The organism is Paenibacillus sp. S-12 (genome assembly GCF_030363895.1).
In the GTDB taxonomy this organism is placed as follows: Bacteria; Bacillota; Bacilli; order Paenibacillales; family Paenibacillaceae; genus Paenibacillus_B; species Paenibacillus_B alvei.
In genome coordinates this window covers 57,672-115,342 of the sequence record NZ_JASIUF010000014.1, presented here as the reverse complement: position 1 = coordinate 115,342, position 57,671 = coordinate 57,672, and the positions used below count along the sequence as shown (strand labels likewise).

At 44.3% G+C, this 57,671-nt stretch carries 43 protein-coding genes and 2 CRISPR repeat arrays (2 of these 45 cut by a window edge); of the genes, 25 read left to right on the top strand and 18 right to left on the bottom strand.

The window, feature by feature from the left end:
• A CRISPR array of direct repeats spans positions 1 to 2,994; the repeat unit is 30 nt; unit sequence GTTGAACAGTAACATTAGATGTATTGAAAT (it extends 277 nt beyond the left edge of the window).
• Between the two features lie 308 nt (positions 2,995 to 3,302).
• The 8 genes from NO352_RS14025 to cas2 all read left to right on the top strand — a co-directional run bounded on the left by NO352_RS14025 (position 3,303) and on the right by cas2 (position 12,334).
• Positions 3,303 to 4,007: a CRISPR-associated protein Cas6 gene (locus tag NO352_RS14025; RefSeq protein WP_289355927.1), complete on the top strand. Its 705-nt coding sequence runs from the start codon at positions 3,303 to 3,305 to the stop codon at positions 4,005 to 4,007.
• Positions 4,008 to 4,029: 22 nt separating this feature from the next.
• Complete coding sequence (locus NO352_RS14020) at positions 4,030 to 5,937, top strand: hypothetical protein (protein WP_289355926.1); 1,908 nt, start codon at positions 4,030 to 4,032, stop codon at positions 5,935 to 5,937.
• Positions 5,938 to 5,961: 24 nt separating this feature from the next.
• Positions 5,962 to 6,951 (top strand): type I CRISPR-associated protein Cas7, encoded by a 990-nt coding sequence (locus NO352_RS14015; protein ID WP_268600408.1) that lies wholly within the window; start codon positions 5,962 to 5,964, stop codon positions 6,949 to 6,951.
• A gap of 11 nt (positions 6,952 to 6,962) precedes the next feature.
• Entirely contained in the window at positions 6,963 to 7,763 is an 801-nt protein-coding gene (gene cas5b, locus NO352_RS14010; RefSeq protein ID WP_005546401.1) for a type I-B CRISPR-associated protein Cas5b, read from the top strand.
• A 79-nt stretch (positions 7,764 to 7,842) separates the two neighbouring features.
• Complete coding sequence (gene cas3 / locus NO352_RS14005; RefSeq protein WP_289355924.1) at positions 7,843 to 10,521, top strand: CRISPR-associated helicase Cas3'; 2,679 nt, start codon at positions 7,843 to 7,845, stop codon at positions 10,519 to 10,521.
• The gene (locus tag NO352_RS14000) at positions 10,518 to 11,012 is read left to right on the top strand and encodes a CRISPR-associated protein Cas4 (protein ID WP_005546403.1); all 495 of its coding nucleotides are present in this window, start codon (positions 10,518 to 10,520) and stop codon (positions 11,010 to 11,012) included. Before cas3 ends, NO352_RS14000 begins: the two co-directional genes overlap by 4 nt.
• A gap of 17 nt (positions 11,013 to 11,029) precedes the next feature.
• A complete protein-coding gene (gene cas1b / locus NO352_RS13995) occupies positions 11,030 to 12,046 on the top strand; it encodes a type I-B CRISPR-associated endonuclease Cas1b (protein ID WP_005546406.1) in 1,017 nt (338 codons plus the stop codon).
• Between the two features lie 6 nt (positions 12,047 to 12,052).
• The gene (gene cas2, locus NO352_RS13990; RefSeq protein ID WP_005546407.1) at positions 12,053 to 12,334 is read left to right on the top strand and encodes a CRISPR-associated endonuclease Cas2; all 282 of its coding nucleotides are present in this window, start codon (positions 12,053 to 12,055) and stop codon (positions 12,332 to 12,334) included.
• A 178-nt stretch (positions 12,335 to 12,512) separates the two neighbouring features.
• Positions 12,513 to 13,602: a CRISPR direct-repeat array (repeat unit 30 nt; unit sequence GTTTGACAGTAACATGAGATGTATTGAAAT).
• A gap of 446 nt (positions 13,603 to 14,048) precedes the next feature.
• Here the strand turns inward: cas2 and NO352_RS13985 are convergent.
• The 3 genes from NO352_RS13985 to NO352_RS13975 all read right to left on the bottom strand — a co-directional run bounded on the left by NO352_RS13985 (position 14,049) and on the right by NO352_RS13975 (position 17,496).
• On the bottom strand, positions 14,049 to 15,347 hold the full coding sequence (locus tag NO352_RS13985; protein WP_289355923.1) for an ABC transporter substrate-binding protein: 1,299 nt from the start codon (positions 15,345 to 15,347) through the stop codon (positions 14,049 to 14,051).
• 255 nt (positions 15,348 to 15,602) lie between these two features.
• Complete coding sequence (locus tag NO352_RS13980) at positions 15,603 to 16,802, bottom strand: ABC transporter substrate-binding protein (protein WP_289355981.1); 1,200 nt, start codon at positions 16,800 to 16,802, stop codon at positions 15,603 to 15,605.
• A 262-nt stretch (positions 16,803 to 17,064) separates the two neighbouring features.
• On the bottom strand, positions 17,065 to 17,496 hold the full coding sequence (locus tag NO352_RS13975; protein WP_005546411.1) for a hypothetical protein: 432 nt from the start codon (positions 17,494 to 17,496) through the stop codon (positions 17,065 to 17,067).
• A gap of 911 nt (positions 17,497 to 18,407) precedes the next feature.
• Here NO352_RS13975 and NO352_RS13970 point away from each other — a divergent pair.
• Positions 18,408 to 18,869 carry a macro domain-containing protein gene (locus NO352_RS13970; protein ID WP_268619915.1) on the top strand — a complete coding sequence of 154 codons (462 nt, stop codon included), beginning with the start codon at positions 18,408 to 18,410 and terminating at the stop codon, positions 18,867 to 18,869.
• A 64-nt stretch (positions 18,870 to 18,933) separates the two neighbouring features.
• Here the strand turns inward: NO352_RS13970 and NO352_RS13965 are convergent, their stop codons facing one another.
• Both NO352_RS13965 and NO352_RS13960 read right to left on the bottom strand, forming a co-directional pair.
• Positions 18,934 to 19,311 carry a BsuPI-related putative proteinase inhibitor gene (locus NO352_RS13965; protein WP_289355922.1) on the bottom strand — a complete coding sequence of 126 codons (378 nt, stop codon included), beginning with the start codon at positions 19,309 to 19,311 and terminating at the stop codon, positions 18,934 to 18,936.
• Between the two features lie 886 nt (positions 19,312 to 20,197).
• Positions 20,198 to 20,776 (bottom strand): bacterial surface protein, encoded by a 579-nt coding sequence (locus NO352_RS13960; RefSeq protein ID WP_268633287.1) that lies wholly within the window; start codon positions 20,774 to 20,776, stop codon positions 20,198 to 20,200.
• Positions 20,777 to 21,252: 476 nt separating this feature from the next.
• Here NO352_RS13960 and NO352_RS13955 point away from each other — a divergent pair, with 476 nt between their 5' ends.
• The 6 genes from NO352_RS13955 (at position 21,253) to NO352_RS13930 (ending at position 27,776) form a co-directional block, all read left to right on the top strand.
• Positions 21,253 to 22,479 (top strand): acyl-CoA dehydrogenase family protein, encoded by a 1,227-nt coding sequence (locus tag NO352_RS13955; protein ID WP_289355921.1) that lies wholly within the window; start codon positions 21,253 to 21,255, stop codon positions 22,477 to 22,479.
• Between the two features lie 66 nt (positions 22,480 to 22,545).
• Complete coding sequence (locus NO352_RS13950) at positions 22,546 to 23,322, top strand: SDR family oxidoreductase (protein WP_289355920.1); 777 nt, start codon at positions 22,546 to 22,548, stop codon at positions 23,320 to 23,322.
• An 85-nt stretch (positions 23,323 to 23,407) separates the two neighbouring features.
• Complete coding sequence (locus NO352_RS13945; RefSeq protein WP_289355919.1) at positions 23,408 to 24,493, top strand: phosphotransferase family protein; 1,086 nt, start codon at positions 23,408 to 23,410, stop codon at positions 24,491 to 24,493.
• Between the two features lie 65 nt (positions 24,494 to 24,558).
• Complete coding sequence (locus NO352_RS13940; RefSeq protein WP_005546426.1) at positions 24,559 to 25,338, top strand: enoyl-CoA hydratase/isomerase family protein; 780 nt, start codon at positions 24,559 to 24,561, stop codon at positions 25,336 to 25,338.
• 61 nt (positions 25,339 to 25,399) lie between these two features.
• Entirely contained in the window at positions 25,400 to 27,085 is a 1,686-nt protein-coding gene (locus NO352_RS13935) for a long-chain fatty acid--CoA ligase (RefSeq protein WP_289355918.1), read from the top strand.
• Positions 27,086 to 27,209: 124 nt separating this feature from the next.
• Positions 27,210 to 27,776 (top strand): TetR/AcrR family transcriptional regulator, encoded by a 567-nt coding sequence (locus tag NO352_RS13930; protein ID WP_005546430.1) that lies wholly within the window; start codon positions 27,210 to 27,212, stop codon positions 27,774 to 27,776.
• 23 nt (positions 27,777 to 27,799) lie between these two features.
• Here the strand turns inward: NO352_RS13930 and NO352_RS13925 are convergent, their stop codons facing one another.
• From NO352_RS13925 to NO352_RS13895, 7 genes are all read right to left on the bottom strand, one after another.
• A complete protein-coding gene (locus NO352_RS13925; RefSeq protein WP_005546432.1) occupies positions 27,800 to 28,228 on the bottom strand; it encodes a GNAT family N-acetyltransferase in 429 nt (142 codons plus the stop codon).
• A gap of 144 nt (positions 28,229 to 28,372) precedes the next feature.
• The gene (locus NO352_RS13920; RefSeq protein ID WP_197266983.1) at positions 28,373 to 28,561 is read right to left on the bottom strand and encodes an aspartyl-phosphate phosphatase Spo0E family protein; all 189 of its coding nucleotides are present in this window, start codon (positions 28,559 to 28,561) and stop codon (positions 28,373 to 28,375) included.
• 425 nt (positions 28,562 to 28,986) lie between these two features.
• Positions 28,987 to 31,035, bottom strand: a complete 2,049-nt coding sequence (locus NO352_RS13915; RefSeq protein WP_268619917.1) for a methyl-accepting chemotaxis protein — start codon at positions 31,033 to 31,035, stop codon at positions 28,987 to 28,989.
• 320 nt (positions 31,036 to 31,355) lie between these two features.
• Positions 31,356 to 33,416, bottom strand: a complete 2,061-nt coding sequence (locus NO352_RS13910) for a methyl-accepting chemotaxis protein (RefSeq protein WP_289355917.1) — start codon at positions 33,414 to 33,416, stop codon at positions 31,356 to 31,358.
• Between the two features lie 251 nt (positions 33,417 to 33,667).
• On the bottom strand, positions 33,668 to 34,870 hold the full coding sequence (locus NO352_RS13905; RefSeq protein ID WP_268619919.1) for a hypothetical protein: 1,203 nt from the start codon (positions 34,868 to 34,870) through the stop codon (positions 33,668 to 33,670).
• Between the two features lie 15 nt (positions 34,871 to 34,885).
• The gene (locus NO352_RS13900; protein WP_289355916.1) at positions 34,886 to 35,605 is read right to left on the bottom strand and encodes a YiiX/YebB-like N1pC/P60 family cysteine hydrolase; all 720 of its coding nucleotides are present in this window, start codon (positions 35,603 to 35,605) and stop codon (positions 34,886 to 34,888) included.
• 135 nt (positions 35,606 to 35,740) lie between these two features.
• A complete protein-coding gene (locus NO352_RS13895) occupies positions 35,741 to 37,012 on the bottom strand; it encodes an esterase/lipase family protein (RefSeq protein ID WP_268599742.1) in 1,272 nt (423 codons plus the stop codon).
• A 232-nt stretch (positions 37,013 to 37,244) separates the two neighbouring features.
• Here NO352_RS13895 and NO352_RS13890 point away from each other — a divergent pair, with 232 nt between their 5' ends.
• The 3 genes from NO352_RS13890 to NO352_RS13880 all read left to right on the top strand — a co-directional run bounded on the left by NO352_RS13890 (position 37,245) and on the right by NO352_RS13880 (position 43,530).
• Positions 37,245 to 39,725 (top strand): GH39 family glycosyl hydrolase, encoded by a 2,481-nt coding sequence (locus NO352_RS13890; RefSeq protein WP_483311837.1) that lies wholly within the window; start codon positions 37,245 to 37,247, stop codon positions 39,723 to 39,725.
• A gap of 254 nt (positions 39,726 to 39,979) precedes the next feature.
• Complete coding sequence (locus tag NO352_RS13885; protein ID WP_171414553.1) at positions 39,980 to 41,221, top strand: PTS sugar transporter subunit IIC; 1,242 nt, start codon at positions 39,980 to 39,982, stop codon at positions 41,219 to 41,221.
• Between the two features lie 23 nt (positions 41,222 to 41,244).
• Positions 41,245 to 43,530, top strand: coding sequence for a beta-glucosidase family protein (locus NO352_RS13880; protein WP_268599741.1), 2,286 nt, complete (start codon positions 41,245 to 41,247; stop codon positions 43,528 to 43,530).
• Between the two features lie 184 nt (positions 43,531 to 43,714).
• Here the strand turns inward: NO352_RS13880 and NO352_RS13875 are convergent, their stop codons facing one another.
• Positions 43,715 to 44,434, bottom strand: a complete 720-nt coding sequence (locus tag NO352_RS13875; RefSeq protein ID WP_289355979.1) for a cupin domain-containing protein — start codon at positions 44,432 to 44,434, stop codon at positions 43,715 to 43,717.
• A 154-nt stretch (positions 44,435 to 44,588) separates the two neighbouring features.
• Here NO352_RS13875 and NO352_RS13870 point away from each other — a divergent pair, with 154 nt between their 5' ends.
• Positions 44,589 to 45,152 carry a putative glycolipid-binding domain-containing protein gene (locus tag NO352_RS13870; RefSeq protein ID WP_268599740.1) on the top strand — a complete coding sequence of 188 codons (564 nt, stop codon included), beginning with the start codon at positions 44,589 to 44,591 and terminating at the stop codon, positions 45,150 to 45,152.
• 134 nt (positions 45,153 to 45,286) lie between these two features.
• Here the strand turns inward: NO352_RS13870 and NO352_RS13865 are convergent, their stop codons facing one another.
• The 3 genes from NO352_RS13865 to NO352_RS13855 all read right to left on the bottom strand — a co-directional run bounded on the left by NO352_RS13865 (position 45,287) and on the right by NO352_RS13855 (position 48,924).
• Positions 45,287 to 46,426, bottom strand: a complete 1,140-nt coding sequence (locus NO352_RS13865; protein ID WP_268619922.1) for a glycoside hydrolase family 18 protein — start codon at positions 46,424 to 46,426, stop codon at positions 45,287 to 45,289.
• Positions 46,427 to 46,432: 6 nt separating this feature from the next.
• Complete coding sequence (locus NO352_RS13860; RefSeq protein WP_268619923.1) at positions 46,433 to 47,533, bottom strand: acyltransferase; 1,101 nt, start codon at positions 47,531 to 47,533, stop codon at positions 46,433 to 46,435.
• 65 nt (positions 47,534 to 47,598) lie between these two features.
• A complete protein-coding gene (locus NO352_RS13855; RefSeq protein WP_268619924.1) occupies positions 47,599 to 48,924 on the bottom strand; it encodes a glycosyltransferase family 2 protein in 1,326 nt (441 codons plus the stop codon).
• A gap of 429 nt (positions 48,925 to 49,353) precedes the next feature.
• Between NO352_RS13855 and NO352_RS13850 the strand changes: the two genes are divergently transcribed.
• The 3 genes from NO352_RS13850 to NO352_RS13840 all read left to right on the top strand — a co-directional run bounded on the left by NO352_RS13850 (position 49,354) and on the right by NO352_RS13840 (position 52,312).
• On the top strand, positions 49,354 to 49,917 hold the full coding sequence (locus tag NO352_RS13850) for an RNA polymerase sigma factor (RefSeq protein WP_005546450.1): 564 nt from the start codon (positions 49,354 to 49,356) through the stop codon (positions 49,915 to 49,917).
• Positions 49,911 to 51,395: a DUF4179 domain-containing protein gene (locus NO352_RS13845; protein WP_289355915.1), complete on the top strand. Its 1,485-nt coding sequence runs from the start codon at positions 49,911 to 49,913 to the stop codon at positions 51,393 to 51,395. The genes NO352_RS13850 and NO352_RS13845 overlap by 7 nt, the downstream gene beginning before the upstream one ends.
• An 83-nt stretch (positions 51,396 to 51,478) precedes the next feature.
• The gene (locus NO352_RS13840; RefSeq protein WP_268619926.1) at positions 51,479 to 52,312 is read left to right on the top strand and encodes a hypothetical protein; all 834 of its coding nucleotides are present in this window, start codon (positions 51,479 to 51,481) and stop codon (positions 52,310 to 52,312) included.
• A gap of 81 nt (positions 52,313 to 52,393) precedes the next feature.
• Here the strand turns inward: NO352_RS13840 and NO352_RS13835 are convergent, their stop codons facing one another.
• Entirely contained in the window at positions 52,394 to 53,443 is a 1,050-nt protein-coding gene (locus tag NO352_RS13835; protein ID WP_005546456.1) for an AI-2E family transporter, read from the bottom strand.
• A 292-nt stretch (positions 53,444 to 53,735) separates the two neighbouring features.
• Between NO352_RS13835 and NO352_RS13830 the strand changes: the two genes are divergently transcribed.
• From NO352_RS13830 to NO352_RS13820, 3 genes are all read left to right on the top strand, one after another.
• On the top strand, positions 53,736 to 55,424 hold the full coding sequence (locus tag NO352_RS13830) for a methyl-accepting chemotaxis protein (protein WP_289355914.1): 1,689 nt from the start codon (positions 53,736 to 53,738) through the stop codon (positions 55,422 to 55,424).
• Positions 55,425 to 55,492: 68 nt separating this feature from the next.
• Positions 55,493 to 55,774, top strand: a complete 282-nt coding sequence (locus tag NO352_RS13825; protein WP_005546460.1) for a hypothetical protein — start codon at positions 55,493 to 55,495, stop codon at positions 55,772 to 55,774.
• A gap of 193 nt (positions 55,775 to 55,967) precedes the next feature.
• Positions 55,968 to 56,660 (top strand): hypothetical protein, encoded by a 693-nt coding sequence (locus NO352_RS13820; RefSeq protein ID WP_289355913.1) that lies wholly within the window; start codon positions 55,968 to 55,970, stop codon positions 56,658 to 56,660.
• 290 nt (positions 56,661 to 56,950) lie between these two features.
• Here NO352_RS13820 and pruA read toward each other — a convergent pair whose 3' ends face one another.
• Positions 56,951 to 57,671, bottom strand: the end of a protein-coding gene (gene pruA / locus NO352_RS13815) for an L-glutamate gamma-semialdehyde dehydrogenase (protein ID WP_289355912.1). Its footprint extends 827 nt past the window's final position; 721 of the gene's 1,548 nt are visible here — the last part of the coding sequence; its start codon lies off the right edge, out of view — the gene reads right to left on this strand; it ends in the stop codon at positions 56,951 to 56,953.

Here is a 57,671-nt window from a genome sequence, read left to right as displayed (position 1 = left end):
CATTAGATGTATTGAAATAATCCATATTTCCGACCGATCTCATCCATTTGGTAACGTTGAACAGTAACATTAGATGTATTGAAATTTGATTATTGCTGAAAAGTAGATTGTTCAATAATCCGTTGAACAGTAACATTAGATGTATTGAAATAAAAATATGACGACGAACAATCGGTATTGAGTTTGGGTTGAACAGTAACATTAGATGTATTGAAATAGTGCTCCCAGTGGCTAAGCTCTGCCCGTTCCGGCAGTTGAACAGTAACATTAGATGTATTGAAATCGTTGGAGCAGATGGAGTGGCACTGTATAGATGATCGTTGAACAGTAACATTAGATGTATTGAAATTCTGTGTTTGCCTTTGCATTCCATGTTGCTTTTTCGTTGAACAGTAACATTAGATGTATTGAAATAAATATCTTTTCCAATCTTCTTTGCTAGACACGCCCGTTGAACAGTAACATTAGATGTATTGAAATTTTGGAACTAGGATGTCAGCTTCAGTTATTATTTGCGTTGAACAGTAACATTAGATGTATTGAAATAGTATATTACAAGGGATGCCGCTGCCAGCAGCCCAGGTTGAACAGTAACATTAGATGTATTGAAATTTCGGTACACCGAGGATGCTAGCAATATTCTTATGAGTTGAACAGTAACATTAGATGTATTGAAATTGGCGGAGCTCTTACAGAGTATACGGATCCGGAATGTTGAACAGTAACATTAGATGTATTGAAATAAGAATCAGGTAATCCGAACGCGCACGCGTGATCTAGTTGAACAGTAACATTAGATGTATTGAAATGAAAGATGGGCATGTGAAATTGGAATGGGCAACGTCGTTGAACAGTAACATTAGATGTATTGAAATAGTCTCCAGAAGGCAGTGTCTCGAACTCCGGAACCGGTTGAACAGTAACATTAGATGTATTGAAATAGAACTACATTGAACAAATTAACATGGCATACGCCCGTTGAACAGTAACATTAGATGTATTGAAATACCAACCCACCATTGTTATCCCTCTGCAGCTATTAAAGTTGAACAGTAACATTAGATGTATTGAAATGACGCTTGATCGTCCGGGGATGCTGAAGAGAATAGAGTTGAACAGTAACATTAGATGTATTGAAATTATTCAGGAATTTGGTTTTAAGCGAGTGGTAATCGCGTTGAACAGTAACATTAGATGTATTGAAATCCAATATAGACGTAATCCCCCGGAGCCTCCATCGTCGTTGAACAGTAACATTAGATGTATTGAAATATTGCAATGTTATTTACAGCGTACGATGATTCGGTGTTGAACAGTAACATTAGATGTATTGAAATAGGAAATCCCGAGTCGTCATGACCGGATTAGGTGAAGTTGAACAGTAACATTAGATGTATTGAAATTTCCTCTCTAATATTTGATTCGTCAAATTGCGACTTGTTGAACAGTAACATTAGATGTATTGAAATAAAGTGATCTCTATGACATCAATACTCCGGCCAGTAGTTGAACAGTAACATTAGATGTATTGAAATCCGCTCGAACTACCGGACGATTATTCCAACGATAGTCGTTGAACAGTAACATTAGATGTATTGAAATAGGACACGCCAGCGGCTCCGCAGCTTAAAACGTTGTAGTTGAACAGTAACATTAGATGTATTGAAATTTCGTAATTCCTCCCGTATAAGGCTCGTCAGCACAAAGTTGAACAGTAACATTAGATGTATTGAAATTGGGGCGGAAATAAACTACGTTAGCGGCGCTTTTGCGTTGAACAGTAACATTAGATGTATTGAAATCGTGGACGGTTTATCCTCCGTTTTCGTCTCGTCTGCGTTGAACAGTAACATTAGATGTATTGAAATATGAGTACGAATCTTATATGCGACCGAGAGCGCGGCGTTGAACAGTAACATTAGATGTATTGAAATCAAAATAAATTCCACGAACGCTGGACTTCGGAGCATGTTGAACAGTAACATTAGATGTATTGAAATGTTGTTCGTAGCATTGTTCCAGTTGGTTGGTGCTTTGTTGAACAGTAACATTAGATGTATTGAAATCATCACCATCGATCCTATTACGGGGGAATTATCTTGTTGAACAGTAACATTAGATGTATTGAAATAAACAGCAGTTGATCTTGGATATAAAGGATTGGCAAGTTGAACAGTAACATTAGATGTGTTGAAATAAAGCATTGAAAATATCACCTGTAGCGCCAGATAGGAGTTGAACAGTAACATTAGATGTATTGAAATCAGGTGGGCGCAGACGTAGACCAGAGCGGCAAATGCGTTGAACAGTAACATTAGATGTATTGAAATAGGCGGCGGTTTCGCTTGCTGTCGATCCTGTTGATGGTTGAACAGTAACATTAGATGTATTGAAATGGTGAGAAAGGAATGGATAAAATGACATCTATCGAAGTTGAACAGTAACATTAGATGTATTGAAATTTTTGAAGCAAAGCCGTAAAAAGAAAAAAGGCACTAGTTGAACAGTAACATTAGATGTATTGAAATTGGGATACATGATTGATTTCACGATTGTCCGTAAAATGTTGAACAGTAACATTAGATGTATTGAAATATGACTTACACGAGCAACATTTGGATGAAGTTGAAACTGTTGAACAGTAACATTAGATGTATTGAAGTAAATGAACTATTATAATAGTTGAAGTTAAGTGTTACTGTTGAACAGTAACATTAGATGTATTGAAATTAAAGTTTGATAATATCCCCGTATCCTCTAGAGCTGTTGAACAGTAACATTAGATGTATTGAAATTACTCCTGGATTGCTTCGGTTACCCGGATCACGAGTGTTGAACAGTAACATTAAATGTATTGAAATACAATTGCGGGGCCGAGTTCGATCTTTTTACATCACTGTTGAACAATAACATTTGATGTATTGAAATATCGTGGAATGGATATGGGGATGTAAGGGAAAGTTGGTTGAACAGTAACATTAGAAGTACAAAATTAATAAAAGCGCCACCTATACTGTAGCGCATTCTCCTTTTGAAGGATATTAGTTTTAAAGTTTTATATAAAGACAAAATGATTCTTCCTAACAGTTGTAAATAGTGGTACTATAGTTATAGGGAAATCACACCATGTGTTACTGTTGATTTTAGAACATAATTTAAAGTCAAAAATTTCAATGCATCGCACGCTACAGTTAAATAATGAATATTTAATTTGCTTTCATTCTATTGCTCTACTATATCGTTTCATTACTAGAGTCTGCAATAGGTAATAATATTCAATCTACTTAGGAGAGGGGAACGATATGTACTTTGAATTAAAGGCGACGGTCATGCTGAAGCAGTCGGGACATTATTTGGAATGGCCTGAGCGTATAAGTGCTTGGATAGGAAGGGCCAGCTTGCATGATCCCATGTTGAAACATTCACATTACGAAACCGCATACAAGCATTATGTGTATGGAGCACCTTATCCGAGAGAGAATGATGGAATCTACAAGCAGGGCAAGGTATATGTTATCGAAATACGAAGTTCGATCGAGCAGACATTGCGTCGTATCTCTGCTGCATTGCAAGTAGAGAGAGGTAACGATTATATCGAACTTCTCGCCGTATCAAATGTACATAGCAAACAATTAACGCATATAACAGAACTTATAACGGTGACTCCTGCAATTGTTACCGTTGATAATAAGCCTTGGGTACCAGGTGGGGATATCGAACTATTGTTGAAGCAGGTGCACTCTAACGCAGAAAAGAAGGCTAACAGCTTGTTCCCGGATGAGCCGATACGGCTTGATTATTATTTTGCCGAAGGAATTCAATTATTGAATAGCAAGCCAATTGCTTATTGCTACAAAGGCCGCAAGCTGCTCGGCAACAAGTTCCGGTTGTTTATTCGTGAGGATGCTTGGTCGCAGCGACTGGCGCATGTCGTTCTTGGATCGGGCGCAGCAGAGAAGGGGTCAATTTTAGGGGCTGGTTTCTGTCTTGCCCAGGGTCTGAATTAATTGCTGAAAGGAGGGGCTGGACTTGCTGCATGACATATCAGATAGTTATTTGCTGGCCAAAGGTAAGTTTCCTAATATCGTCTTCGATTCTCACCAACCGAAAGAGGGTTTATATATCCGATTACGGCTTGATCAGAGCTGGGAACAGCAAGCTGAGCAATTCACTCAGAATCATATCATTATCCAAGCGAAGGACGATGCAGCACCGAATCAGCAACAATTGTATGATTGGTTTATCACACGGGATTACTATAGTTCACTTATTACAATGAACAAAGCAGTAGATCCGGGCAAACAAATCCATAGCAATAATCCATTTGCACTGTATGCCAAACGCGAGGTGTTCTTGGGGGAGAAGCAGGGCAGCAACAAGTCTACCATGCAGGAGCATGTGAATCGATTTTTGGATATGACGAAGCCGAATGAGATTCAGCAGAAGTGGAACAGTCTGCTCCCGAAAAAGTTACAAAAAGGTGCTGACGCGCTAACTCCTGATATCTTGTTCAGCAATACAGAATACGCAGCAGCATTGGAATATCTCATCAGTGACGAGCGAAGTGAACGTGTTGCTAGAGTTGCTGCATGGTACACGGACAATTTACAACACTTGACGGAGTTTATTAAATCCATTGAATTTAGAAATTACATAAAACTGTTCTTCATTTCTACGCAAGATGACCACACCTTAGAATCACAACGATGTGAGCAAATGTATAGGCTAGAGCACCTCCTTTATACCATTCCGAAAATATATAACAGCAATGATTATAACCAAATAGTTGATGGGCAATTAGTTGGATTGCCGAGCTTCAACGTCAGCATGAATAGTAAAAAGCCATATCTTGAACATAAAAGTATGCGCGTGCAGGTTCCTATCCGTGTATCCCTTCAGGACGCTATTTTAATCAAGCGCGCATCGGAATGGCTTCTGTCAAAACCGAAAAATGTGATGAACAAGCTTTCTTACGTGAAGGACTTCACTTTATCATTCACCGCTAAACCTGAAGGCGCTTATCATGTCTATATAGACGGGAAAGAAAATGAAGTGCTGGATTATGAAAACGTTCCATTCCCTACGGAAGTGTCAGTAAAAATCAGTATTAACAATGTATTGGGGATTACGATGGGGAAAGAGAAAATGAGAAAAGAATATCCCCGTATCGAGAATGTCGAGCAGCTGCAGCGAGAAATTAGCCGCCATTTCTTCAGGGGGCGCATGAATGAACAGTTTGTGCGTGCTGAACCAAAGCCGAAGAGCAATGAGTTTACTTCCATTATGGCTGCGTTGTTCATACAGAGCAGACAAGCTTTTCATGACTGGTTGTATAAAGGGACGGAGATCACAATTCGTCCGCTTTTCGCACGTACTACCTTGCGGCTCATTCAGGAGCAACTGATGTATGTGGAACCTGTCGGACAGAACAATGGGTATTCGCTTGACTTGCGCTGGCTTGCAGATGCCATGAACTTTAGGCTGTCGTTAATATCTTATTTAGAACGAAATGAAGGAGGAATGACTGTGTCAGACCGGATTGCTGAAGTGATGAAATCGTTAAAGACGAAGCTGGAAGCGGGGAACAGTGGTTGTATCTGTAGCAATGATAACGAATATTATTTCCTAGTGGGGCAACTTGCCTATTACTTGAAAAGTCAATCGGAGACTCAGCAAAAAACAGGGGAGTTATTAGGGCCATTCCTGATGGCCAAACGAAGTGAGCAGATGAAGGTTCGCTTGCAAGAAGCCTATATTCTGCATAAGCACAAGATTGGACTTCAACATGTGAAGTTCAATCGGGCATTTTCAAGTGTGTTTGGTTATGTACCAGATGCTGATATGGATGAAGATGGGATGGAGATGTTTATGGCTGGCTTGTTCGCAGATAACTGGTTCTTTGAGAAAAACGATAAATCTAGCAATTCCGAAGATTAATTAGTTGCTGAGGAGGAGATTGCAATGGCAAAGAAAAATAACCGGGTTGTAGGGTTAGTTGGAATTGTAAGCAGAATGGCAAATTGGAATGCGGATTTTTCAGGTCATCCGAAAACGATTAGCAATGGACAAATTTTCGGAAGTGACAAAGCGTTTAAATATAGCATCAAGCGATATTGGGAGGAAGAAGGCCATAAAGTGCTGTATATCCGCTCCTATAAGATGGCGGCTGGAAAGGGGAAAGAGGCGGATAAATTACAGCCTCGCTCACTTGATGAGCGCTATGAAGAATTATTTGGAGAGAAAGTATCTTCAAGCTCATCAGAAGTATTAACTCGGTTATTTCAGTGTATAGATGTTATGAATTTTGGCGCTACATTTGCGGTAAAAGAACAAAATATTGGCCTTGCAGGTGCTGTTCAGATTGGACAAGGATTCAATAAATGGGGGAGAACTTCTGTTGAAGTACAGGACATTCTATCGCCGTTCCGTAATTCGAATGAAAAAAGCGCTGACAAGGATGCTACTTCAATCGGTAAAAAGACGACAGTAGATGAGGCACACTACATCTATCCATTTTCCGTGAATCCGAAGCATTATGATCATTATTTGGAGCTTCCAGGCATGGAAGAATTCGAAGGATACACAGAAGAAGCGTACGAAGCCTTCAAGCAAGGAGCATTGATCGGAGCAACGATGCAGAATACGAATAGCAAGTCGGGAGCGGAGAATGCTTTTGCCTTATTTATCGAGTTCAAAGCAGATGTCCCGGCTTACATGCCGAATCTTGATCCATATGTTTCTGTTAGAAAAAATAAAGACCAAACCATTTACGATTTAACAGCTATTGAATCTCTATTATCCGATGCAGATGATTGGATAGAACGCGTAGAAGTATATGTAAATCCTTATGCGGCGGATGTTGAACTAGCATATCCTCGGGCGAATTTCTTTAATATTTTTACACGGAAAGCGATTGTTCGGGAGAAACAGGAGATGGCTAGTCAGCGATAGGAGGGACAACGATGAGAGCACTCCGATTCGAGCTTAGTGGCGAAACTGCTTTTTTCAAGAAGCCAGATGTAAATGTCCATGCCTATTTTACTTATAGTCACATTCATAAGGTTGCATTATATGGATTGCTTGGCGCAATTATCGGTCTTAGCGGATACGCTCGGCAGCATGAGCGCAATAGGATGAGGTCTACAGGTTCAAAGGCAGATGAAAGTGAAATTGCAATCTTCCCGGAATTTTATGAAGTGCTTCGGGATACTAGAGTCAGTATTGTTCCACATGGAGATCGCGGATATTTTTCTAAAAAAATTCAAATCTTTAACAATACAGTAGGTTATGCAAGCCAAGAAGCAGGCGGAGTATTGAATGTACGAGAGCAATGGATTGAGCGTCCGCATTGGACTGTCTATATAGCGGACTGTAAGGGGTTATCAGATCAGGTATTTGAAAAACTAGCTGATTATATATTGAACTCCAAAGCGGAGTTCATGCCGTACTTAGGAAAAAATGATCACCCCGCCACTATCTCGAAGCCATGCTTAATCGAATTGGAACAGTTGGATGAGGCCCCGTATTATATAGATTCTTTACGGGCAGCCCACATTGGATGTGATGCTCGTGGCACTATTAAAAATAGAGGGCTGCAGAGTTACTTTCAGGAACATATGCCTGTAGGCTTGAATGCAGCCAATAATGGATATGTCACGCAACCGTTGGTGTATACCAATCAAGAGATTGATCCGGATACCTTGAAGGAATCCGATTGGAGCAGACTATATGCAGATGGTGATCAAACATTGTATTTTCTATAATTGAGCATCATATGCACGCACAGCTGGAAAGGGTGTTCGAATCCTTTTCAGCTGTTCTTTGTACGAAGGAGGTATTGAAATGCCGACGGATATGCACATCGCGAAGTGGCTAACAGATGAAGCGAGAGGAAAACTGCATGCACATCGTCCAAATGATGAGAGTCCACGCGCAGCAGAGACACTTGAGGAGCATAGTGATCTCGTTATGCATTATGCAGAGATGCTATTGGCCAATAATGGAGCAGGCGAAGCTGTGGAACGGGCAATTAAGCTTCTGAAAATTGACGGAGAAGAATTGAGTGAATCTGTAAGGGACACCGTTCGGAGATATTTTGAACAGGCGATCTATCTTCACGACCTTGGAAAGTTAAATCCAGCGTTTCAGTGGAAGAAGATGAAGAACGGAGTGGTAGGACAGCGTGGCAAGCTGGGAAACAGTCACCATTCCTTGTTATCTTCGGTATTGTATCTACATATATATTTGTCTGAATTACGAATGAAGGAACAATCAGGCGAATTATCTTCAGGCAAGCGCCGCAACAAGAAGATATTCGCTTTTTTGCGTCATATTCTGTATGTATTTGCTTATGCAATTTCCCGTCATCATACCTATTTAGGTGATTTGGAGGAACCTGCTGGCGATCAATTAACTGTATTTGAAAAAGATATTCAGCGCATGCATGAACTTGTTCGAGAGAACCCTGATTATGTGTTCTACTATCGGCAGAAAGATTCCTTACTGCAGAACGAAGCTTTATTTCAAGATATTGTGGCAGCCAGAAATGAACGATTTACTGATATGCACCCGCCATTTCCGATGTACATCCTTGTCAAGCTCCTGTATTCCATTTTGGTATCGTCAGATTTTCGTGCTGCTTATCATTATGCAGAGCAAAAAACTGTTGAGTTGCAGTATTTCGGGAAAGGGTTTCCCCTTCAGCCAGTCATTGATGCCTATCGGCGGGGCGAAATATACAAAGGAATCATGCACTATCAGCAAAATCCGGAAACTTCGGAAATAAGCGAGATGAACCGTTTGCGCGCTATGCTGTTTTTAGAAACGGATAAACGATTGCTGGACAATATCAACGAACACATCTTTTATCTTGAAGCCCCTACCGGATCGGGAAAGACCAATATGTCGATTAATCTTGCCTTACAATTGCTTAATAGCAATGTAAGTCTTAATAAACTAATTTATGTGTTTCCTTTCAATTCGCTCATCGAACAAACCAAGAAAACCTTGGATGATGTGTTTGCTCCAATAGCGTCTAATCAGTACAAAATCGAAGTTATTAACTCGATTACACCTATGGTTACCGTCTCCGAACAGGAAGCGGTAGAGGGAAAAGATGAGAATAAACGCGAACCAGACTTTGATTATAAATCGATTCTTCTACAGCGTCAGTTGCTTCAATACCCAGTGACTTTAACCTCACACGTTAATCTGTTCAGTTATTTATTTGGAACGGGAAGAGAGTCGAATTTGGCATTTGCCCATCTGTGCAACAGTGTCATTGTTCTAGATGAAATACAGAGCTATCGAAACGTATTGTGGAAGGAGATCATTCACTTTCTGAGGTCTTTTGCAGAGATTTTGAACATGAAGATCATTATTATGTCTGCCACATTGCCGCAATTGGATCACTTGTTGGAACGAACAGATGAGAACAAGTGTACAGAGACGTATTCCTTGGTACATAGCAGGGAGAATTACTTTACTCATCCGCTCTTTCGTGATCGGGTACAGCTTCATTTCGAATATTTAGCAGATGGAAGAATCGATATGGAGCGATTGTTGGATCAAGTCGTTGAGATATTTCAGGAACGTAAGCAGCGGGGAAAAAGCAACCGCATCTTGATCGAGTTTATTAGTAAGAACTCAGCACGCATTTTCTATGATATGATTCGTCAACAGGTAGGCATGTCTGTCTATGAATTAACAGGTGACGATAGCCACTTTTATCGCAATGAGCTGTTGAAGTTGTTAGGCAAAGACGCGGACGGAAACTTTCACTTGCAAGAGGTAATTGTAGTAGCTACCCAAGTGATTGAAGCGGGTGTGGACATTGATATGGATGTCGGCTTCAAAGATATTTCATTGCTAGACAGTGAAGAACAATTTCTTGGGCGTATTAATCGCTCCTGTAATCGAGCGGATTGCCATGCCTTTTTCTTTGATATGGACAAGGCGAATATGATCTATCGCAGTGATTGGCGTACAGAGTATGATCTCCATCATGCAAACTATCAACAAATGCTGCGTCATAAGGACTTTCAAGAGTTCTATCAGTTGAATATGAGGCGAATTCTGGAGTCTCGTCAGCGAGCGGATCAGAACAATTGGAATTATTTCATCAATGACGTGCAGTGTCTGAACTTCCCGGCAATACAACGACATATGGAGCTTATACCCGATAAGAACGTTTCTTTATTTCTTAACTATAATTTGGATACAGAAGAGGGTAAATTATGCGGTGAAAGCGTATGGAGAGACTATGTTCGTCTAGTTAGCGATCAACAGATGGATTACTCTGAGCGAATGGTCAGATTATCTATTGTAAGGCAGCAGATGAACTATTTTACTTACACGTATCGTGTTGTGAATGGAGAAACTCCGCGCATATATACGGAGCGAATCGGATCGCTGTATTATGTTCCGAATGGAGAGGAATATATGGATTGGAATGAGCAGACGCGTTCGATGAAGTTCAATCGATTCGCATATGAGCAGGCTGAGAGGGGGCCTCTTCTATGAAGATAACGGGAACGATGGTGAACTATTATGTACACTGCCGCAGACAATGTTGGCTGTTCGCAAATGGTGTAAAGTTGGAGGATGATAGCGAAGATGTGCGAATCGGCAAGATTATGCATGAGTTGCAAAGCGAAGGCAAACAAAATCGGGAAGTAGCAATTGAAGGCATTAAGGTAGACAAGCTTACGGATTGTTATGTGACAGAAATAAAGAAATCTGATGCAGATGTTGAGGCTACGAAATGGCAGACACTTTATTATATGTATGTTCTAAAGCAAAAAGGAATGGAGCGCAAAGGAATGCTTCAGTTTATCGAACGGAATAAAGGAACGAGCAGGACGATTGAACTGGAGCTCGATGCGAAGACGGAGGAAGAGCTAGTAATAATGCTGAAAGAGTTAGAGGCATATATTCATCAAGAACGGCCAGATAAGGCTGTTGAAGATAAGAAATGCAAACGTTGTGCTTATTACGCTTACTGTTTTCTTTAAACATGGGAGGGGAATACATGTCTAGAAACAAGTCTGCTTCTTCAACAAGATATATTCGAACTCCAGGGACACTGGGAAGAGAGGATAACTCTTTAACCTTTCGCAATGAGAAAGGAATTATTCATTTGCCGATTCATGGAATTAAGGAACTCTACTTGTTAAATGAAATATCGCTGAACAGTAAGCTGTTTTCATTTTTATCAGCTGCAGGAATAACCGTTCACTTTTTTGATTATTATGGTCACTTTAGAGGCACCTTTTATCCGAAAGAAGCGAGGGTTAGCGGGAAAGTGAAGCTTTTACAGGCTAAGGCTTGTTTGGAACGAAGGATGCCAATTGCAAAAGCATTTGTTTTAGCGATTGCGCTTAACATTCACGAAGTGCTCTATCATTATTATAAACATGGGAATAAGGAGATCAAGCCTTATTTGGATTGGTTAAAGCAAGATGTTCCTCGCCTGTTGGACAAAATTAATGATATTTCCCGTCTTCTTAGTGTGGAAGGTGAGATATGGCGCCGATTTTATGATACTTTCAAGACATTTCTACCTGAGGAATTTAAAATGAACAAGCGGGTTAAGCGACCGCCAGATAATCCTTTAAACGCCATGATTAGCTTTGGGAATATGATATTGTATACGAAAACGATAACTCAAATATATCATACTCATCTCGATCAGAGCATTAGCTTTTTACATGAACCAAGTGACCGAAGGTTCTCTTTAAGTCTTGATTTATCAGAACCTTTTAAGCCGTTACTAGTATACCGAACGATTTTTGAACTCGTAAACAATCGTAGAATTCAAGTAGGAAAGCATTTTGAGAAAAAGTATAATTATTGCCTTCTTAATGATGCGGGGCGAGATGTTTTTATAACAGCGTTAGAGGAGCGGATGGAGCAAGTATTCGATCATGGAACATTAAAAAGAAAGATAAGCTATTTAACCGCAATAAAGTATGATGCGTATAAATTAAAAAAACATATTGTTGAAGAAACACCGTTTATGCCTTTTCTTCTTAAAGAACGGAGATGAGCGAGGATGGGGAAGAACTATAACTATGTCATTTTAGTTTATGATATCGGAGAAAAGCGCGTAGGACGCGTATTTAAAATATGCAAAAAATATCTGGTACATTTTCAGAAATCAGTGTTTCGTGGAGCGATTACACCTGCAAATTTATTGAAATTGCGAGGTGAATTGAAGAAGGAAATTGATAAAGAATCTGATTTTGTAGCGATATTCAAAATGACTGGTGACTACGTGTTTGATGAAGAGATTATTGGGGTTAGATTGAACAATTCTGAGTCTTTACTACTCTAATGTTTTCCCAACCTCTTTCGTACATATAATCGATAGAACCTTAGTGCTACAAGGGATTAGGGAGATTATTGACACGTTATATCATGATTCACTCATAGTTGGGAAATAAATAGCGAAAGCCGCTTGGCTGTAGTAAAATCGACTTATTCAAAGACTAGAAAAACCTGATTTTACTAGGGTTTGACAGTAACATGAGATGTATTGAAATTACACATTGGGACTTCCGGGTTCGCTTGATAAGGCGTTTGACAGTAACATGAGATGTATTGAAATGTACAGATATTGTAACCGTCGATGATCTGTTGCAGTGTTTGACAGTAACATGAGATGTATTGAAATGTGGAGAACTTGGTGCAGGCCATTGCCCGGGACTGCTGTTTGACAGTAACATGAGATGTATTGAAATCACCTCGTGAAGTGTGTAAGAAAGCGAGCAAGGCGGGTTTGACAGTAACATGAGATGTATTGAAATTCGCAGACACTGGCGCATCAAGCATCGCGAACAATCGTTTGACAGTAACATGAGATGTATTGAAATCCAAATAAACTTGAACAATCGCTCAACAAGGCAATGTTTGACAGTAACATGAGATGTATTGAAATTAGGATCGGGAATTGTAAAGCCTTGTGAGCCGCTATGTTTGACAGTAACATGAGATGTATTGAAATACGGCCTTCAGACTCAGTATGATCTTGCTTCGCCAGCGTTTGACAGTAACATGAGATGTATTGAAATTTTGTAATCGATCCTGTAAACGTATCCTCGCGCTCTCGTTTGACAGTAACATGAGATGTATTGAAATATCGCTCCTTACGCCATCTATGGTCATATCCCCGCTGTTTGACAGTAACATGAGATGTATTGAAATTGGAGTTGCTTGCCATATAAACTGTGTCACCAGCCAGTTTGACAGTAACATGAGATGTATTGAAATGGTAGAACAGAAGGTGGACGAGCAGATCACACTTAAGTTTGACAGTAACATGAGATGTATTGAAATATAAATGCCGTCCCACTTGAAATTATCCACGCGTTAAGTTTGACAGTAACATGAGATGTATTGAAATATACCAGCCTTGGCCTCGTCAAAAAACTGTGCCCACGTTTGACAGTAACATGAGATGTATTGAAATAGGTATTAACGGTAAATTTCAGGGATATCTAAACATGTTTGACAGTAACATGAGATGTATTGAAATGCGGCTTACCATCTAAAAGACCATCCGGATAGGCAAAAGTTTGACAGTAACATGAGATGTATTGAAATTCCCATGCAGGGGTAAAAAAATCGACTATACGCTCAGTTTGACAGTAACACATGAGATGTATTGAAATAAGTATGGTATCCATTTGGTATTGCAACATACTGAGGTTTGACAGTAACATGAGATGTATTGAAATTTTTTTCTTCGAAATACAACACCGCTTCTGCAACTGTTTGACAGTAACATGAGATGTATTGAAATTAATTAGTATCAGGGTTTAAACTGTACTCCTGAAAGTTTGACAGTAACATGAGATGTATTGAAATACTTTTAAACCGCAGGTGAAGGCCTAATGTACGAAGTTTTGACTAAACGAAGGAAGAAAAGTAGAAGTACGAGGTAATAAAATACGGCAACCCAAAAGGTCGAGTAGAGCTTTAGGGCCTCCATACTCGACCTTTTAGATTTAACTTACATATGGATCACCCATAATTGCAGCGGACAGTCCTTACTCTGAATCGTTATTCTTCTCGGATTTAGATACTTCAATAGCAGCGGCATCGACCGCTTGTTGGCCTTTTTCATCGATTTGAATTAACGCTTCATCAATGGTTAGTTTGTTGGCAATGACGTCCTCCACGATTTGGTTCCCGACACTTTTGAATGCGTTGATGATATCATAATGAACAGATTCATAAGGATTGTGATTGGATGGGGAAGCTTTAAGCATCGTCAATGGGGATAAGTCATGTCCCTTCACGGAAGCGATAAGTTCGGTTCGCGTCGGAAGTCCGTGATTGATTTCCGTGGAAGTCATAGCTCCTCCTTGCACCATCCACTTCAGCAATTCCCAAGCTGCTTCCTGGCGCTCTGAAGCCGTTGAGATTCCGTAAATTTCCTTAATGAGATAGTAATCGCAGTATTCCGGCTTGCGCGGGTCTACTGGAACAGTTACCATGTCCCAATTAATAGGCTGTCCAGCACCATAAAGCTGATTGATGTCAAAATTATAAGCGGCAACGTGGGATTGCAGGGCCATAGCGGCATTGCCTGTGTAGATCGGGTCGAGTGACATCGCACCTTCGGTTTGCTGCGTTTGCTTATAGATGCGTCCAGAGCGCAGTGCGTCAATCGTTCTCCTCCATATTTCCTTCCATGCGGGGGTGTTCATCTGGATTTTCAAGGTTTCGGGGTCGATGAACCGCAATCCTTCCGTTTGTCCCCAACGCATAATGAGAGAGATTCCCACATTTTCATAGTAATTGGGCTTAAATCCGTATAAAGGCTCTCCATCATCGGTTTGCGAAGGAAATCGTGTGGCCAAGTCAAAGATATCTTTCCAAGTGGATTGATTCCTCGGAGGCGGGATTTTGTATTTGGCAAACAGATCTTTGTTATAGTAAATGGCGTAGCTAGAGAAGGTAGGCGCCAAACCGTAAAGTTGGTCTCCAGATCTGATTTTTAAGGTATCGAACATGATCGGAGTTATGTTCTTCCACGTGCCAGGCTCCTCCTTTATATACGATTCAAGATTAAGCAGCTCACCCGAGTCGATAAGTTTCTTATAAGTGGATAAATTGTCCATATAGCGTAGATCAGCCGGTGATGACTGATCTGCCTCTGGGATAACTTGAATGCTGATAAGGGGTGATTTTTGCTCGAAGGCATGGCCATATCTCTTGTGAAATTCGTTCGGTGAAGGATATTCCACCGTGATCGTTATCGGCTTCTCAACGTTGTTTTGGCAAGCTGATAATAATAGCATTGAAAGTATAATGCCAAGTATCGCAATTTTGTTCTTCCTCATGATGATACCTCCAACGAATATAAACTGGGAGAAAGGGTGGAGATTTTATAGGTTAATTCCAAGAAGCGCTTGCCGATGATTGCTCGCTTTCACAATACAGTGAATTTCTTTTTCATTCTTTACACCCCCTCCATATATTGTGCAATTCAAATTCTGAGGTGAAAGGAGATACCTCCTGCAAGACAATGTAACGACTCGCTTGTACATTCTGGATGATGTGATTTATGTAGATAGAATGATCCGCATATATCGGAATTATTTTGGAAGCTGCTGTACCTCGTTCTGTAATTGTTTCAATGCATCTTCCAGTGACTTCCCGCCATCCAGTATGCTCTGAATCGCAGCGTTCGCCTTATCTACAAGTTGAGACGGCACTTCTTCCATGGGATGATAGGATTGCCGCAGCGCATACATGACAGATAGTCGTTCACGTTCCTCCTGATTCGTGCTCAATTCATTTAGTAGGGTGGAAAAGCCATATAAAGAACGGTAATTCCATTTCGCAACGGTACGAAAATTGAGAAACTTTACCAACTCCCAAGCTGCTTCTTTCTCTGTAGATTGAGCAGATACTGCATATAATCCGTCAATTAGAAGCGTATCGTTGTGATTGGGGCTAACAGGAAACGGAGCTAGCGCCCATTGAAACGAGGATTTTTTACGAGCGGCAAGCTGTTTATACTCTTCATATGTAACCATGGCCATTGCTTGTTTGCCAGCTAGGAAGGCGTTCATATATGCATTAAGGTCTGAACTATTGATTAATTGCCCGCTGTTCAATAGAGGGAGTGTAAGCTCCCAAATTTGCTTCCAAGGATCACTTGCAACAGTCGCTTTGGAGGGATTTCCCTGTGTTATGGCTAGGTTTTGTCCGAAGCCGACCTTCAACATGAATTCAAAGGGAGAAGGATCACTGGTAGCAAGCGCGATAAGAGAATTCCCATTTCCATCTTCCTTTGGAAATTTATTGGCCAAGAGGAGCAAGTCCTCCCAAGTCATTCCTTCGTGCGGATACTCGATATGGTACGCATCGAAAAGGTCTTTATTGTATGCGATGGCTTGTCCATGGAAGGTAGGGGGGAATCCATATAGCTTCCCGTTTCCAATCGATCGAGCATATTCGATGACTTGTGGAATGTACGCGTCCAGCGGGAAGGAATCTCGCTTTATCCATAAATCCAATTCTTGCAAATCGTTGCGTTTTGCCATTTCCTTTACTAGTTCGGGTGGCAAGTAGATAATATCGAATTTGTTCTGCTGAACCCAATTTTCTACAGGTAACTTCTTCGTCACGAGAGGTTTCGTGGATATGATCGAAAGCCTTATATTTGGGTATTCTTGATTAAATAGGTTTCCATATCGCTTTAGAAAAGCATTTTCATTCGTATATGCAATCGTAAGCTCTGCTTTTTTGTCTTTTGAGAACGGAGGAGCATCGCTTTGTTGACACCCCATCAGGAGAATTGCCAAACATGCAATGGAAACGAGAAGTGTTGGAAAGAGTTTTCTTTTCAATAGAAACACCTCGGTGAAAAAGTTTGCTTTCTAAATAAATAGAATATGTTTTTTCTGTAAATCTTTTATACCATATATTGGAATTAATGTAAATAGGGGAGTGGTGATGGGGAGTGAGGCTGAATTGAACTGTAGGATCGTCTATTAAAAAATGAAAAGGCCGAGTCGGAGAGCCAGCTCGGACTTGACCTTTTCATTGAAACTAAAAAGCTCTTGCTGAAAGCTGATATCTATAACCGCTTCCGCCGTCATTAGGTACGATAATCACTCTATATTTGCCGATATATTTTGACGGTGGCCTAAATGACTGATTCACATAATAATTATTGGTTTTGGACGTTTTTGCCGTAGCGACTTGACGATTCTCATCATTGTAGATTTTAAGAGTCATTCCGGCTTTGTCGTCGTCTCTCAAATAATACCGAATTTCATTGCCAAGGCTAGGATTGTAATCGAACGTGAACTCAACCTCTCCTTTCGATGGAATCACTCCTATTTCATCGAGCAGAAGAGCCTTTACACTGTAATCATCCTGGTTGTCGATTGAAGAAACGGTCGTCTCGTGAGCTTGTGCAGCAGGAACAGCCGCAAATACGGTTGCCGCTGCAGCCAAAGTCAGAAATGCTTTTTTCAAGTGAACAACCTCCCAAATAAGAATGATGACTGTAAAATATAGGTTTCTGAGGATAGATTAACATGAAAAGAAACATAAAGTAAATACCTAGAAGGATAGTTATTTTATCGTGGATAGGATGAATCAAAAGCCGTAATCGATAGGTTGCATAGCTTTCTCGGAACAATGCAATAGGTTGCTAGGATAGCGGAGTTGCAGAAAGGACGTCTACTAACATTTTAACATTCACCGTGTACTGGACTTTAGGCACTTTCTTGTCCTTTAAAATCGAAGGAGAGCTTTTATCATACGGAAAAAAATCGAAGGGTTATAGCTTCTACATTAGTGACGGTGAACTGAGAAGTGGACACCCCATTTTTTTATATTCTATAATGCATTCAAATTCTAGGAATCAATTGGGCGCATATCGGAATATTCCCACACTATTCTTGTTTTAGCCCATCTATCAGGCGTTTGAATACCAAAATATTGAAGATACTTATTGGTTTCATTTAAGAGTTTCGATATAATGATGACACAGATATTTACAGCAACTGGAGGTGGAAGTAATAATGGGATGGGTATATTGGCCGGAGCTATTATTGTTAGTTGCAGGCGTAATATTAGTTCTTTTTGGTATTTATTATTGTATTCGCAAATTAATAAGTATTCCTCGCAGAGTGAAACGATTAGAGGATGTTGTTTATAAGAGTGAGAAGCAACAGTAACCTGTCATTATGGCAGGTTATTTTTTTACATCAAAATTAAATAATTATGAATTTAGTAGGAATAGTTATTTTAGCAGGGATCTCCTGATAAAGATCGAACTATGTTCAAGGAGACAACATGCATCTTAGCTTATGGGGCTTATGGTGCGTTTTATAATTCAATGAACAAAAGATATATGTCAGATTGACAAGGAGAGGTGCCGAATGGCCGTACACGTAATCATAGGTGACTTATTGAATGCGAAGGAATCTATTATTGGACATCAGGTAAACTGCCAAGGGGTAATGGGTTCAGGCATAGCGAAGGTGCTGCGGGAAAGATACAATACATTGTATCCAAGCTACAAGCAGTATTGTGATCAACATCAAAGTCCGGATAAGCTGCTTGGCAAGTGTCATATCGTCAAGGAAGGTTCCACACATATAGCGAATCTGTTCGGTCAACTGGACTATGGCAGACAAAAGGGTAGAGTGTACACGAACTATGAGGCGCTCCGAACCTCCCTAACTACGTTAAGAGAATATGCCGTACAGAACCATCTATCTGTTGCTTTGCCATATGGTATCGGCTGTGGGTTAGCGAATGGAGATTGGAATGTTGCAAGTGAAATCCTTGAAGAGGTATTTGCCGATTATGATGTTATACTGTACAAGCTAGAAGGATAAGCTCGATCATAATCATTCTATAAAAATAAAGATAGCGGACCGCATAGGGGGCGGCATTTATAGATTACAAATCAATGTCGGTGCTGATCGACAGGTGCTGAAAGGATTGCGGCTCACTCAGCTCAGGCAGGTGAATAAGGAAGATCACTTCAACTTTGTATCTGCCTTTCGATAACGGCTTGCCTTCATTATCTTGGAAATTCCATCGCTCCTGAAAGATAATCTTTTCATCTCGTTTCAATGTCCGTTCAACTACTTCTGCGGTAAATAACTTATTTAGCGACCAACGATAAACTTCCTTGCCATCTTCATTCGTGACGATGAAGTCATACGGTTGCGAGCCGTAAGAAATGACCAGATCTGCTCCAGAAACATTTTGTATTCCGAATTGCAATGTTACGTAGTCGTTATGCTGCTCTGTTGAAAGAAATGTTGTGATCATATGACACGTCTCCTTCTCCGTTTGAACTAATGGATATCTCTGTATCTTTGTTAGATACAAAAAAATCAACCTCATCCCTCATACGCGATACTACTGCAAAATGTTCCAATTCTACATAAGCGCGTTACAACTTAAGAAAGTGGTTCTTCTCGGTTCCGCAACGATAGCGTTACCCTATGCGATATGCGGCAAAGCCGCTGCACCTGGCTTCGGTACAACGGCAGGAAATCAGTTATCAAGTTATTGTCCGGTCGTTTATTCCTTTTGCATAATCTTTACTATATACAATTCTACCAATGTTATATCCAATATGTATCATAGAATAACTTTACGATCAAGCTTGTAGCATGCAAACCACAATCCAGCCCCATATTTATGCTTCGTGAAGCCCTGTCCCCATTAATGCCCAGAATAGCAAGGCATGACGCAGGAAGCCTTTTTTCATTTTAAGATCAAATATTGAAATCTGGATGATTCCGTCCCAGCACCCGCTGCCGTCTGTTCTTGCTCCTGCATCCAACCCTCTTAATGGTAAGATGAGAATTTCCTACGAGCCTTGTTGAAAAAAGTGCCTAGGCACTTCCCATTTTGTTGAAAAGATGCAATGGGTGAACATGAAAATGCGGCATGTGTTGAGATTTTTTCAACAGTTGCTGATCGTACAAGCACATTTTCCTTAATATGGTTGGTATAATATATAAAATATGGAGAGGGGCTGGAGGGATTGAGTACGGGGGGATTTGTCCTTATGGTCATTTCGACAATCGTATCGTATACACTGGGAATATGCGTGTTGAATAAATTTCATGGACGAAAAAAATAAAGGGGAAATTTTGATACGCATACTAAAAAGAGCCATAGGATGTTTTTCCTACGACTCTCACAATTATTTTATCGAATACTCATTTACTTCAAACGTTAGTATTTTATCGAAAATCACATAGTCTTTGCGGCTGCTGAACGGCCCCTTGTTATTGTTATGCTTATTTATGGCGTAGGACGCTGTACCTGAACCGGCTTGTTTATTTTCATACCAGTTGATAAAGTCGTTTACTTCTCCCATGCTTAAGTCAAACTCTTTTTCCAACCCCGTTGTCATGGTAACGACTAGAATGGCTCTCTCGCCTTGTACGGGTTCCGGTTCTGGTTTAGGTTCGGGCTTAGGTTCTGGTTTGGGTTCCGGCTCCGGTGTTTTCGGATCAAACGGTTGTAATGTGCTGCCGTCAGGCAAATCCAGAGCAACGACATATAAGTAGTCTGTCGTGTTGTTCACGATTTCAACGGAATGTTCTTTTGACGCCAAAATCGGACTTTCGTACATGATTCTCCAAGTGCTGTCATCATTCCCGATTAGCGAGAAATTTCCTGTTTTTACTCCGTCAATATAAACATCAATATCCTTCGAGCCATTGCTCCAATAATAGGAAATGAATCGGAATTGTTCTCCGACAAAATTAAATTTCATCTTCGAGCCGCTTGTGTACCTTACGTTTTTAGTACAGCTCGACACCTCGCAGACTTTCCATTGTCCCTCGTACGATATGTTGAACTCATTATAAGGGTATCTTTTCCAACCGCTCTCAGCATCTTTGGACTCTTGCCCAGTACTTGAAGCAAATGCATGAAATGAAAATGATAATACAAGAAAGATTGATAATACAACAGGCAGTAAGTATTTTTTCATGAAATTAAGTCCCCTTAAGTGCGTAATATATGAAAATATTATCGGGTCAAAAAGGGATTGTCTAAACATAAACTCCCATAAAATGATAGAAATAGAATATAACTGAAAAAAATTATGCATTTGGTGCTTGAAGAATCGTACTCTTTAGAAGAGTTTCAACATCAAGATCGTCTTGAATAATTTGGTAATTAGATTTATAGTAAGTATGATGTCAACATACTAACCGGTCAGTATGTTGAGCGAAGGGAGGATATGCAATGAATTTCGATTATTCCGAGAAGGTTGAATCTATGCGGAAAACGTTGCTGGAATTCATGAATGATGTGGTATATCCGCAAGAACGAAAGTACGAGGAGTATCTTAGTCAGGCCGGCAGCAGATGGGAGATCCCTCCGATCATGGAACAGATGAAGGAGCAGGCTAAGCGGGCTGGTCTGTGGAACCTGTTCCTGCCGGACAGCGAATACGGTGCAGGCCTCAGCAACCTAGAATATGCGCCCCTGTGCGAGATTATGGGACGTTCCCTGATTGGCCCAGAGGTGTTCAATTGCTCGGCGCCGGATACGGGCAATATGGAGGTGCTTGTGCGGTATGGGACGCGGGAGCAGAAGGAGAAATGGCTTGTTCCTCTGCTTGAAGGAAATATCCGTTCATGTTTTTCGATGACGGAACCGGATGTCGCGTCCTCGGATGCAACGAACATCGAAGCGACCATTGAACGGCAAGGCGACGAATATGTCGTAACCGGACGCAAATGGTGGTCTTCCGGTGCCGGAGATCCGCGCTGCAAGGTGGCGATCGTGATGGGGAAGACGAATCCGCACGCGCCGGCCTATGAGCAGCAGTCTATGATTCTCGTGCCGATGGATGCTCCCGGTGTAAAGGTCAAGCGCATGCTGCCGGTGTTCGGCTACGATCACGCGCCGCATGGACATGCGGAAATTGAGTATGATCGCGTACGAATACCGCTGGATTCCATACTGTGGGAACCGGGCAAGGGATTTGCCATTGCACAGGGAAGGCTCGGTCCGGGACGCATCCATCATTGCATGCGCTTAATAGGGGCGGCAGAGCGGGCACTCGAAGTGTTGTGCAAGCGCGTACGGCAGCGTACTGCATTCGGCAAGACGCTAGACCGTCAGGGCGTCGTGCAGGATTGGATTGCCACCTCGCGTATTGAGATCGAGCAGGCGCGCCTGTTGACGCTAAAGGCGGCTTACATGATGGACACGGTCGGAAATAAAGCGGCAAAAGCGGAAATTGCCATGATTAAAGCGGTCGCTCCCAATATGGCGCTGCGGGTCATTGACCGGGCCATTCAAGCGCTTGGGGCCGCAGGTGTCTGCGAAGACTTCCCGCTTGCCTCGCATTGGGCCAATGCAAGAACACTGCGCTTGGCGGACGGACCGGATGAAGTGCACAAGGCGGCCATCGCCAAAATGGAACTTCGCAAATACGAAGAGATGAAAGCGATTACGATGTAAAAAGGGTAGAGAAGATTAGATAGTACGGAACGAGACTTTAGCCTTTTCATGAATGGGGGATGGAAGGTGAACGTCAAGCAATTATTTGACTTAACGGGTAAAACGGCTGTTGTAACTGGCGGCGGGCGAGGGCTCGGAGAGCAGATTGCTCAAGGCTTGGCAGAAGCGGGGGCGAATCTCGTTCTCTGCTCGCGCAGGGTCGACGCATGTCTGGAGACGGCGGCCCGAATCCATCGGGATACGGGCTCATTATGCCATGCGATGGCTTGTGACGTCAGAAATCCGGACGACGTGCGGCGTGTGGTGGAACAGACAGCGGAAAAGTTCGGACGCCTCGATATTTTGGTGAACAATAGCGGGGCCTCCTGGGGCGCGCCAGCTGTCGATATGCCGCTCGAAGCTTGGAATAAGGTAATGGACATCAATGCGACGGGTACGTTTTTGATGTCACAGGCGGCAGGGAAGATCATGATTGAGCAGCACGGCGGAAAAATCATTAACATCGCTTCTGTGGCAGGTCTGGGCGGTTCGGATCCGGCATGGCTGGATGCTATCGGCTACAGCGCGAGCAAGGGCGCGGTCATTGCATTCACGAAGGATCTCGCGGTCAAATGGGGCCAGCACAACATTAATGTCAATGCGATCGCGCCGGGATTTTTTCCGACCAAGATGACCCGCGACGTTCTTCTACATGGAGGCGAACAGATATTAAGCCTTACCCCGTTGGGACGGTACGGATCTGATCGCGATCTGAAGGGGAGCGTCGTATTTTTGGCATCCGAAGCTTCCGATTACATTACCGGTGCGGTGCTGACTGTGGATGGGGGCATGACAGCCATGTAACTGTCCCTGAATCACGATCCATGGCATTGTCTCGTCCTCTTATCCAGTAAAGCTATCTTGAAAGAATGAAGGAGGTCTGCATACCATGACGTCCAGGCAAGAGGCGTTACCGCAGGATACGATTCCCGTTCGCAAGGGCGAGGAGTTGAACGTTGCTGCGCTAGAAGAGCATTTACGAAATCATCTCGATATTCCGGAAGCCCCATTGGAAGTAGAGCAGTTCGGGGCGGGGCATTCCAATTTAACATATGCAATACGCAGCGGGGATTGGCAGGCAGTAGTGCGCCGTCCTCCACTGGGGCCGGTCGCTCCTAAAGCACACGATATGCAGCGCGAATATACGATTCTCTCAAGGCTGCATCCGTTTTTTTCGCTTGCGCCTCGTCCTTATTTATATTGCGGGGATCTCTCAATCATCGGCAGTCCTTTCTTCGTAATGGAGCGTCGGAACGGACTCGTGTTGGATCGAAGCTTTCCTTCGGATGTGGAATATACGCCGCAGCTGGGCAGGGATATTTCCGAAACGATGGTCGCGACTTTGGCTCGGCTGCATGAAGTTCCTTACCGTGAAACGAATCTAAGGGCGATTAGCCAGCCTGACGGCTTTATGCGTCGGCAAGTGCATGGCTGGATAGAACGTTATGAACACGCCAAAACGGATGAGATTCAGGGGGAAGAGAAACTCAAAAAATGGCTGGCCGATTTCCTGCCGAATTCGCAGACACCGACCGTCATCCATTATGATTATAAGATGAACAATATCATGTTCGCAGGCGACAATCTTACAGAGATAGTCGGCGTGTTCGACTGGGAGATGGCTACGGTGGGCGATCCAATGGCGGATGTTGGAGCAGCGCTCAGTTACTGGTTCGAACCGAATGATCCGCCAGAGCTGCTGCACGGCTTGGGGCATGTCCCGCTTACGGTTCGCCCGGGCTTCATGTCGCGTGCCGATTTCCTAGAGGCATATGCGTCAAAAAGCGGTCGAGATGTATCGGAGGCCCATTACTACTTGACCTTTGCTTACTTTAAGCTGGCGGTTATCTGTCAGCAAATTTACTACCGTTGGAAAAAGGGTCAGACGAGCGATGAGCGCTTCGGCCGTTTTAATGATACCGTGCAGACGCTGATTGCACACGCCTGGCAGCAAGCCGAACGGGGCGAGCTGTAAATTAGATCACGATTATTGCGCAAGATAGAGTTGCGATTCATCACATTAGGGAGGTTCTTTGAGATATGGGCAATGAGCATTTACTTGTACAAAAAGTAGGGCATGTTCTGTCGTTGAAGCTGAATCGTCCAGAAAAGCTGAATGCGTTCAGTCCTTCCATGATTCGGGGGATAATCGAGTCGCTGGAGGAGGCGAAGAGAAACGCAGACATTCGAGTTATCTGCTTGTCGGGAGCGGGACGCGCCTTCAGTGCAGGCGGGGACGTGACGACAATGAGCGGCGCAAAGCCGAATAATGTTTACGATCACATTGGGATGTTTAATGAACTGGTACATTCCATTAAAGAAATAGAGAAGCCCGTCATCGCGGTCGTGCATGGATTCGCGGCAGGGGCAGGCTTCAATCTCGCGTTAGCTTGCGATTTGATTGTTGCAGCCAATGATGCCAATTTTGCGATGAGCTTTGCCCAAGTTGGTCTCATCTCCGATGGAGGAGGATTGTTCTTCTTGCCGCGCCTCATTGGCATACATCGAGCCAAGGAATTGCTATTCAACGCCGAGCCGATCGATGCGGAATATGCCCACCGCTTGGGTATCGTGAATAAGCTGTATCCTTTGGAACAATTGGAATCCGGTGCGCTGGAATACGCTTCGCGCTTGGCGAAGGGCCCCATAAAGGCGTATGGGATGCTTAAGAAAATCGCCGACCGGTCGCTGACTTCCTCGTTGGATGATATTTTGGAACGGGAAAGGGTTACACAAGCCATGATGGTCACGACCGAGGATCACCAGGAAGGTGTTCGGGCGTTCATCGAGAAGAGACAGCCTTCATTCAACGGTTTGTAGCACTTGTCGTTTTTATTCGTTCTGAATGACAAAATGGTTAGCAATGAGGAGGCGATTTTTGATGACGCAATCCCATTATGCGCACTGGCCCGCGCGAATGCCTGTTTCCATTTCAGTTCCGGACACAACGCTTACTGACAACCTGGAGGTTTCTGCCCGCCGTTATCCGGAAAAGACGGCAATCATTTATTATAACAACTCTATTTCCTATCGAACCTTATGGAAAGAGGTCAATTTGATGGCCTCCTATTTGCTCCATCTCGGCGTAGAGCAAGGCGATCGCGTGCTGTTATATATGCAGAACAGTCCCCAATATATTATCTCCTATTACGCAATCATGCGATCCGGCGCTATCGTTGTACCCATCAATCCTATGAATCTCACCGAAGAGCTTGCTTATCTTATTGAAGACAGCGTCGCAAGAGTCGGCTTTGTCAGCCAAGAGCTGTATTCGCGTATCGAACCGTTGTTATCAGATCGTTGCCTCGAGCGCATCATTGTTGCTACCTATTCGGATTATTGCAGCAATGTAGGCGAAGAAGTGCCTGACATCGTCAGGGCACCTCGTCTTGAATCGATATCCCCTCAAGCTGTGTCCTGGACGGAAGCCATGAAAGTAGCGGCTGTACATCGGGTCTCCTTTCCGAAGACAGAGGGGAGTGATCTGGCGGTTCTTCCCTATACTTCAGGCACGACCGGCAAGCCAAAGGGCTGCATGCACACTCATAAATCCGTACAAGCAAACGTGATTTCATCAGCTTACTGGGGAGGATTGACGCCGGAGTCGAAAGGGTTGGCGACACTACCCTTCTTCCATGTAATCGGAATGATCCACGGCATGCACGTTCCCATTTTTGTCGGTGCAGCCATGGTCATCATGACGCGTTGGGATCGCAACACGGCCGCCCTATTGATGGAACGCCACAAATGTACGTATTGGACAGGAATCAGCACGATGATTATTGACTTTTTAGCCAACCCCGAGCTTTCTCAGTACGATTTGCGTTCGCTTATGCTGATTAACGGTGGTGGAACCGGGCTGCCGGAGGTCGTGGGCGAGAAGCTCTATCAAGCTACGGGCCTGCGATTTGTAGAAGGGTATGGATTATCCGAAACGATGGCGCAGACGCACTGCAATCCGCTTGATCGTCCGAAGCTGCAATGTCTTGGCATTCCAGCCTTCGGCGTAGATTCCCGAGTCATTGACCCTATGACACTCGAAGTAAAAGGACCAGGGGAAGAAGGAGAAATTATTATAGACGGACCGCAGTTATTTAAAGGCTACTGGAACGATTCAGAAGCTACGCGGGACGCTTTTGTAAAAGTGGAAGGCAAATCGTTCTTCCGCACGGGGGACATTGGGCGTTACGACGAGGATGGGTACTTCTTCATCGTAGATCGAATGAAACGCATGATTAACGCCTCGGGATTCAAGGTATGGCCGACGGAAGTGGAATCAATTCTATATCGGCATCCGGCGATTCAAGAGGTATGCGTCATCGGTATTCCGGACGAGCGCAAGGGAGAGGAAATCAAGGCTTACATCGTCCTGCGTGAAGGGGATCGCGGCAAGGTGTCGGAAGGCGATATTATACGCTGGGCGCAGGAGCATATGGCAGCTTATAAATATCCGCGCGTTGTCGAATTTGTTGCTTCGCTTCCGGTTACCGGCAGCGGCAAAATTTTGTGGCGCAAATTACAGGAGGAGGCATGGAAGAAAGCTGGGGAAAAATCGAGCTCCAGATAGAAAGTACAGTATCGACGATTTGAAATTTGAATATCCATTTGTTCCCTTTACATGTCTCTATTGTTCAAGCTAACATAGAAACATATTATTCGACATGAGGGGAGAATCACGCTTGGAGCAGTCCATGAAGGATAAAATCATCAGGCACAGTATTGCGCTGTTCGAATCGAAAGGGTTCAGCGAAACCTCGATTCAAGATATTGTCGATACGCTCGGCGCGACAAAGGGCACCTTCTATTATTATTTTACGAGCAAAGAGCAGCTTTTGACGCATATTCATCTGCAATATATTGACTATCTTCTAGCGGAACAGCGAACCATTTTTGATCAACCGGATAAATCCTGTCAGGAAAAGCTGGCTGGCATCATCAACATGATGATTCGGGAAATCGCGGAAAAGGGCGCCAGCGCACGGATATTTTTTCGCGAACTTATTCATATATCGGGCGATGATCTGGATGTAATCAAGGGGAAGCGGGATCAGTTCCGGTTCAATTTTCAGTCCGTTATCGAGCAGGGAATGGAGAACGGAGAATTTCGCAATGATATCCCGGCCGATATGATGACATTCGGCATCCTTGGTGCCTGCAATTGGTGCTATACCTGGTTCAATCCGGATGGCGCTATATCCGATGTCGAGGTTGCTTCGATCTATACGAAGATGTTTTTGAACGGCATGAATAAGCAATAGCGGCCATTTGGAGCAGCATGCACTTATTCTAATGGTATGCGTCTGTACATGCCAAGAGAGTGCGGCGCCGTATAGTCGAATCCATACTGCTTGTACAACTGATCTGCGGGTACGTCTGCCAGCAGACTGACATAGGCGCCTTTGGCGGCATGCTGATCCAAGTAGGATGTAATTTCATTCATGATAACCTTGCCTAAGCCCCGTCCTTGGTACGCAGGCTCGACAGCAATGTCGACGACTTGGTAGAAGCAGCCGCCGTCACCGATAATTCTTCCCATGCCGATCAATTCGCCTTCTTGTCGCAGCGATACCGCAAAGATGGAATTGTGCAATCCTGTACGAGCACCGTCAAGCGACTTGGGACTTAAACCGGCACGCATTCTTAATTGACAATACTCTTCAGGCTGTGGAGCTTCGTGAATCACGGCAACTTCATTGCTTTCTTTGTCCATCATAGAGACCTCCGATTCGAATTATCTCTGACAAGGAGCAGACCAAGCAATCCGTGGTCTGCTTTTTGTATGTGCAAGACATGCCTCGCGTAATCGTGTGTATCGTACACCTAACTATTTTATATAGGTTCTACTTAAAATCGTTCATTTCCTCTTTTCCCGCTGGAACTTTAGTAGATGATGATCCAGCTCTTGGCTTATGAGAATTACCTTCTCGTCGGTAAGGCTTTTTCTCTCAATTGCTGCTTCAAGCAGTTGCTTCCGAATTTGCTCGATTTTGTCCTTCAAATGCTTTTTTTTCTGGTCATCAGAATTGGACTGGGCGATAGCCATTCACCCTCTCTACCTTGAAAAATGTTTTGGCTCCTTTTGGCTCCTATAATGGAAAATATACCACATCATATATTTTTGAACCTGAAAAATTGCTGAATGTGTTCCATTGACATGATTCATGGGATTGTCGTATTGAGGACATTTTATCCTAAGAAATTCGAAGTTTGGGGAGCTAATATGTTGTTTATCGGAGTTCCGTTAGCGTTTATGAAGGTTTTTCTATAAAATGGGTAAAAAGTACAAATGCCAATTTGCATAGCGGGATAGCGAATTTGAGCAAAAATGAATCATTGGCGGAACCGAATTATGGATAAAAGAAATGTTAGGCTCATAGTGAGCGCACGCTTCTGTCACCATCTCGTGTCAGATATTGAACAATGATAGGAATAGACCGTTTCTGGTAGGGAAACGGTCTATTTTACTTTCTACTCGGTTTTGAATTTCGAGGAAGCCTCTCTTAGCTGCTTGGTTAATGCATCGATCTCTTCAATCATGGAGGCCAACTGTTGAACCATAGCTGATTGTACTTGAATCGTGGAGGTTACCTGCTCAACAGAAGCAGACACTTCTTCGCCAGAAGCGGACAAGTTCTGAGCCAGCTCCATCACGTCCTCTTTGCCCCGCTTCATGTTGTCCATTTCGTAGGCCATGCCCTTGATTTGCTCTGTAATGTCAACAACATTGTTCAAAATGGCTTCAAACGCCAGCTTCGTATCATCAACATATTGATTTTGCTTGGCAGACACATCTTGAAGGCTTCTTACTGATCCATTTGCCTCCTGCGCCAAGCTAAGGTTATCTGTGATGATTTCCTCGATCTCGCTAGACTGCTTCGCGCATAGCTCAGCCAATTGTCTTACTTCGGAAGCGACAACGGCGAATCCTTTGCCATGCTCCCCAGCTCGTGCAGCTTCTATCGATGCGTTAAGGGCGAGCAAGTTCGTTTGCTTTGCAATCTTGCCAATGGTTTCCGTAATGGAGGCAATCCGCAAGGAGCTTTCCTCCAGCTTGGCCGTGATGGCTGCGATTGAAGCGACTTCCTGTTCACTGTCACCATGAGTATGGATCAACTGATTCACGACTTCATTTCCACTATGGAAGACTTCAATAATGGAATCCGTCCGCTCCTTCACAGCGGATGACAATTGATTGACAACTGCTATCTTATCCCCGAGATCGCCGAACTTATTTACGATTTGCTCGGTATCGAGCGCTTGGGACTCTATCGCTTTGGCGATTTCCATGGTCGTAATCGATGTTTCCTGAATGGATATCGTCGTTTGCTTGGAGGCGGTGTCCAATTCATTTGTGCTTGTGTTCAAGTGCTCGATGGAGTGATTCATTTGGGAAATCAAGCTCTTATTTTGTTCGACCATGACGGTGAAGCTATCCGCTAGCACCTTGAATTCGCTCTTGTAGTTGCCCGTTGCGGCAACGGTAAGATCGCCGGACGCCAATGTTTTGAACAAGCCGGTTAGTCTTGCGATTGGCTGCGTAATCGTGCGCGAGATGAAGATACCTACCGTTAAAGATATTAATAGGGCAACAAGCGTAATGATCGATATTTTAGCGAATAGATCATCAAGAGGTTTCTGAATGTTCTCATAGCTGTCTTGTACCACAACTGTCCAATCTGCTTTCGGAATTTTTGAATAGCGGATAAAGTATTCCGGATCCTCTATACCTCCTCGGGATATTTGCCCCTTAACCGGAGTCTGAACGACTGCATTAAACTTGTCGGATTCTACCATCTGGCCGATTGCCGAGTTGTTGTTTGAGTGGAAGACGGTTCGGCCTTCGCGATCCAAGATCAAGGTGCTTCCTTGCCCGCTGCCATCCACATGCTTCAGTTGATCTACAAAAAACGAGGTGTTGACGGTCATAATAAACACACCTTCAACATTCGCGCTGTCCCCCAGAATAGGTTGTGCGAACACAACTACCTGACTGCCGGTACTTTTGGATACAATCGACTCGCTGATGAACGATTGTCCTTTCATTGCCGCTTGGAAATAAGCTCGATCCGTGCGGCTGCTTCCAATGTTGTCTCGGTTGGAACTCGCGATGATGATGCCGTTCTTATCGATGAGACTGCCCGAGCTCATTTTGAGACTTTCAGCCATCAACTTATTCGCCTTCGTGAAAAGCGGATTGCGTTCAGAGAAAAAATCGGCGTCCTTTAATGAATGCTCCGCCCGAAGCTGCAGCAAGGAGAGGTACGTCTGATTAATAGACGCCAAGTAAATGGACTGCTCCTCCAATTGCACGGACGACCATAAACCTTCACCGATGCGGTTGGCATTCAAAATCATGTTGTTCTTGCTTTCTTCCAAAAGCATGTCAGATCCGTACCAGTACAGTATGGAACTCGTTCCGATCAACATGCATACCGCCAAGGTGCTGATTAACAACGGAAGCTTTACTTGCAGTGACATATTCCCGATGCGACTGCCCCACTTCTTACGTGTTACCATCCTTATCTCACCCCTGATGTACAAGATATGTTCCTATGACTCCTATGTAAATCCGATTTTCCATCTATGTATATACCTCCTTCCCAACTATTTGGAAATATATGATTAGAAGTCTACAAATCTATTCAACGGAAATATTTAAGTGTTTTTATATAGGTAAATTACGGTAAGTGGGCACGTGGAACATTCGTATCATGAAGAAATGAAAAGAAAGGGGCTGTCTCATAAGTAGTTTTTTACGATCTGTGAGATGTTCTCTAAACTTAAAAAGGTCGAGTGAAGGGGGGGGGTATTCCCCTCTTGAACTCGACCTTTTCTTTCTATTCGGTTTTGAATTTCGAGGAAGCCTCTCTTAGCTGCTTGGTCAATGCGTCGATCTCTTCAATCATGGAGGCCAGCTGTTGAACCATATCCGATTGTACTTGAATCGTGGCGGTTACCTGCTCAACAGAAGCAGACACTTCTTCACCAGAAGCGGACAAGTTCTGAGCCAGCTCCATCACGTCCTCTTTGCCTCGCTTCATGTTGTCCATTTCGTAGGCCATGCCCTTGATTTGCTCTGTAATGTCAACAACATTGTTCAAAATGGCTTCAAACGCCAGCTTCGTATCATCAACATATTGATTTTGCTTGGCAGACACATCTTGAAGGCTTCTTACTGATCCATTTGCCTCCTGCGCCAAGCTAAGGTTATCTGTGATGATTTCCTCGATCTCGCTAGACTGCTTCGCACATAGCTCAGCCAATTGTCTTACTTCGGAAGCGACAACGGCGAATCCTTTGCCATGCTCCCCAGCTCGTGCAGCTTCTATTGATGCGTTAAGGGCGAGCAAGTTCGTTTGCTTTGCAATCTTGCCAATGGTTTCCGTAATGGAGGCAATCCGCAAGGAGCTTTCCTCCAGCTTGGCCGTGATGGCTGCGATTGAAGCAACTTCCTGTTCACTGTCACTATGAGTATGGATCAACTGATTCACGACTTCATTTCCACTATGGAAGACTTCAATAATGGAATCCGTCCGATCCTTCACAGCGGATGACAATTGATTGACAACTGCTATCTTATTCCCGAGATCGCCGAACTTATTCACGATATGCTCGGTATCGAGCGCTTGGGATTCCATTGCTTTGGCGATTTCCATAGTCGTAATCGATGTTTCTTGAATGGATATCGTCGTTTGCTTAGAGGCGGCATCCAATTCGTTAGTACTTGTGTTCAAGTGCTCGATTGAACGATTCATTTGGGAAATCAAGCTCTTATTTTGTTCAACCATGACGTTGAAGCTGTCCGCCAAGTCTTTGAACTCACTTTTGTAGTTCCCTGTTGCAGCGACAGTGAGATCTCCAGACGCCAATCGTTTGAATAAGGCGGTTAATCTGCCGACTGGACGTGTAATGGAGCGGGAAATGAGCAGTCCCATTGTTAAGGACAAGAGCAGAGCACCGAGCGTGATGAGCGAGATCTTGGAAAATAGCCGATCAAGTGGGCGCTTGATGTTGACATAACTTTCTTTAGCGATAACGGTCCAATCTGCTCCTGGAATTTTAGAATAGCGAATATAATGCTCTGCATCGTCCAGCTCGCCGCGAATAATGTCTGCGTTTCCTGTAGCCTGGAGAATCGGATTCAGCTTGTCGGATTGAAAGCTCTGACCAACCGATGCTTTATCCTGTGAGTTGAACACCGTATGTCCGACCCGATCGAGGATGATCACGGTGCCGTGCTCGTTGCCGGCAGTATGCTTTAGCTGTTCTACAAAGAAAGAGGTATTTACCGTTGTAATAAATACTCCGGCAACCTTGGCATCGTCCGCAAATACAGGCTCTGCAAATACGACTACTTGATTACCGGTGCTTTTGGATAATAGCGAATCACTGATGAAGGGTTGTCCTTTCATTGCCGTTTTGAAATACTGACGATCTGAACGGCTTTGTCCAACTGCTTCCGGATTCGAGCTTGCGATGACGGTGCCATTCCTATCAATGAGCTGGTAAGCTTCATTGCCAAGGCTGGCTTTGACACTCTGTGCCAGCAGCTTATTGGCTTTATCGAACAGTGGGTTGGCATCGGAGAAAAAGCGTTCATCCGACATCGACTGCTCGGCCCGAAGCAGCAGCAATGAGCGATAGGTATTATGTATCGAGGCCAAATAAACGGATTGACGTTCTAGCTTTACAGAAGACCATAAGCCTTCGCTAATACGGTCGGCATTCATAGACATGCTGTTTTTGCTTTCCGTTAACAGCATGTCAGAACCGAACCAGTATAGCATCGAGCTTGTTCCAATCAGCATACATGCAGCTAACATGCTGATATACAGTGGAAGCTTCACCTGCAGTGACATGTTTCCAATGCGCGATGTCCACCTTTTATGAGTTGCCATGGCAGTCCACTCCTGATGTTATAGAATAAGAGATTCATTAATAAGTATAAAAATTTTTCGACCATGCGCCTCCCTCCGAGTGAACTGGAAAAAATATATTGATAAAGTCCGCAAATCTATTAAACATAAAATTGAAAGTGATTTTCTATAGGTAAATTACGGTAACAGTGGAGTGGAGCCTCCCAAATGAAATGGCTGCCTAGTCTTGTGGAAAAGAATAGGCAGCCGGAATGGAAGGGGATGAAACTGCTTTATAGATCAGTCAGCATTTGAAAGTCATATAAATAGACCCCAGAGGAGAGTTTTGGAGGGAGGTTAGAAATAGGCAGCTCCTTTAACAGAGCCCCATCTGATAATTGATACTTTTCGATTTCATGAACCTTGCTTGCTGAATCATAACGAAATAGGTAATAGTTTGCTCCTTGGACATATCCCATTTCATCATTCAGATTAGATGTTCGCTGGTACTTGGAAAGGGAATGTGCCTCAGAGGCAGACTTCGTGCGCAGTGAAAATGGAAAAACTGTACCATATCCGTCAATATAATAGAGAGTTTGATCAATAATGCCAATACTGTTGGCGCTGTGGGAGAAGTAAGCATTGTCCGGTTCTTCGCCATACCGATGCAGCGTATAAGTGTTGGCAGTATGCTTGGTTTTGTCGATTTCAAGCAACTGAAGATGAATCATATTTTGATCATCTTTGGTCGTAAATACGACATACAGCTTATTCTGCAAGGAAATGATTTTTGACTGTACGATAAGTGAACCGGTATAGATGTCCAGCAGCGAAAATTTGATTGCAGACAGCTTGCCGCCTTCCGGCTTCATAACGACCAGGTTTATGCCTTGAAGGGTGGCGTGATCGGAGGTTAGGGCATAAATATTGTGCTCATCGCTGCCCTGCGCCTCTATGAATTCTTGGATATCTTCACAATGATGCTGCTGTGCATCTCCCCAGCGGATGGTGGACAAGTAATTGTCATTTGCATCGATCCCTTTATTGAACAGCGCATAATACAGCTTGCTTGCAGACAAATATCCTGACATCTGCCTGTAACCTGCATTGACCTTGCATGGTGAGGGGGTCGAGTCTATCGCACCCTTGTCATGCTGAATTTGAATCTGCTCTCTTCTTTGGATTACGATGTCATTTGTGTTCTGGAGATGGACGGGAGCATTCCACTCCAGTCCATCTCCTTTCACAGGTTGTACCGTACCATGCTTATCGATATACAACAAATTAGAGGTTCCACTGCCAATGTATTCTTTGGACAAGGATGTAGAGTAGTAAACGAATGCGACGGGAGGGGAACTCTGTTGTATAGTCGTGATGCTGCCTTGTTGTGGAGATGATTGCGTACAAGAGACGAGAAGAAAAATAATGATAAGGAGAGAGACGGCATAGACTGACATGCGAATCATAGCACGAATAGGGGTGTGAATGGTTCTCATCTTTGTCGCCTAGGATTAATAGCTTTTTAACGTGATGAACATGGATGAGTCGCGAATATCGATAGGATAGACGCCGAGACCGCCATCTTGATCGATGTCAATGTTGGCTTTTTCCTTGAAGGAACACCATACGAGCTTGGAGCAGTTTTTGTCGCCGGAGCATGAGGTGAGACGATTCGTAGCAAAATTGTAGGAGTATTTTTCGCCGATGCGGGTGTTTGCCCAATCCGCAGCTGCTGATCGTGCTGCTGAGCTGGCGTATTCTTTCTTGAGGGTCAAAATCTTAGAACCGGAGTCAACACGTTTATCAATAAGTTTCACTTTGCGCACTCCAGTGCTTGGAACGGATTCGACAATAAAGTCGGTTGTGTAGTAGATGCCGACATGGCCATGAGGAATGCCAATCGTCGAAGCGGTTTCAAAGAAGACGTCGCCTTTGCTGGAGGAAGCGAGCTGATAGGCACCGTTTCCTTTATCTCCGGAGGAGGCGATGCTCATTTGCGGCTCTACCATTTTGGTGCGGAGCTCTGTGTACATCTGATTAAGGATGGCCTCGCGCGGCTGCTTCGTAACACGGGAAGCGCTGTCAATTTCGGTCAAGAGCTGTTCCTTTGTCACATCTGGGTATACATCCAATACACGATCCAGCAATGCTCCTTCATCCTGGCCCAGTGCGCTAATCGAGGTAGGGACCGCAAGCGTCAGCAGAAGCAGGACAAACAACATTTTTTTCATTCAAATCCTCCCATCTGAAAGTGGAATACTTACCCTTCTATCTTACAACTTAAATGGGATTATTTCTATGATTTTACTGTAAATTAATATAATAGTATCGTACTTGAAATTCGTGTATTGGATTTCATTTCCTTTCTATGGCGTTTGGGTTAGCCACTGCTCGATCACATTCATAGCCTGTGGGGACCAAACCAGCTTCAAATGGTTAAGCTTCAAGGTAACATTTCCTGCGACCCGCCCAATTCCATCCGTTGCGGATGCGCTGTTCACGAATACGATGCCGTCGCTTGGTCCTGTATGTTCATTGTGCACGTTCGGAATGTCATTCACATTCCCAGAAAGAAGATAGGTTGCAATGGTGTTCGGAATTCCTGCACTTATGATCTTGTTAACTAGCGAGCCCTGCTGAATAGCGATATCAATGCCATCCCCCATCGTGAAGAATCCCTGTCCGCCGTAGTAGGTTGTATACCAATCTTGTTCAGAAACTGGCAGAGCATACGTATTGGCCCATTTTGCCAACATTTGTTTTTGACCGGGGAAGGTGTTGCCTTGAGCTGTGGTGTAAATTGATAATTCGGGATGATTTCGCCATAAGCCGTAGCACATCATTTGCGTATGTGGAGAAGGAGCATTCGCATTGCCTCCGCACTCTGGGATGATCCCAAAGTTAAAGAACCAGCCATGTCTGAAAATGAAGTCAGTTCCTTTGTTGGGGCTGCCTACTAGAATGAGCTTGCGAATGTCGCTGGCGTAGGCCGTTCCGCCGTCCTTGGTTATGGAAGACGCATACATCCGCGCTGCAAATCCCCCCTTGCTCCAGGCGACGACATCAACCTTGCTTGCGCCAGTTACGTTTTGAATGATGCGAATTGCATTATGAATCTGCTCGGCAGCGTAATAATTGTCGCCATGTTTATGACCGAATCCGATTGCGAACACTTTATAGCCCTTGCCGACTAGCTGCTGCATAAAACCTGTATTCGGGCATGATGAGGCTCCGCATGTGTTCGGGCCGAATTCGTTCGGATTCGCCCACGCTCGATCCGCATTGTCATTAGCGCCGTGGACAAGCAGAATAGGAGTAGGAATCGTATTTGTGTCATATTGCGGCCCGTAATAAAGCAAGAATCGGCTGGAATGGGGCTCCCCTTCGCCAAAGAAAGTCAATCGCTGCCCATTTTGCTTGCCACGGCCATCCGGAGGATATTGTTCTGCTGCGAACATCGGATTATTGTCTTTCCATCGCTCCACCTTCGCCCAGCCATTGGCGACATTTGTGAATGATTGCTCCATGGCCAGCGTCGATTCGCCAGCCTGGGCTTGCGAGAAGGGGATAAGCAGCGTGCACATGAGAAGCACGACGAGGATCACCTTGAGCTTCTTGCCATGCATAGAACGGGACATATATCATCCTTCCTTTCCTGGACTGCTTCGAGGCAGTCATGCATTCGTTATCGGGAGTTGGCTGTTGGAACTCCTTTATTTTTTAGTATAAAGAAAGCGGTTACAATTTGGTTGCTGAATAGCCAAGGAGAGGGCTCCTTGAATTTCCTAAGCATACGATCACATAATAAAGGATGGAAAGGGGGAGCTTGATATCCGTTACTTATACGAGTTTATACAGCACCAAGACGATTTGCCCATCAAGTTATTCGTAAACAGTGTGAAGCATATCCATTTCCATTGGCATAAAGAGATTGAAATCATTTATGTTCTTCAAGGCTCAGTGGTCATGTATATGGATCAACGCCAATATAGGCTTCATCAGGATGACATTATCGTCGTCAATAGCATGTCCGTGCATAAGATTGAACGCACGAGCGAGGATAATGTGCTGCTAACGCTGCAATTCGGTCCGGAGTGGCTCGATGCGAATGCATTTATCCACTGCAATTCCAGCACGCAGACAGAGGAAAATCGCAGCAGCTATGATGCTATCCGCCACAATCTGGCTAAGATGGTCTATGAGATCAACAAGAAGGCCAGCGGCTTCCGCAGCTATACCCTTGGGTCTTTGCAGATGCTGTGCGGCTATTTGCTTCGCTATTTCTTTTCAGGCTCCAACGAGGCTGCCGAGGAAGATACGAAGTCATATGATTATAAGCGGCTCAATCGGGTACTTCAATATGTCGACCAGCATTATAAAGAGAAGCTTACGCTCCAAACAATGGCGGATCAGGAGCATCTAAGCCTGCATTATTTTTCGCATTTTTTCAGTGACAAGATCGGCATTCCCTTTCAAAAATATTTGACGCTTGTCCGTCTTGAGAAAGCACAGGCCGAGCTGGCTACTACGACCAAAAGCATCACGGAGATTGCACTTGACTGCGGTTTTGCCAATGTGAAACTCTTTAACAAATATTTTAAGGAAAAATACAATCGTACACCAAGTGCGTATCGTGAAACGTTTGCTTCGATTGATCAACCGGATCCGGATCGGAAACCGCTGACCTATGAGGAGTCTTCCAGCGGAGATTATTATGAAACTGATACGATTCAGGCGATGGCTTCACTGTATCGTTACCTTTATATCCATACGGATGAGGGAACCGAATTCATGCCCACTTTCCCGGTGGCCGGTGCTTTATCAGCCGTTGCTTCAACGACGGTGAACGTAATGGTTCAAGCGAATGAGCAGGGTAAGCCTTTGGATAAGCACTGGAACGTCGTCACAACGGCAGGGCGGGCGGTCGAGGGATTAAGAGAAGACTGGCAATGTCACTTCAGCGGCATGCAGCGCCGATTTCCATTTCAATATATTCGCTTCCATGGCATCTTTAATGATGAAATGATGGTGTACAGCGAGGCGGCTGATGGAACACCGATCTACAATTGGTCCTACGTGGACAAGCTGTACGACTATTTGCTGCAGCTAGGCATCAGGCCGTTTGTCGAGCTTGGGTTCATGCCGAGCCTCTTAAGAAGGTCGAATGAAACGGTCTTCTGGTGGAAAGGAAGCATTTCCCCGCCCAAAGAGCAGACCAAGTGGGATGCTCTTGTCCAGGCCTTTGTCCGTCACTGTTTGAACCGCTATGGCTGGGCTGAGGTGAGCCGCTGGTACTTTGAAGTTTGGAACGAGCCGGATCTGTCCGGCGTCTGCTGGGCAGGGACGAAGGAGGAATACTTTGCGTTCTATGCATCAACAGTGCAGGCGATTAAATCCGTCTCTCCGGAACTCAAGGTCGGCGGCCCTGCCCTTGGCTACGGATCTTTATGGAATGACACATGGGCGGAGGAGTTTTTGACATATTGCAGTGATCATCAGGTGCCGCTCGATTTCTTCTCTTTCCATGTATATTCGGAGTACCCCTTCCTGAAAGAAGAGGCCGATTCCCTGACAACGATTATGCCTCCATCCTTTTTTAGGGAGAGTATTGAACGGATGAAGGCCAAGCTCTCGGCAACGCCTTATCGCGATGTGGAGCTGTTCATGACCGAGTGGAATTTCTCGCTGTATGACCGCAATTTGATCCATGATACGATGTTTATGGCTCCGTTTGTCATCTATCATGCGCTCACGACACTTGGATCTATGAAGGGACTTGCCTTTTGGTGCTTTACCGATATTTTTGAAGAAAGCATCGTTCCACCATCCCATTTCTATGGAGGATTCGGGCTCATCAATCGGGACGGACTGAAGAAGCCAAGCTACTATGCTTTCCAACTGCTGCACAAGCTAGGGGATCAGGTCATTGCCTGCGGGGATGGCTACTTCGCGACAAGATGCTGTGATGGCAGCTTGCAGCTTCTCCTGTATCATTACGTACATGTCGATCAACTCTTTGCAAGCGGAGATTGGACGGAACTGTCCGATATGAATCGATATGCCGTATTTGAGGAGAAGGGGAATAAGGGATTTCATATCCATCTAAAAGGGCTTGCCGGCAGTTATAAAATGACAAGCTATCTGCTGACTCGTGAGCTTGGCTCTGTGTTCGATGAATGGATTCGCATGGGAGCCCCAGAATTTCTAACCGAGGAGGAGCTTCGTTATTTGGAGGCCAGAAGCGGACCTACGATAAAGACTCAGATGATTCATGATGTGCTGACCTGGCAGCAAGAAGTGACCCTTCCGCCTCATGGCGTGCAGCTGTTTACATTTGAAAGGCAATATTAATCGCTTTCTTGTCAGCAGGTGACTTTCCTGTCTTGTAGACGGGTTGTTTGAAAAGTATCATGCACCCCTCGTTGGAGGGGTGTTTTTTGTTGTGTAAACGGATTCCATCCTACATATACTAAACCGGCTTATGGAAGTAGAACAAGAAACAGCCCTAATTGCGGCAAAGAAGAACGCGAAAGCGCTATCAAACAATTCTATACTTAAGACATGACATAATCAATAAATCAATATGCTGCGAAGGGGGAATATACATGGATCGTCTCATGAAATGGATGAACGAAAAATTTGCGCCACGTTTGGAGGCGTTTACAAACAATGTATGGGTATCTTCCATCCAGGAAGCCATTATGGTTACCCTACCTATGATTTTTATTGGATCGTTCGTTACCTTGATCTCGATACTGAAAGACTTCATTCCAGGGATGCCGGACATAACGCCTATAACTACATTCAGCTTCGGCCTGCTGGGGATCTTTATCGCTTTCCTTACGCCCTACACGGTTATGCAGAAGAAAGGGCGCGACAAAATCAAGCTCATTGCCGGTGCGACAGGCATTTCCTTGTTCCTGATGCTGCTTAAGCCCGTCATGAACGAAGACGGATCAATTCAGTTTATGTTGGAACGTTTCGGGCCTTCTGGAATGATTACCGCGCTGCTTGTCGGAGTTGCGGTGGCCGTAGTACTTAATGTATTCAACAATTTCTCATTTTTCAAAGAGGATTCGTCTTTGCCGGAGTTCATCATGGAATGGTTTGATTTCCTTGTTCCGATTGCGATTATTCTTACGCTGGGTTGGGTGCTCGTCTATCAGCTAAACTTCGATATCTTTAATTTGATTGTAAGCGTATTCGAGCCAGTAAATGCGTTAGGCCAAACGCTATGGGGCTTCCTGCTCTTTAACATGATTGGCGTCGCGCTGTACTCCTTCGGGGTCAGTCCGTGGGTGATCATTCCAATCTTCTACGCAATCTGGATTCCAGCCATTGAGCAGAACGCAGCCCTGGTGGCGCAAGGACTTGAACCGGTCAACATTAATACGTTTGAGACGTTCTTCTCCGGTTGGATAGGAGTCGGCGGACTTGGTGCGACCCTGCCGCTTATCATCTTGTTCCTATTTGCGAAGTCGCAGAAACTGAAATCGATTGGCAGGGCGACGCTCGTTCCATCTTTATTTAACATCAACGAGCCTGTAATCTACGGAGCACCGATCGCCTTCAACCCGATTCTGATGATTCCAATGTGGATCAACGGTATCATTACACCAATTATCGTATACTTTGCGCTCGACCTGGGATTCGCTCAGATTCCAAGCAAGGTGTTCCAACTGTGGTATACGCCGATTGGAATTTCCACATACCTCATGTCCGGTTTCAATGGGGTTATCCTGCTGGCAGTCGTGCTGGCCATCATCTTTGCTGTATGGTATCCGTTCTACAAGATTTATGATGCGCAAGAGCTGAAGAAGGAGCAGGAAGAAGCGAAACAGCAATAAAACGTAGAAAGTGGGGATATATTATGAATCAAAAGATAAACGATTGGATGAAGGAATTAACGCTTGAAGAGAAGGCATCGCTATGTGCAGGACTGAATATGTGGATGACGAAGGGGATTGACCGCCTGAACATCCCGCCGATCCATATGTATGACGGTACGAATGGCATCCGCAAAACGAATAGCGATGAAGAGATGGGGATTGCTACGACAGGAAATATTCCAGCCACATGTTATCCCACCGGCTCTGCGATCGGTTCCTCTTGGAATACGGAGTTATTGCACGAGGTTGGTGTAGCGCTTGGCGTTGAAGGGAAGGAAATGGGCGTGGAGCTTTTGCTTGGGCCTGGCATCAATATGAAGCGCACGCCGCTAGGCGGCCGCAACTTCGAATATTATTCCGAAGACCCTTGTCTGTCCGGTGAGCTCGGCGCAGCCTTCGTGAATGGACTTCAAAGTCAAGGCGTAGGCGCTTCCGTGAAGCACTTTGCCTGCAATAACCAGGAGTTCGAGAAGATGGTGACCAGTTCGGAAGTTGATGAACGTACCCTGCGCGAGATTTACTTGAGTGCATTCGAGCGCATTATTAAGAAAGCCGATCCATGGACAGTTATGTGTTCCTACAATCTGCTTAACGGCTCCTATACGAGTGAGAACGAGCATCTGCTGGATGACATTTTGCGCAAAGAATGGGGCTATGAAGGCGTCGTGCTGTCGGACTGGACGGCGGTCAACGACCGTATTCGCGGGCTCAAGGCTGGACTTGATATTGAAATGCCTGGACCTGCGCATTACAATGCGGATGCGATTGTGAAGGCGGTTCAGAACGGTACCCTGTCGGAAGAACATCTGAATAATAGCGTACGGCGCATTCTTACACTGGTAGAACAAGTAACGGCCAATGAAGAGGAGTCGAATACGGCTGCAATTGATTATCATGAGCTGGCGAGAAAAGCAGCGGCCGAGAGTATCGTACTGCTTAAAAATGATAACGGCATCCTGCCGATCGACCCTGCTAAGACCCAATCTATTGCCGTGATCGGTACATTCGCGAAGAAGCCGAGAATTCAAGGCGCAGGGAGCGCCGAAGTTACGCCAACGCGTGTTGACATCCCATGGGATGAGGTACAGAAAATTGCTGGCGAGTCTGTACAATTCAGCTATGCGGATGGCTACCCGAAGGATGAGCGCATCGATGAGGCCATGATCCAAGAGAGCGCAGCGCTTGCAGCGAAATCTGATCTCGCGATTCTGTTCGTCGGACAACCCGAATATGCGGAGTCCGAAATGCGTGACCTTGCCAGCATCGATCTTCCCGAGCATCAGGTGAAGCTGATTCAAGCGGTAGCGGCTGCACAGCCGAGATGTGTTGTCGTAACAAGCAGCGGTACGGCAATGGCAATGCGCCCTTGGGTACAGCATGTGCCGGGCGTGCTCCACTCTTGGCTGACAGGGCAGGGCTCGGGTCGTGCGATTGCGGAAATTCTGTTCGGCTTGACGAATCCATCCGGCAAGCTGTCTGAGACGTTCCCAGTGAAGCTGTCCGACAATCCATCCCATATGCGAATTCGCGGAGAGAACGGCAAGCTGTATTACCGTGAAGGACTGTTTGTCGGGTACCGCTATTATGACCGCAAGGAGCTTGCGCCGCAATTCCCATTCGGTCATGGATTGTCCTACACGACCTTTGCTTACTCGGACATGAAAGTCAAGCAGCATGACCGCTGCGTAACCGTGTCTTTGCAAGTAGAGAATACGGGGACAGTAGCTGGGAAAGAGGTTGTTCAATTGTACGTTCACGACGAGGAGTGCAAGTGGACGCGTCCGGAGAAAGAGCTCAAGGCCTTTGCCAAGATCGAGCTTCAGCCGCATGAGAAGAAAGAAGTGGTATTCGAGCTGGAAGAGCGGGATTTTGCTTACTACAATACGAAATACAATCGTTGGGTGGCAGAAACGGGCTACTTCAAGCTTGCCGCAGGCAGCTCATCCCGAGATATTCGCCTGACAGAGCGCGTATTCTGTGACTTTGGCAAAGAAGAGATATCCTTCCACAAATTCAGTCTGTTAAATGACTGGATTGCTGATCCACTTGCCAAATCAGTATTGGAAAAGTGCTTCAACGAGATGAATAAGCATGTTATCGACCAGGTGGTTTTGAATGAAGGCTTTGTCGGATTCTGGGGAGACTTCCCTGCGATTAAGGTGCTTCAAATGTTCGGTCAGAACTGGCTCGTTCATCGCTCGCCGGATCAAGTGATGGAAGAGCTTATTGCCGAGGTGGAGCGCGAGCGCCGTCAAACGGTTCAATAAAGGCAAGATACGCCGTAGATATTCAATAACTTTCTTGTTAGGAAAGAGCGAATCCCCCCATGCATGCCATCGGGGGATTTTTGCGTCTGCTCAGTGTGCATCTCGTCCATGCATCGTATGAATTAAGCCGTTTGAATCCATGCATCTGTCAGGAATATATAATTCGCTCGCCCTATGGCTGATTTCATTGAAACGGATAATAGGGAAGGAAATCATTTGCCACATAGCCAGGGTGAGGATAACGATAATACGGAATGGTGGATCCGGCGCCAGATGTAGAGTATCCATAAGCTGGATGCTCCGCTGTCTTTGCGTGCGGAATGCGATTATGGCAGTCTGCCGGTGGTCCAATGACAACCGTCTTCGTAATCGGGGACAAAGTGTCCCTTACTTTTGCCTCATCAAGGCAATAAGAGTGAGCCCATGCCTCTGGTGGTGTCAAACGCAAAATGTCTGAACCGAAGATGACCTCAGGAGTCGGTGCATCGAAGATTGCGATAAGATGCGTATTGTCTTCATTCGCTATCTCATAATGCCACCAAGCCTGTGGAACGTTAGCTACCTGGTCAGGCTTAATTCGAAAGGTAAGCAGTTGGTTTGTGAACGGATTAATCAGACTTACAGTGGCCTCTCCTGTTACGCAATATACCAATTCGCTTGCATTCTGATGGATATGGGGCTCAATCGTATTGCCGGTGCTTAAGTAGATATCCAGCAAAGAAACGTTTCCTAACGTATTCAACTGGCTGATGCCCAATACGTTAATATAATTGTTTGCGTCTTTGCGAAAGAACAAGGACTGATTGACATCATAAGCAAAATGGGCATCCGGTGAAGCAAAATCAATAGAGTTGTTATTTGCCACTGCTCGTAACCTGCCTTTGCAAGAAGTTGTATGCCACATCATATGTGTTCGCCTACAAGACGTGAGCCCATTTTCTTACTTATTGGAATGGAATGATAAGGTGAGGTAGAATGGAGTGGGAATCTAAGGGAATTTGCTAGATGCAAGGATAGAGGTCCAGAGATTGCGATAAAGGATAGGGGGCGATATTACAATGAAAAATGATAGCTATGATGTTATATGGAAACGAATGCAAGAAGAAGGGCTTGAATACTGTAAAGTGTCGCTGGAGCCTGTAACCATGATCCAAGGTAGGGTTATATGTGCCGATGCGGATCGCAGCTTCGTGGAGTATGAAGTGCGATGCGACGAGCTAGGATGTACACAAGAGGTGAACATACGGTATACCGATGAACAACAGGCGAGAACAATGAAACTGGAGCGGGATGCTCAAGATTGCTGGAAGGTAAATGGAGAAGCTCGTGATGACCTGAGCGGAGCGAAGGACATCGATATTGGGGTGACGCCTTCTACGAATGTGCTGCCGATCCGTCGCCTGAAGCTGGATAAGGGACAACAGGCTGCGGTTACAGCGGCATGGGTATGCTTCCCACAATTTACGGTGCAGCCGCTGCAGCAATCGTATGAGCGAACAGGGGATAACACGTATATTTATCGTTCCGCAAGCGGATATACGGCACAGCTTAATGTGGATCAACATGGAGTTGTGATTGATTATGCTGATCAATGGAAGGCGTTATCGAAGGTACATGCGTAGGAATGGCAATACAGACCTCTTTAGCCCTATTGATGTGGCGAAGAGGTCTGCTATGCCAGTCTGCTGATAAGATGTGCTGATGCAAATCCACTTAAGCGGATCGAATTCACGACGGGACAATATGTATTCTCCTGTTACTCATTCAGGTGCTTGCACAAGTAGCTGATGATTCCATCCTTTGCATCCTGCGAATATTCCCAGACCATAGCACCACCCAATCCATGCTCCTGTATATAGGCCACCTTAGCCTTCAAGGCTTCCTTATCCTCGTATGAGATGAAGGTGTCTCCATTGAATAAGTAGGCTGCCTTGGCCGTATCATCGAAATAACGCTTGAAGCCCTTCTCCTTCAGATATTTTCCAACGATCGTATTGTAGCTAAGATCAACCTTATCAATATCGATAGGCTTGCCGATTGAAAAGGCCCCATTACTGCCCGGTTCGCTATTGACCTTCTCCCATCCGTAGGAATAGGCAGGTATGCCAAGCAGCAGCTTTTTGCTATCTACATCGTGTGCCTTGTATCGTTCTATGATGCCATGGACACTATCCTTAGCCTTGCCTTTCGCATCCTTGTACAGGTTCGCATTATAATCAGTCGTGTCCGACCATCGGCCTGTCAAGTCATAACTCATGACATTAATATAGGTGACGTACTTCTCAACTTCCTTCACATTAACCTTCTCGAAATACCAATCCTGCGTACCTGCGGCGAAGGTTAGAATATATTTCTTATGCGTATGCGGAAGCTTGTTGAGCTTTTCCCTTAAATCCTTCATAAGCGCGGTGAAGTTCACCGTATCTTCCGGGCGAGCCTTTATCGTACCCCATGCATCGAAGGCTGGATATTCCCAGTCGATATCAACGCCATCTAAATCCAGCTCCTTGACTGTATTGATGATGCTGTCGGTAAAGGAATATCGATTGCCGTCCAGGGAGGCGTCCGAGAAGCCATCGGCATTATATCCGCCTACGGCGAGCACGAATTGAGTCTGCGGATGCTTCTCCTTCAGTTTGACAATGTTTTGCTTAATCCGTTCATTTTCGGCCTTGTCTTCGTGAAAATAGATGTTCGTCTTATCAATACGCGCAAACGCAATAAATGCGATGTCAATCGCTTGATCCTTCCAATCGATTTGGCTAAAATCCTTCCAGATCGGAATATAAACCGATGTGATTTTCTGTTCGGCTTGGCTGCTGACATGATAGGCATAGAGGGACATTCCGGCTAAAAGGGCAACAATGAATAGCTTCGTATAAATACTGATTTTCATTTATGCTTACCCCTTTCCACCAAACAGTACGGTAGTCATGACTTTGCTGAGATTCAACATTTTTACAATCAGGTAGCTGGCTGTAAATACAGCAATGACATTGAAGATTAACACGTAGGACGTCTGAAACACAGTCGCTTCCGTTTCTGCTCTTTGGGTGATGAGCAATTCAATCAACAAATGGATCAAATAAATACTGAAGCTGGCCTTTGAGATGGAGCCTATCATTTTTTGCAGCTTGTAGTTTATCCGCTCATGCAGTGCATGCTCCTTTTCCTTGAACCAAATGAAAACCGCAACCGCCATAAAGAAGGTCGTAATGGAGTAGTTGCCATAAAAGGTTTCATCCAACGTTCCAAGATGCTGAGAAGCGAAGTAGGTGGCAATTGGCGTAATGAAAAAGGAGGCAATACCTACATTAAACAGCACGTGCTTCCATTTGTCTGGCAAGCCATATGTGTATAAATAATGTCCCAAGATAAAATAGCCAAGAAATCCAGTAAACATTGGGATGTTGAATAAGGGTATGGTGAAATACTGCCCTGTCACCTTAAGCACGATATCCGACAGGAAGCGATAACCGATACTGATTGTGAACCACATCGTCAAATAATACCGCAGATCCTTCTCGCTGCATGCCTGGACGAGCTTGCTAATTAACGGAATGGTCATATAAATGGCTATGATCGCGTACAAGAACCAGAGATGGACATAGTTGCCGTCTGTTAGCAACTTGTAGCCGAAATCCTGCAGAAAAGCAAGTGCATTCATGTGAGTGTTAACGATAACGTATTGATTGTAAAGCGCATAGATTAGTGACCAGCTAATGAGTGCAATTGCAAGCGGAAGCACTCTTTTTATGTAAAAATCTTTGTATGTTGTAAATTTCACCCGCAGCATCATGGCGCCGCTGATCATGAAAAACACAGGAACAGCAAATCTCGAAATGGAGTTGAAAATATTGCTGACCCACCAAGATGATGAATCAAAATTATTCGTTCTTGTTAGCAGGTCTGCGGTAATATGCAGCACGATAACGGCGAGAATCGAAAGAATACGCAAAATATCTACATATATGATCCGATTGTTTTTTATAATACTCTCCATGTTCTCCCTCCCGGAAAATACATGCGGCTATCTTTTTTTATGCCGCTATGCAGGTTATACAGATATCAACTGATCGAAGCTACGCCTTTACGTTCAACGAAGCCCCAGCCTTCATCGTTGTCGAAATACTTGATAGTGCCGACAATATTCAAGTAAAGCAATAAATTGCGATATGTGAGCAGCTCGTATTGGCTGAATAAGAACATGGTGATGTAGTCTCGGAGTGAGTAGCTGCTGTCGTACTTTTTACACAAGTACAGCGATGTAATGATTTGTGCGGCATTAACAACGATGATGATGGAGAAGAGGATGAGCATGTGCATGATGTTGCCGCCGAACAGCAAAATATTAATGAAATAAATGATCGTAGTAAACGCGGTAAGCGTTCCGAGCACGAAGCCGTCAATGGCAAAAAACAAGCTTACTCCTGGACGGAATTTTTGCGACAACTGCGACCAATAGATTAAGATACAGTCAACAAAAGCTTTCTGCCAGCGTATCCGCTGCTTGTTGAAGTTCTTTATATTTTCCGGGCATTCCGTATAGCATACGGCTTCAGGAGCATATACCAGCTTCTTCTTAAGATGGTTGGCCTTCAGATACTCATGAATTTTCAAGGTAATGTCAATATCCTCGCCGACTGTGCTGCGGAAGCCGTTCACTTGAACCAAAATATCCTTGTAGAAAGCGCCGAAGGCTCCGGATATGACAACAATGGAATTGAACACGGATTGGGTCAGCTTTCTTACATAAAAGCCATGAATGTAATTCAGGATCTGGCTCTTAATGAGACCTTTGCCCGTAAATTTCTCGACAATAACGCCATCCTTCTTCTCAGCGCCCTGTACAATTTTTACGGTACCTCCAAGTGCAATGACATCCTCATCGTGAAAATATTGATTCACGTATTTCAGAGAATCGAACTCAAGCATGCTGTCGGCATCCAAGGTAATGACGATATCCGTTTGCGCACAGTCAATGCCGGCGTTCAAGGAATCGGCCTTGCCTCCGTTCTGCTTGTCGATGACGAAGATATGTTCATATCGAGCAGATCCATACACGCCCTTAATAGCTTGATAGAATAGTTTCCCATCTCCTGTTCGCTGAACGGGCTTCAACTCAAGAAGTTCCTCTAAACGTTGGAAGGTGTGATCTGTCGAGCCGTCATTGATAATGATGACTTCATAGTTGCGGTAGTTTACCTGATTCATGGCTTCAATGCAATTTTTGATGGTCAGCTCTTCGTTGTAGGCAGGCACGAGAACGCTGATCGATTTTTCACTCAGCTCATGATTTACTTTCTTCACCTTGCTGAACAGCAGAGGAATGATCGTATACAAGAGCTGAAAGCCTAAGAAGACGATCGTCGTTACATAAAAAAAGTACTGCATTTTGTTCCACTCCTTCTCTATCTGTTTCGAACAAAAGCATGAATCTTTCTTACTTTCTAGTGATAAAGCAGAAAAGTGCAAGGATGTGATCATTCTCATGTTGAGTTTCATTTTCTAGGTTGCGGGGCAGTTTCCCGTGATGATGAGACTAAATGGAAGGAAAAGTAGGGATTGGTAAATATTGACCATTTGTTTATTTCTGTTTTTATAACCTCCAATCCGTAGATTGAACGATTTTCTGTCTACTCACAAATTATCCTAATGATTACCAAAAGTAAAACCGCTTTAACTTTCAAGAAAACGAATACATCACTTCCAATCTAGTGCACACTAGTATTTTTTCCATTTTTCGTTGAAGAGTAAAAAAAGTGAACCCATTCCTCTTTGAGTTCGCCTATATTAATGTAGATAATATTGGAGGTCTTTTCAATGGAACATGAGGAACGATTAATGGAACGCTGCCGAAGCGGAGATAAGGATGCTTTCTTTTTATTGGTAGAGCCGTTATTAAGCCGCGCTTACAGCTCGTCCGTCGCTATCCTTCGTCAGGCGCATACGGCTGAGGATGCGGTACAGAATGCCTTGCTGGAAGCTTACCAAGCGATCATGGCCGGTAAGAAAATAAGGAAATTCAAATCGTGGTTCAACCATCTGGTTGCATGCCGTGCTATGGATTTGGCAAGGCGGAGGGCTAAGCTAAATAGCCGTCACGGTGAGCTTGATGAATCGGAATTCGTTGATGATGTTGCTACTCCAGCAGAAGTTTTGTTGAAAAGGGAACAGGAATCGGAAGTGCTACACCAGGTAATGTCGCTAGATATGAATTATCGTACGGTTATTATTCTCTATTATTATCAAGAGTTGTCGATAGAGGAAATCGCAGATGTGCTCCGCATCAAGAAAGGGACTGTGAAGTCACGGCTTCATACGGCTCGAATGAAATTAAGCCAAATGTCTCTACTATCCATACAAAAGAAGGTGATGGAATGCTAAAGCTAGATAGAGGGACTCCGTTAAAAAAAGATTTGCAGCATTCGTTAGATGAGCTTCCAGTTCCTTCTTCACTGCTTCAATTTGCGAAGGAAGTGCCATCAATGGTAGAGGATGTTCGGCATGCAGGAGTTGCTGCGACTCGTCGAAAGAGAAGAAGATTCATCTATAAGGCTGCGGCAATCGGAGCAATATTGGCCGTTACCTCGCTTAGTGCGATTCAGGTGTCCCCTTCTTTTGCGGAACTGGTAAAAAACATACCAGGATTTTCTTTAGCGAAGAGTGTGATGGAGCAGCTATTTGACCACGGATCGGATAACGCGAAATCGCATGGATATGAACCATTCAAGCCTGTTGTGCAGCAGTTCGATGATATGAAGATAAGCATAAGCGACTTATATTTAACCGGAGATAGATTAACCTTCCGTTCAATGATTACATCCGATAATATCAAGCAAAATGTAATCACAAGAAAAGATGGGATGAAATTTCTTGATCGAACCGCGAATTTATATAATGTGAAGGCAGTAGATTTTGAGGTGTTAAAGTCTGTAAGTGGGGGTATTTATATCGATGCGAAAACGAAGGAGCCGTTCCTTATGAGTACCGCGACGTCTGAATTGAAACCAGATCAAGTCCAGCAATTTTTAAGTACGAATCCTAGGGAGCTTCGATTTGAAGTAAACGTGAATGAATATAAGGACGGCTCCTTCCGTAAGAAGGCAAGCTACAAGCTGAGCATCCCATTCGATTCGTCCAAGCTGCTTAAAGATAAAATCATACCGCTTCATAAACTGATTAATATAAGCGGCGATCCGGATTTGAAGGATATTATTTTAGGAGATGTAACAATTACGCCGACAAACACATATTTGAATGTTTCACTCGATAAGAAAAGCAATTATTATTTGCGCTTCATCGGTAATCGGCAAGATTCTTATTTAGAGGATGATAAAGGGAGGAAGTACCCGCTCTTTTCTGATGATACAATTGGCGCATATCAAATTGAGCCAGTTGGGGAAGATGGAAATCGATTGAGCTTCTACTCCTCGCCTTATTTCGAAGATGCTGAACGGCTTACCCTGCATATAAAAGAAGTCAGCCTTACGGAAAAAGTGCCTGGGGAGGCGTTTACCTTTACCCCAGGAGAACAATTGCCAAAGACGGTAACTTACAAGGGTAAAAAATTGACGATTACAGATGCGTACTATGACGATGTGTATCTCATGCTCAAAATAAAAAAAGATGCTTCGGATCCCGATCGAACAGGTATACGCTTCGCCGTGTCTCCTTCTGTATCGGCTCCTGGGCTTGACCGCAATGGTGGGATCGATGTCGGAGAAGTGCGGGTCATCCATAATCAGAAGGATTACTATCAAGCGCGAATACATGCCCCGAAGCTGGAGTCATACAAGATAGAGATGTCTAGAGAATCTTCGCCGGTCACGATTAATAGCGATATTGAGATTGACTTGAAATAAACCGGTCAACCGGTCATCCCGGGATTTCGATTATATGAATGTACAGAGAAAATCAACAAGCTTTATGGGAGGAGAGAAGCGCAATGAAACGATCGATGGGAATGGTAATGAGCGCAGCGTTGCTGATGGGAGGAACTATGGCTACATGGGGGACAGCTAAAGTTGCGCAAGCAGTAGCGGGACATCATAGTAGTGCGACTGTCAGTAATCAGAAATTGAGCATCGTCAAAGAATATGGCGGGGCTTCTATCGAATTAGAAGCAGTAGAGAAGACGGAAAAAGGGATTCAGTTCACGATCGTAAAGAAATTCCCTGAAGGCATTAAAAAGGAAATTGCCGATCAAGTGATGTGGATGAACAATTTGGTTATGGACGATAAAGGATGGATCTATGATCTAATCGATAAGGAGGACCATCCCCGCCTCCTAGAGGATAATACGACTGCATGGGTTATGAAGGCAACTGTGGCGTCTGTTAGAAAAGATGCAAAGAAGTTAATCGTCAAGTCCTATGTAGGCGGGAACTATGACGATAAGAGTTCTGCGACCGCTGAAAAGGCGAATGTAATGGCGAAGCTGAACGGTACTTTTCCGGTAACGATTGATCAGGGAAAAATAGGGGAGCTGCAAGTGACGGGATTGAAAAAAGAAAAGGATAAGACGATACTTCAATTGTCCATTGCAGGTGATACAGCATCAATTCAGCATACAGGAGTTTTCCTAGTTCAGAATGGGAAAAGACTAGATTTAAAAGAAGCGCCGAAACTGGTAGGAGTAAAAAACGGCATTTACCAATACGAACTAACTTTTCCAGCCGTAGCTAACAAAGCAAACTTGTCCGTACTGGCTAAGCGAATGACGCCTGTCGAATTTTTGAAAGAGTTGGAATTGACGATAGAGCTGGATCAACATAAATAAAATCAAAAAAGCCAAAGGGCCGATTGCGGTATGCATCGGCCCTTTGGCTTTTTTGATTTTGTGCGACTTGTAGCGAGTTAATCAACTGGCGTTTTCGGATTCTTGCTTCACGTTAACCTCAAGCAGATCCAAGAGGAACATGAAAATCGGCACTCCGAGAATTAATCCCCATACGCCGAGGAAATGCTCGGCAACAATAAGAACAGCAAAGGTATAGAATATCGGCAGATGTACCTTCGCCGACATCAGCTTCGGGTTCAAGATGTAGGCTTCGATGGCATGAATGACAATGACCATGATGACTACATATACGACCTTGATCAAACCGCCGATGCTGAAAGCTATCGCGCACAACGGGATGAGGGAAATGACAACGCCCATCACCGGAATCAATCCGAGCAGGAAGATCATGATGGCTAGTCCGAACAATTGCGGGAAGCCCATTAACCACAAGCAAATGGTGGATAAAATGCTGTTCACGATGGCAATAAGGAACTGTGCTTCAATGACCTTGCCGAATGAATACAAAAACTTATTGCCGAAGTATTCAAGCTCCGAGTAGATGAATCCGATTTTGCTGGTTCTGAACTTTTCCGTGAACTCCATAACGCGCTTCTTCTCCAGCACGAAGAACAGGCTGAGCACGAAGGAAATGATCGCTCGGGTGCCCCATTGTCCGATATCCGATGCCGATTTTACGATGAAATCGAAGCCTTTGCTGACATAGCTTGCCAGATCGATCTTCTGTAAAGAGTCCATGATGTACTGCATGAACTCGAAATCGAAATCGTAATTCAAAAATGCCTTCGTATTATAGAACTGGATAATGCTGTTCACAAGCTGCTCAATCTGAGTAATAACCTTAGGGAATACACTGTACGCTCCTCCGACAATGGACAGAAGCAGTACGGCATAAAGAAGCAGCACGGTTACCTTGTAATTGACCCTTACGAACTTGGTAATCCTCCGATGAAGGAACATATGCAGCCTGTCCACAAGGTACGTTAGAATAAACGTAATAAGAATGAGGTGAATCATGCTTCGCATTGCAAAGAGCAGTGCGATAAGTACAACGAGAATGAGAATGCGTTTGACACCAGGACCTTTGAAAAATTCTTTCACTGTTTCCATCGTAAATCTAGGACTCCTTTGATTGTCACTTGTGAGAGCAGTTCGGTCCCTTGCCATATCCGTTTGAAGAGAACGCTCTTCCTTTCACTGTATTCAAGCATATGATATTCCATACGCGATAGCAAATGTAAGGATTCAATTTTTTACTAATAAATGTAAAATAACCTCTTACTTTTTTCTTACATATGCGCATTTGAACAATTGTTATGAATTTGTAAACAGACAAATGGTAGATATTGCGTTACCATGTGGAAGAGATAAGGCGATTGGTCATAAAAAGGAGAGGCAAGCGATGAGCATCCGGTTGAAGAACAGAATAGGATTTTCGATTATTGTCATTTGTATGATATTCATTTTTATGTATCAATATATGGCATCGAGTAATCAGTTGAGTGAAGTGAAAGAAATCAAGGAACGTACTTTGCAATCGACATTGCTTGCAGATAATATGAAGCTGTCTGTTGTTCAGGTACAGCAGTGGCTAACCGACATTGGCGTTACTAGAGGGAAAGACGGCATGGACGATGGATTTACTCAAGCGGCGCATTATGCTTCACAGTTTCAAGCTGATGTTCAGCGTTTCAAGCAAATTCATACGGAGTTATCCGGCAAGCTAGACGAGATTGAAAAGGCATTCAAAAACTTTTATAAAATGGGCCAGCAAATGGCGCATGATTACATGGATAAAGGAACAGATGCCGGTAATCGTACGATGGGGGCCTTCGATCAAGCCTCTGAACAGATCAACCGTGAGATGGATCAAATGCGGGAGCAGCAATTAAACCGTATTCAGCAGGAAATGATCAAGGTGGAACAGACAAATCGTTCACACCAGTCCGTATTGTTCATCTTGCTGCTTGTGGCAATTCTAATCGCGACTGCTACGGCTTTCGTGTTAACACGCTCCATTTCCCGTTCGATGAAGCAGTTGAATGAATCGGCGCGTGTCATTGCAGATGGGGATTTGCGGACGCCAATACCATGTACGACCAATGATGAGATGGGGCAATTGGCGCGTTCCTTTGAAAAGATGCGTGTAGATTTGTCTCAGTTGATTAGCCAAGTTCAGACAGCTACAGATATGGTCGCCGATTCGTCGGAACAACTGCGTCATTCTGTCAAACAAACGACAGAGGCAACCAATCAGCATGCAGCTTCCATACAGCGTATTGCTAGCGGGGCTGAAATACAGATGCGCGCTTCTGCGGAAAGTGCAAGGGCGGTTGAAGAAATGGCGCAAGGGGTCGCCAGAATTGCGGAAACATCGGCTGTTGTATCCGATTCCGCCTTACATACAGAAAAGTCGGCTTCAGATGGCGACGAATTGATACGCCAAGCCGATCAGCAAATTATGGAAGTTAGTGAAGCGAATCGCAAGGCCTCTCATACTGTTGAAGTATTGAGTCAGCAATCGGATGATATCGGACAAATGGTACAGGTGATGACAGCTATTGCTGCTCAGATTCACTTGCTTGCTTTGAACGCGTCTATCGAGGCCGCACAAGCTGGAGAACATGGACGGGGATTCGCTATCGTGGCTGCTGAGGTAAGAAAATTGGCGGATCAGTCCAGTCAGGCTGCCGGGCAAATTGCAAGCCTTGTAAATGAGATAAGTGAAAATATGGCTGCATCCGTTGAGGCTATGGGGCAGAGTACGAGGGAAGTTCTATTGGGGCAAGAAGCGATGCAGCATACAAGGGAGTCATTCCAGCGTATTACACAGTTGACAGAGCAGGTTGCTTCGCAAATTCAAGAGGTATCTGCATCTACGGAAGAATTGTCTGCAGGCTCGGAGGAGGTTGCCGCCTCATTGTCTCAATTGACGGATATTGCACAGCATGCATGTAACGAAAGTGAAGTGCTTTCCTCTTCGTCTCAGGTTACATTGTCGGCAATGGATGATATGAATCGTTCCGTTTCCCGCTTGAATGAGCTTGCAAATGAGCTTCAAGCATCTGTTCGGCATTTCCGGCTTCGTTGACCTGACTGGATAAGCGCATCAATTTTACCTATAATGATAAGCATCGAGGATGAAACGAGGGATAACACATGAGTGTAAAAATTACAAAGGCATCTATGCATCAAGATGAAGATCAACATTATCTTGGACAAGTTATATTTGAATTGGAGAATGTAAAATCTCCGTATGAAATTAGCTTTTTCAGCAAGAACGGGAAGGATTGGGATTATAACCTGCACTTTACGGCGCAATCTGGGGATGAGGAAGAATTTTACGAACTGGATGCCAGACTAGAGGAAGATGACGATCTGTTTGATGAACTGCTGTCAGCATCATGGAATACGCTTGAACAGTCACCTTCTGACGAATAAATGAATGTGTATTGCCCGTGACAATGAACAGATGTAGAACGAAGGACATGAAGCTAGAGCTTTCATGTCCTTTTCTTTATGAAATAAGGGAAGACATTTCATAAGACCGAATGGTATAATACGGAAACGCGAGTAAAAAGTGAGACATCATAGGAGCTGGCATTCATGCAATTATGTTGTTGGGGGTGTGCCCTTGAGAAGGATTTGTTGCTTCAGCTTATTTCTGTGGCTGGCTATATCCTTCGTAATCCCTGTTCAAGCTGCAGATGTACTACACCGGTTGACACACGACGACCAGGATACGCTGCTTATTGGGCAAGTGATACGAAATGAAAAGGCAAAGATGTCGATTCAAGTCATCTATATCGTGTCTGGTGAGCAAACAGAGCAAGAAATTACAATTGCATGTACTCGACAAGAGGATAATTGCTATGAATTGAACCTTGGAGATATCGCGTTATTTTCGCTTGACCAAGAGGATTCGTCATCAGGGAACTATCATATCAAGTGGGGCATTTATCCGCTAGATATCTCGGATGGTCTGGCCTATTTGAAGGGCGCTCAAGAAGAGCCAATGATTGCAGCACTGCAGTACTATGTAAATAGTGGCGGAAGGCCGGCATCATTTGTCATGGAAGGGGATCGAATGCAGGGGAGATATGACAATGGGGAAATTGTCCACATTGCTCCAAAGCTGGATTTGGCAGCCCGACAGCATACGAAAGATGGACTCGGCCAGCTTATCCGGCCGCTCGAATATGATCATCGCGTTGTACAGCTTAAAGATATGGATCAGGTAGAGAATCGTTGTATTCGTGTCATTTGGATCGTTGCGGAAATGCTCGGATTTCTTATTGTTGGTTCCCTTATTTTAGGGAAGAGATGAAATATTTTACTGGAAAGAGTTATCGATAACATAAAATGAAAGTTTTGTTCCAAGTGATTGATTCAATACGATAAATAAACGAATAAGCTTTATAGCGATTGCGTTCGTGACTTGCTTCTGCTAAATGAAACGGAAGAGTAAAAGCGGGTTATGTTCATTATGTTCATATAAGTAGCCAGCAGACCTGTTCCTCGAATATAAGGAGGTCTGCTGGCGAATTTTGATTTATTGATAATGACGTTACCTGAAATGAATCAGATTAAAGTACTAGATTGATGCGGTTCTGGAAATTACCACTTTTCCGATACGAGCTTCGCTTGGGTGAAGAGAAGCAGATAGTCTCTTCCTCCAGCCTTCGAATCAGTTCCAGACATATTGAATCCGCCGAATGGGTGTACCCCAACAAGCGCGCCTGTGCATTTCCGATTGAAATACAGGTTCCCGCAATGCATGTGGTGGCGTGCATATTCCAAATGCTCGCGATTCATGCTGTACACAGCACCGGTCAAGCCGTAATCGGTATTGTTGAAAATGTCAATTGCTTGCTCGAACGTAGCAGTCTTGGAGATTGCCAGAACAGGCCCAAATATTTCTTCCTTCATAATGGCTGCTTCCGGATCTACATCTACATACACCGTGGGTTGAATATAATACCCGTTGCCATCGGCAATACTGCCTCCTGCTGCGAGTTTGCCTTCTCCTTTGCCAACCTCGATATATTTCAAAATACTCTCATATGCATGCTTGTCGATAACAGGGCCTATTGCAGCATTTTCCTCTGGAAGACCGACGCTGAGAGCTTTTGTCTTCTCTGTTACGAGGCGAACAATATCATCGTACACGTCCTCATGGACAATGGCACGCGAGCCGGCAGAGCATTTTTGCCCTTGGAAGCCGAAAGCAGATTGCACGATTGCAGTTGCTGCTTCTTCCACATCTGCACTCTTATCAACGACGATGCCGTCCTTGCCGCCCATTTCAGCGATAAAGCGTTTGATCCAGAGCTGACCT

What these genes read in the sequence shown, in the direction of transcription:
- NO352_RS14025 (WP_289355927.1), top strand. Translation starts at nt 3,303, where the DNA reads ATGTACTTTGAATTAAAGGCGACGGTCATGCTGAAGCAGTCGGGACAT.
- NO352_RS14015 (WP_268600408.1), top strand. Translation starts at nt 5,962, where the DNA reads ATGGCAAAGAAAAATAACCGGGTTGTAGGGTTAGTTGGAATTGTAAGC.
- cas5b (WP_005546401.1), top strand. Translation starts at nt 6,963, where the DNA reads ATGAGAGCACTCCGATTCGAGCTTAGTGGCGAAACTGCTTTTTTCAAG.
- cas3 (WP_289355924.1), top strand. Translation starts at nt 7,843, where the DNA reads ATGCCGACGGATATGCACATCGCGAAGTGGCTAACAGATGAAGCGAGA.
- NO352_RS14000 (WP_005546403.1), top strand. Translation starts at nt 10,518, where the DNA reads ATGAAGATAACGGGAACGATGGTGAACTATTATGTACACTGCCGCAGA.
- cas1b (WP_005546406.1), top strand. Translation starts at nt 11,030, where the DNA reads ATGTCTAGAAACAAGTCTGCTTCTTCAACAAGATATATTCGAACTCCA.
- cas2 (WP_005546407.1), top strand. Translation starts at nt 12,053, where the DNA reads ATGGGGAAGAACTATAACTATGTCATTTTAGTTTATGATATCGGAGAA.
- NO352_RS13985 (WP_289355923.1), bottom strand. Translation starts at nt 15,347, where the DNA reads ATGAGGAAGAACAAAATTGCGATACTTGGCATTATACTTTCAATGCTA.
- NO352_RS13980 (WP_289355981.1), bottom strand. Translation starts at nt 16,802, where the DNA reads ATGGGGTGTCAACAAAGCGATGCTCCTCCGTTCTCAAAAGACAAAAAA.
- NO352_RS13970 (WP_268619915.1), top strand. Translation starts at nt 18,408, where the DNA reads ATGGCCGTACACGTAATCATAGGTGACTTATTGAATGCGAAGGAATCT.
- NO352_RS13965 (WP_289355922.1), bottom strand. Translation starts at nt 19,311, where the DNA reads ATGATCACAACATTTCTTTCAACAGAGCAGCATAACGACTACGTAACA.
- NO352_RS13960 (WP_268633287.1), bottom strand. Translation starts at nt 20,776, where the DNA reads ATGAAATTTAATTTTGTCGGAGAACAATTCCGATTCATTTCCTATTAT.
- NO352_RS13955 (WP_289355921.1), top strand. Translation starts at nt 21,253, where the DNA reads ATGAATTTCGATTATTCCGAGAAGGTTGAATCTATGCGGAAAACGTTG.
- NO352_RS13945 (WP_289355919.1), top strand. Translation starts at nt 23,408, where the DNA reads ATGACGTCCAGGCAAGAGGCGTTACCGCAGGATACGATTCCCGTTCGC.
- NO352_RS13940 (WP_005546426.1), top strand. Translation starts at nt 24,559, where the DNA reads ATGGGCAATGAGCATTTACTTGTACAAAAAGTAGGGCATGTTCTGTCG.
- NO352_RS13935 (WP_289355918.1), top strand. Translation starts at nt 25,400, where the DNA reads ATGACGCAATCCCATTATGCGCACTGGCCCGCGCGAATGCCTGTTTCC.
- NO352_RS13930 (WP_005546430.1), top strand. Translation starts at nt 27,210, where the DNA reads ATGAAGGATAAAATCATCAGGCACAGTATTGCGCTGTTCGAATCGAAA.
- NO352_RS13925 (WP_005546432.1), bottom strand. Translation starts at nt 28,228, where the DNA reads ATGGACAAAGAAAGCAATGAAGTTGCCGTGATTCACGAAGCTCCACAG.
- NO352_RS13920 (WP_197266983.1), bottom strand. Translation starts at nt 28,561, where the DNA reads ATGGCTATCGCCCAGTCCAATTCTGATGACCAGAAAAAAAAGCATTTG.
- NO352_RS13915 (WP_268619917.1), bottom strand. Translation starts at nt 31,035, where the DNA reads ATGGTAACACGTAAGAAGTGGGGCAGTCGCATCGGGAATATGTCACTG.
- NO352_RS13910 (WP_289355917.1), bottom strand. Translation starts at nt 33,416, where the DNA reads ATGGCAACTCATAAAAGGTGGACATCGCGCATTGGAAACATGTCACTG.
- NO352_RS13905 (WP_268619919.1), bottom strand. Translation starts at nt 34,870, where the DNA reads ATGAGAACCATTCACACCCCTATTCGTGCTATGATTCGCATGTCAGTC.
- NO352_RS13900 (WP_289355916.1), bottom strand. Translation starts at nt 35,605, where the DNA reads ATGAAAAAAATGTTGTTTGTCCTGCTTCTGCTGACGCTTGCGGTCCCT.
- NO352_RS13895 (WP_268599742.1), bottom strand. Translation starts at nt 37,012, where the DNA reads ATGTCCCGTTCTATGCATGGCAAGAAGCTCAAGGTGATCCTCGTCGTG.
- NO352_RS13885 (WP_171414553.1), top strand. Translation starts at nt 39,980, where the DNA reads ATGGATCGTCTCATGAAATGGATGAACGAAAAATTTGCGCCACGTTTG.
- NO352_RS13880 (WP_268599741.1), top strand. Translation starts at nt 41,245, where the DNA reads ATGAATCAAAAGATAAACGATTGGATGAAGGAATTAACGCTTGAAGAG.
- NO352_RS13875 (WP_289355979.1), bottom strand. Translation starts at nt 44,434, where the DNA reads ATGTGGCATACAACTTCTTGCAAAGGCAGGTTACGAGCAGTGGCAAAT.
- NO352_RS13870 (WP_268599740.1), top strand. Translation starts at nt 44,589, where the DNA reads ATGAAAAATGATAGCTATGATGTTATATGGAAACGAATGCAAGAAGAA.
- NO352_RS13865 (WP_268619922.1), bottom strand. Translation starts at nt 46,426, where the DNA reads ATGAAAATCAGTATTTATACGAAGCTATTCATTGTTGCCCTTTTAGCC.
- NO352_RS13860 (WP_268619923.1), bottom strand. Translation starts at nt 47,533, where the DNA reads ATGGAGAGTATTATAAAAAACAATCGGATCATATATGTAGATATTTTG.
- NO352_RS13855 (WP_268619924.1), bottom strand. Translation starts at nt 48,924, where the DNA reads ATGCAGTACTTTTTTTATGTAACGACGATCGTCTTCTTAGGCTTTCAG.
- NO352_RS13850 (WP_005546450.1), top strand. Translation starts at nt 49,354, where the DNA reads ATGGAACATGAGGAACGATTAATGGAACGCTGCCGAAGCGGAGATAAG.
- NO352_RS13845 (WP_289355915.1), top strand. Translation starts at nt 49,911, where the DNA reads ATGCTAAAGCTAGATAGAGGGACTCCGTTAAAAAAAGATTTGCAGCAT.
- NO352_RS13840 (WP_268619926.1), top strand. Translation starts at nt 51,479, where the DNA reads ATGAAACGATCGATGGGAATGGTAATGAGCGCAGCGTTGCTGATGGGA.
- NO352_RS13835 (WP_005546456.1), bottom strand. Translation starts at nt 53,443, where the DNA reads ATGGAAACAGTGAAAGAATTTTTCAAAGGTCCTGGTGTCAAACGCATT.
- NO352_RS13830 (WP_289355914.1), top strand. Translation starts at nt 53,736, where the DNA reads ATGAGCATCCGGTTGAAGAACAGAATAGGATTTTCGATTATTGTCATT.
- NO352_RS13825 (WP_005546460.1), top strand. Translation starts at nt 55,493, where the DNA reads ATGAGTGTAAAAATTACAAAGGCATCTATGCATCAAGATGAAGATCAA.